The organism is Vibrio sp. L5-1 (genome assembly GCF_021728315.1).
GTDB classification, from domain to species: domain Bacteria; phylum Pseudomonadota; class Gammaproteobacteria; order Enterobacterales; family Vibrionaceae; genus Vibrio; species Vibrio splendidus_K.
In genome coordinates this window covers 1,183,605-1,228,107 of sequence record NZ_JAKKCQ010000002.1, presented here as the reverse complement: position 1 = coordinate 1,228,107, position 44,503 = coordinate 1,183,605, and the positions used below count along the sequence as shown (strand labels likewise).

The window sequence follows — 44,503 nt, the reverse complement described above, 5'->3', positions numbered from 1 at the left end:
AATTGGCAGAGCAGCGGATTCCAAATCCGCGTGTTGGGAGTTCGAATCTCTCCACCCCTGCCATCTTCAAAGTGCATTTTTATGCATGAAAAAAGGCCACTCATTGAGTGGCCTTTTTGCTATCTGCGATTTATTTTATCGACGTTTTCTTCGGCGGGGCGATCGCTTTCTGTTGGTAGTGCCTTTTGCTTTCACAACACGCCCACCTTTGGCGAACCGATATCCCTTTTTTAGGGTGCCATTACTCTTTAATCCGGCTTTGGCCATGTTTGCTGCTCCTTCTTTTTTGACTCTAGTACTGTTAGGCGTTTATCTAGCTCATGAAACAAGTTTTTAATTTGTTCCAGGTTTGAGCTGTTGCGACGTAAATTTAGCCACAGTAAATACAGCACCCCCAACATTGAAGGCGTGAAACCCAGCTCGCGCATCAAAGTGAGGATAGCGGCTTCCATTATTTATCCTTACGATCATTGCGGAGAATAGAAGTAGTCGAAGCAACCGTGCCCGCTGCAGCGATAATGCCGGAAACGATTCCACCGGTCGCGATGGTATCGACCACGGCGCCAACAGTGAGTGCTCCAGTGGCTATTCCTTCCCAGGTCGACGCTTGTGTGAGGTAGTTCAAGAGTGTTTTCATTAGGCTCTCCTGTCTCTCGACGTTAGATTATGTTTGTGTCAGCTAAACCAAAACCCCCGCCATTCGGGCTCCTTGCTCTACGGTCTCTCGGTCTAGGTACTCACCATTTTCATGCTTAATCATGTGATAGATAAGCTCTGGAATATCGGATTCTTGAATGGGCTCATAGGGGCTGACGCCCAGTTTGCTCGCGACATGCTCTGCGTAAGCATTGGTGTCGTTTTCATGACTGGGCGCCCAGCGGTTAATGATGCCATACACGGTCCGCAGCCCATGACGCCTCATGTAGTTTCGAACCAATTTGGCGCCGGCTCTGACGCCATACTCCATCGATCCAAAGGTCGCAAAGCGACCTGCAGACTCGATACCCGTTTGTCCGGTCCAGTTATTCCTTGGGTTGTATTCAATGTTCAAAGGGTTCTTATTTCGAAACCCGCGCGGTAAGTGGGCAGTGATCCCCAAGATTGGGCTTGCGTTTTTACGAGTCATATATACTCCTATAGCCAGAAGCGAGAGGAGTGTAAGGATCCAACTCCGTTCGCTCATTGGCCTATTCCTCTTCTGAGGTTAAAAAGTCGGTACTTGGGAGAACGGTGACTAACAGCGCTCGGCATCTATCACGATTCATCCGAATCTCTCTAGGGATTGCGATCCCTGTCTCCAGTTTCCGTGTGACGTAAAAATCCGTTGCCGCCAAGTAGGCTTTGGCTTGCTTCGCCGAATTGTTTTCGCTAAAGCGCACAAATTCGCCCTCTTGGTAACGGTAATGTTCGGGGGCTCTTAAGACTTCGATGGGCAGCTCTGTTTCAATGGTCACTAAGTCCGGACTTGGTTGCGGGGCGTTAATGGAAACAATCACGCCTGTTTGCGTCAGTTGTACGTTCATTGGATCACCATCTCTTGTAAAATTTTTACCGACATTCCATCAGGGCAGTCAAAGAAAGTGAGGCGGTTCTTGGAAGGGCTCACCACAAGAGTCATGTACTTTTCGTTAAAGTTGTTACTATCAAAGGCGTGCAGCTCGGTCACATGGCTATCCATTAATAAACGGGCAATTTCATTTTGATTCTGAGCTTGCATTTGACTTGGGCTGAGTGACATCAAGCCCAAAGAGAAAAAAACGAAATCTCTACCATCCAAAACGCGCCTTCTATCTAATACTCTGATTTCTAGTGTTAAAATGGCCCATTTTTTGTCGGTTTCTAGATTGAAGTGCAACATACCCCCTGTATTTGAGGCGATGCGACCATAATGAATCCAGCCATAAGGGGTTAACCAGTTCTTACTAAAACGGGCTTGAGGTATTTTTTGATTCACACGTCCGATGGCTTTTTCACTGGCAGCCACCCCTGAGCGAGTTCCCGTAATTGAGTCGGAGAGCGCTAATTGTTCAGGAAATTCAATCTTAAATGGCGGTGGGATGATAAAGCTCATGCGGTCGTCTCCGAGATAAACAATTTACAATTCGTCGGAATGAGCACCTCCACAGAGGCGCCATTGCTCAACACAAAGCCTTCACCTGGACGAAGGCCATAACCTTTATCGGCGTAACCTCCCATCCAAATGGTATCGGCGTTGTCATCTGATGCTTTTAAGATCAGCTCTTTACGTTTGACATTGCCCGTAATTGTGCCGCTTTGCGTCATCGTTTCATGGGCGACAAAGCGCAAGCTTGGCGTGCGCTCGGCCACCACATTGACCTTTTGAATCTCCGGAAAATGAACGGGGTTTTCGACCTGCACCGACAGCACATCCGGAAAATCTTTCAGCGTAGCGATGACTTGCTGGGTAGGCGGCAGTGAGACCGGCTGGCGACCATCGAAACGCACATCGAGATTTTCTACGGTTAAGTCAGCGGCCATGTTAATGCTTGAGCCATCAATGGTTGGGTAAAAACGACCATCGATACACACCAATTCGATGTCTTCATCTGGGCCTAAATTGGTCACTTCGACCGCCTCGAAGGTCATCCCATCAGGCAATCTGATTTGGTCACCACGACGTAAGGTGTAAACATGCTCACTGGGCTTACAGATAACCTGGACTTGTTTGCCACTAGCAAGATACACATTGGTGCCACTGGCACTGGCCGTGAGTTTTTGGCCACTTTTTAGATACCCTTCTACGTACATGACTTACTTCCTCGAGAACATCATCATGGCAGTCAAAACAAGCATCAGAATTGTCCCTGCAATGATGAGCGTCTTTTGATTGTCCAACACATCACTGGCGCCATCGGTATTATTAGATTTCACCGTACTCTGAATCCCTTGAAGCAACTGAAAGTTATTGGAGGCTTGCTCTCCTTGCAGACCTGATAACGTATCAAGAGCACGGTTACTTTGCTCTTGGAGTGCTCCCATGGCTTGGCTGGTGATAGCTCTCTGACTATCAAACGCTTCATCGGCGAGACCGCCAGCAAAATTAAATGCCTCCTCGGAGAGGGCATCAAAACTTTTGAACGCTCGGCCAGTAATACTTTGGTTACTGCTCAAAGCTTCTTTGCCGATGGCTTTCACGGTATCGAGAGCGGTATTCGCCGTTCTCATCGATGTAGCGGCCGCTTTATTGACGCTATCAAACGCTTCATCGGCGAGGCCGCCAGCAAAATCAAACGCCCCTTTGATGGCGCCGCCATCTAAGACATTGTTGATGTTGGTATTGGTTACGCTGCTGCGTTGTGAACTTTTTGAACGACTCATGCTACTTCCTCAAGGCTCACGCGATACACTAGCCCTTGAAATTCCTCTTCATTGACCGGTTGAGGGTGTAAAGGACGAAGTAGGCGCACTAGGGCTTTTTCATCCTCATCAAGGTGAAAGCGAATGGCACTGGCACCACGACGTTTCGCTCCTTCAAGAAAGGTGTTGACGTGCTTGGTGAGTCCTTTACCTAAAGAGGCCATCCACACCACCTCAAATCCGTCCTTAAAGGGCTCAAGTCGAGCCACAATCAGTAAGCCTTCTATGGCGTAGAGTTCCCCCAACTGAGTCAACTCTTCGAGGATGGGTGGGAGAAAGCCCGCCGCTTGAAAGCGCGCTCGGTGCTCTGGCGTCCACGCTAAGAGAGCAGGCGCTACCTTCTTAGCCATAGTGCGGCCACAAGGACAATAGCAGCCAGTAGGGCATACATTGTTTTGTTACTCCCACTGCTGCCTTGTTGATTATTAAAGGTGACGCGTCCACCTTGACCACCCCCCGTAAAGTCACCGTTTTCGGCACTGGAAGTGCCTCCACTGATGCTTCCTCCTCCCGTCAGACTCGACAACATCCTTCATTCCCTCTTTCCTGAGTTATTTAATCCACCCTTTATGCCAGGCATAGAGGGCTATCATGATGAAGATAAAAAGCCATGGCAGTCCTTTCGCTCCGGTGGTGGCTTCCACGGTTTTTGTGGTTCCCCACCACCCAAGACCCACTCCACTTAATAACGCGGTGAGTAAAAATGGCATCGTGTCCCCTTATTTCTTAAAGAAAAGAAGGAGGAAGATCGCTAGGAGCAAGACGCCGCCACCTACCTTCATCAGAGTGTGTTGTTGCTCAGACTGTTGGCTCTGATGAAGATTAGCGATACGCGTCTGCTCGGTTAGGGTCGCGTTCTCTGACACCGCTCGTCGGGTTCTGGCTTGTTCGGCTTTGGCTTTCTCAGACTCCGCTTGCGCGTTAAAATAGCCGGAGACACCATCGGATAACTCGCCAAGACCGTCTGTAAAGCCATCCCACCAGGTACTTTCCTTTGCCATAGTGCCTCACTTATGCCGGCAACTGCTCGACATCAATAAAATCATGTTTGATGTCCACCACACCCGTCGTGCGTTTTTCCAGAACCAGTTTTAAACTGGCCTGAGCAAAGGGGATGAACGCTTGTTCGTTAGCAAACCCTTCCAACGTGAAATCAATAAAGACGCCTTGACCTGGAGGCAGGCGATCACCATAACGTTTCTGGTTGTATTTGATGTCTTCGACCGAGGATTCCCAAATGATCTCGTTATCGCGCTTAACCGACACTTTAGTGATGTCGTTATTCTCGGTATCGAGGAGCAGAGAGCGCAAACGGACATTCGCGCCCACCAGTGGGAAATCGTGTTTTTGTTCACCCACAACAGTGTGGTTAATGGACGTTTCGGTATAACGCTGTTGGAAAAAACGCACCGGCTGATAATCCACGATACGGGCGTTGGCCTTGAATTGAGGGAACTCAGGGTCGGCCGTTTCTTTGGCTTTCACCTGTACTTTTAGGATGAGCGTTTCTCCCACCTGATGTATGTATTCACCACGGCGTATCCCTTGTAAGGTGCGAAGCTCTTCACTGGCAAATGGAATGATTAAACGCGTTAAAGACGCTCGTGATGTCCCTTTATTTTGCACGGGAAACTTCAAGAATCGGTCGCGTTTATGGAAGTAGCCCGCATCGATACCGATGATTTCTTTGTTATTGCGTTCAAACGAAATTCGACCCAAGCGTTCGACCGGCAGATCGGTAATGATTTCGATGGAGGCGTAAGTGTACAGCCCCTTTAAATCCAAGATGGCGTGTTTGCCATACGGGCTTCCTGCACGAAACGGATCAAGTTCAATAGGTCGAACGTTAAACGGGCCTTTCATCGCAGCCATTTGGGCCGCGGCTGAAACGTTAACGGCTTGATTGGATTTAGCCATGGTCATGATTCCTTTGATGACGTAATTTCAAAAAGACGGGTCAGAGCGGAGTCGATTTAGGTGTTTAACCCCACCTTCTCACCGACCTCTTCTAGCGCCTCGACGTTGGTCAGCATATACATCACGCCAAGAATGACCACGGTGGCCACGGCGACGACTTTCCACTGTGCTTTAGTAATCCCAAACATACTTTCAAACCCTTTGCTGATGAATGTACTGAATGCAACGGTTGCAAACATAAAGCCCTCCGTTTGGTTGGGCTCATTGGTGATAGGTAGACCATAGAGAGTGGGGTGGGGAGAAGGCAACAAGAAGTAACCTATAGGTTAAACGGGTAACCTATAGGTTTAAACTTGACTATTTTCGGCGGTAATGGGGGGTTAATAACGCCCCGCTTTTGCAGTTCAAGGCCCCTTTTTTGACATTGCCGATACCATCACGCACCAGTAAATAGTCGGCGATGGGTTTACCTATTAGAGTTTTATTGACTTTGGCTGAGGTCAGCTCGGCAATTTGCGCCACTTCTAGCCCTTTTTTGCTGGCTAGCCAACGGGCATCCGAAAGCGAGTTCACGGCGCCTATCCACCACGTCGAAGATTGTTCCGTGACGGTTTTGGGCACTTCTTGTCCTCGCTGGAAGATGGTGTGCACCACCAATCCGTACTGGCGACCTCCACGTAATAATTCCCCCGGCTTACCTTGAAGCTTGCCACTGCTTTGGGTACAACTGGCGAGCTCTTCTATCACCACATGCAGCTTAGGGGCTCGGCCACAGCCCATTCCCCAAACGATGGTACTGAAGAACGTCAACTCGTTCAGGCAGGCGCCATGGGTTGGAATATAGGCCAACTTAAAAGGCTGACCTTTACGCCTGGCTTGCAACAGGGTTTTGACAAAGGCGGAGCGAGAGGAGGTGCCATGACACCGCTGTCCTTGAAACACTTGACCGGCATAGTTGGTGTACGGATCAAAGAACACGGCTTGAGACTGTTTTGGTACAAGCCCTAGATAGCGAACGGCGGAGGTTTTGCCTCCCCCTGTGCCCGCCACGTACACCACGTGCTCTGCATCAAAGCTCGGATTGGCGTGAAGGGGTCTGATCTGATTCATCAGCGGTGTCAGAGTCACGTGTCGCCTCCTTTTGAGTGTCAGCCAGTTTCTCTGCTTGTAAGGTTCGGAGATTGACGCGCGCACTGTATAACAGGCCAAGTAAGGCAAAAATCAATAAGCACTCTTCACTGTATCGGCCTAACCAATCCATAACAGGGCTGTCGTGTTTCCCCAAAACCGGTAGAGCCGCCTGCACCACTTCTTGTTTGGCCTCCTCGTCAAAGTGAAACGGTAAACCGGTGACAAGAGCCGTGGCTTTCTCGGTTAACGCAAACAGGAGCGTCAATATCCCCTCCATGGCTTCATTGGCGCCTTCTTCGTTGATTGGGGGCGCCTCTGGGGTATCGACTTGGCTTTCTTGCTCTTCTAAGCTTGCAATGACGGATTCAAAATCTCCCCAATCGTCATCCGCCGGTGAAAAGATCTCAGGCGATTCGTTCATCTTGCCCCTCCTCTGCCATCAATGTTTGATAAGCCCACCAGACGAATAAGGCGAGCCCGAGAGCGCCTAGCAGGACTTTGCTCCAAGTGGGGAATAACGCGTTCTCGCCAGTTACCGGTTCGGTTACTTGGCCGGTTAAGGGATCTGGCTGAGTAACCTTATCTGACGGGGTTTGAGCGTTAGAGGGAGCGTGACTTTCATTATTCGATAAATCGGTGTGTTCCAGGAGGTCGGTTACCTCACTGGTTACTGGCTCAGGCTGAGTAACCTTATCGGATGGGGTTTGAGCGTTTATTTGCGCTTCTCGAATGTAGGCGTCCACTCGTTTACTCACTGAACTGTTCCCACAGTCAGGACAACGGTAATACAGTAACCCTAAATTACGGCTGTTCTTAGGCGGCTCACCGCCCGCGATTAAACGACCTTCTCCCACTTGATGCACGGTGGCGGTGGTTTGACAAACCGGACAAGAGACATGGCCACGGACGGGGTTCGTATGAACTTTACTCATCGTGACTTTCCTCCGTGTTTTCCAGAGCGGTGAGTTCGGCTAAGTTCTGCTCCACAATGGCGCGGTACTTTTGTCTGGCCTCACTGTTGAGCTTGACTAGCATCTCCAATTGCTCGAAGAACTGCTCTGATAAGCCAAATTCAGAGAGCGATAAATTCCCGCTTAAGATCATGGTGCTGGCTTTTTTGATAAGCGCCGTCGGCGATCCTTTTAGGTTATTCACTTGCTCGAAAATGGCGTGCTCTAGCTTGTCAGCCGCCGCTAAAGCGGAGAGGTCACGTTGGCAATGTTCTGCGTTGAATGATTTCATGGAGGTTCCCCTGTCTCACGACGTTAGAAGATTTAATTATCGCTTTTTTCATCAAAATTTAAAGCATCGATGAATAAAATCGATTTAGGTCACGCACAGCCGGTTATTTCGCAAGCTGAGGGTGGTGTTTTTGTCTATAGGAATTTTAGACCCCATTCTGAGTGGTTTTAGGAGACATTGAACCCCTTTCACGCTCCATCCGGTCACGTCCATTAAGGCTTTTTCAAGCGGGGAAATCTCCATTTTTGGCGGTGGGTTACACTTATTTTCAGTGCTCCAAGGGACAGCGCTCCGCGCTTTTTTCCACGCGTCCACATCGCACTTCGCCACCACCGAAAAGTGATCGCGGCAGGTCTCGATCACGTGACCTAACCATTCCAACCCGATCACCCGCTTGGTGGTTTCGCCATACTGGTTAATCTGCGTTTCATGGGCGAGGCGCAAATCCCCAATGTGCTGGGTAAAGTCTTTCCAGCGTGATTTATCCGCATGCTCATGCAGGTCGATTAACGCTTCATCAATCGCTACATCGGCTTTGTTCGCGCGTCGGAGTTGTCGCCATAGACCCACCGCTGGGGAGCCCGATTGAGAGAACTGTTTGATGCCCCACGCACTGGCCCAAGCGCGTACAGAAAGAGCCTTACTGGCCGCGTTACCCTCTGGGAGGTGCGCCCCGTTGATGTTCTTGGAGATGTATTTGATGATGTAGCCAGTAGCGCTGCCTTTCTTAGGGTTGCAAGGTTTCGCGTGAAAACGGGCTTTGCGTTTCTTTTTTTTGTAGAGCTCGTCGGCATCTTCACTTCGGGAAATCTTCGCACAAATACGCATGAGTTCGACTTTGTATTCTGCAGGGCAATAGACAAACGCATGCAGGTGAGGTGTCCCGTCTTTGTGGGGCTCGGCCACCCGTAGGCCAAACCAAGGAATGTCTTGTTTGGCGAAGTGGGCACGGGTGAGCCTCCATTGTTCCATCAGGTTTTGATGCGCTTCTTTGACGGTGCAGCCGTTCCACTTAGGCGAATTACGGTGATATTGGGAGGGCAACGTCCAAGTGATGAAGACCCCTTCGAATCCCATATCGATCGCCCGCTCTTCATCCCCGCGACTGCGAACCACCAACTCAATGTATCGATTTTCTGGATTGGCGGTCGTACGAGAGGCCACCTCATCGAGATTGAATTCTTGCAGGGTCTCGTGGTTGATGACCACCATGCTTTTCATGAAGGCTTCGGACTCGCGTAATTGCTGCTTGAAGTTGGAGAGAGTCAGGCGCGACACATTGCAATGTTGGCTGGGTTTTTCCCCGACATTGCCAAGGGTGACTTGAGCGTGTTCAATGTAGCGCTTGCGAAGGCGTTTGAATTTACGTACTAAGTTTTTAGGGTCTATACAACGACGAATCGCGCACTCTAATAAGATCTCAGCGTCACGAACTGTGAGTTTTTTACCGATATCACGCGTGTCGGCACTCGGAGGCTCGATGAAGACCTTGAGCATCAAGTCACGGATTTGTTCAAAGGCATAGTGCAGGGCGTAATAGTAATCGGTTGGGCTTTCAGGAATGCTATCGATAGGCGCTTCGGTGTCAGTGTCGGTCACGGCAATATCATTCATGATATCAACAAAGGCCACGGTGAGTTGAATGGCGAAATTTTTAAGCGCATCATCGCTCATCAAGATGTCATGAGTCAGTTCGAGCGGTTTGGGCTCATGGCTGACGAAACCAAACGGAAATTTTTTGGTAAAGTGGTGGACGACGTTATCCACAAAGCTCACGCGTTCGGTGATGAATAAGGCGAGATTACGGTCGGTTGGATTGCTGCGCTTTTTCCTCAGCCCCAATTTTAGTTCCAGATCTTGACGCATCATCACCGGCAGGTGCGCTGTGAGATTAGAGACATACTGACTTAACGACAGATTGATGTTGGGTTGATGGAATCGTTTGTAGGTACTCATTATGCTACTCTCTGCTCAAAAAATGAACGATAATTTGTGGATAAGTACTTTTTTAATTTATCCTGGAAGGATGGTTTGGTCTTTAAGGATTGATAGTGATTATGAAAGCTAAAGTGTATTTCGATAACGGAACAGTTCCGCATCAAGAACACGCGATAAAGGATTTCGTTAGTAAACAACCAACCTCTCCTAGGCTTGGAGTTATTCGAAAAATTGCCATTCTTCCCGTTGGTGTTATTGACGAGGAAGTTCGACGGTTTAAGCCCTATAGAGTTTTTAAAACTGTTGGAGAAAAGGAATTGATCACTCTTTGTGATTTCCTTGAGGGTATTGACTTTGAGTGTATTAACTTTGGGTCTGGTCCAATTAATGGTTATGACGTTGTATTTTGCGTCCCAGAAGAAGAGTTGACGTACTACGATGAGCAACTCCAGAGTGATTTTTCCAATGCTTTGCGAGATGTTTTTCAATCGAGCAATAAAGCCGACAAAGAAGACGCCATCGATAGACTTAAGGCTGTAAACAAGCAAAGAAATCATGATAATACCTATAATATTGATGGAGTTGAATTTGAGTTCATGAGTTCAGATGACGTTGATAAGAATAATGCTTCTTAAAAATCGCTTTAATTTCTCGATAAACGTCAGGAAATAGTGAGCGGCTTTTTTGAGCTTGGCGGCAGCAGTATTTTGCATACTTGATTTTCGTTTTTACTGTCATACGATTCTCCTTAAGGTTTACCCTTGTTGACCATTCCCCAAGGCTCAATGCAGCCTCGTTCTGTGCAGGTGTAATTCAAGGGTTTAGGTATCGGTTTAACGCGCTTTTTAATGCCGTGCTTTTCTCTTAGCTTCGATATTAAGAAACGCGCTCTCTCGGTTTTTTCTGGGTCAAAGTCTTTGAGCCCTTCCATGTCGGGGCAAGGCTTGTGGATGGGATCGCAGATAGGCAAGTCCACACTGGATACCGACTCTGTGTGATCAACATCCTCCATGACGACTACTTCGGTAAGTCAGGCCAAGGACTGCCTGAATTCATGATGCGATAAACATCCGCTTCATTCTCTTTTTCATCAAGAGAGTCGGCATAGAATCCCCAGTAACGCTTAACCCTTTCCGCTTTACCGTCTAAGCCAGTATCGAGGCATTGAATGAACGCGAAGCCGCGCCCGTGGGTTCGGGCAAAGTGGATCTGGCATTTTGGGTGATTGCTGTCATAGACAAGGTTGTTCTCGGTTTGGATTTTCATTGGGCTAACTCCTTGCTGGGTGCTTCGTTGAACAAGTACATTTTTGTGCAAGCGTCATCAATGGATTGTGCTAAGAGGTGTTCGCCGCTGGTTTCGGCGTAGACGCGAACTTCATGTAAACGCTCAAGAATCGATTCATGAATGAGCTCAGACTGCGCTTGAGTCACCAAGCTCGATGGGGCGCTCTCTTTTAGGCAGTGCATATCTTGGTGATACGCTTCCACCCAAAAACGGTAAAGGTGTTGAGTGACGTCGGCGTGAGTCATGGGCTTATCCTTGTACGACTATGCGCAAATCACCCTCAAGCGGGATGATGGCAAGATTGGTGGCCATGAACGACGCAGGGTGACCGGCTCGGTCTTCCATCTCTGACACGGCACGCGAGAAATTCGAGGAATGCTCATTGGCTGGCACGACTTCCACCGGTAGGCATTTTTGGTTTGAGAAGATTTGAATGAGAGGAGTCATGATTTCTTCCTCAATATCGACAGTTTGAATTGTCCTGCTTCCATACGAGCCGCGAGTTCAACGAGGTCGACATACCGCTTCCCTGCATCGAGTTCTTTTTCCACTTCGGGTAAATCAGCATTATCAAGACGATCGAGTACCTGTCTTTCACTCATTCCGTGAGAACGTGCAAATAAAGGCACAGACATGAATAACGCGGGCAGCATTGGCATGTGATATCCTCGTAGGTTTGATGATTTTCGTGAAATACACGGAAATAGACACTATTCAAAGGGGCGTTGATTAGCGCCCCTTGAAGAAAAGGTACGTTAATTAACGCCTAGGATCAAGTATGGAATTAGGAAAAAAAATCAAAGCAATTCGAATTTCTGAGGGTGTTAGCCAAAAAGAAATGTCTCAAATGATTGATATTCCAATAGGAACATTGAAAAATTACGAACAAGAGAGAAATGCAGTACATATCGAGATTTTGATGAAGATCACAAAAAATGAGCGTTTTAAAAAATACGCTTATTGGCTTACTACAGATGAAGTTCTGCCTGAGTCGGGTCAAATTAGCCCCGACTTTTCTATACTATCAGAGCTCGGCATTGTCGAAAAAATAACCAGCGACAAGAAGCTTGCCTAACGGTTTGCTTGCTTAAATACTACCGATGGGGGAAGAATGATTTTAAAGAAGAATGCGAATTATTATTCAAGTCTGGCCCCTAACCAGGTGTTTGAGAGTGAGCGAAAGGCCATGCAACTTGATAAGCGGTTAGCCTTAAAACTTGAGCGAGAATGTGCGGGTAAGGACTTTCGAACGCTGGATGAATTGATCACGCTTTGGTATCGAATGCACGGTAAGACGCTCCGCGATCACATTCGGCTGAGAAAGAGTCTTTATCGAATATCAGAGCGTTTGAGTAACCCCATTGCGAGTGATTTCACCAGTAAAGATTTTGCGCACTATCGAGAGCAGCGAAGTATTGAAGTGACAACGACCACCATAAACCGAGAGCATGCCTATCTTAGGGCGATGTTTAACGAGTTGGAGAGGTTAGGGGTGATTGAGTTTGATAACCCGCTGATTAAAATTCGTCAGTTCAAAGAGCGTGAAAAAGAGTTGAGGTATTTGGAGCATGATGAGATCGCAAGGCTATTGGAATCTTGTCAAACGTTCAGCAACAGATCTTTACCGTTCATCGTGAAGATTTGCTTGGCCACAGGTGCTCGGTGGGGAGAGGCGGAAAGCCTAAAGCCCTCACAAATCAAAAATAATCAGATCACGTTTTTGAATACCAAATCATCCAAGAATCGTACGGTACCCATTAATCAAACGCTTTATGATGAACTCACCACTCTTGAACCTGTCAGTGAAGAAAAGATGTTTTTGAATAGTTTATCGACTTTTCGAAAGGCGGTTTCAGAGGCAAATATTGATTTACCTAAAGGGCAAATGACTCACGTTTTACGTCATACCTTTGCGAGTCATTATGTGATGAATGGCGGCAATATTGTGAAGTTAAGAGATGTTCTTGGTCATAGTGAGATCACAACGACCATGCGTTATGCACACCTGGCTCCTGAACATTTAGAAGAAACTTTGACGCTAAACCCTTTGTATCAGCATCAAAAAATAACGGAGTTGGTTTGATCCAATGTATTTTAAGTCTGTTTAATAGTTATAGTCGTTCCAGTTTCACTATGGGGGGCCGCGCCAGATTGTCCTCAAAAACGTGAAAGTATTATATGTCGTTGTTCTGTACATCAGGTCTTCAATCTGGTGGAGCTGAGCATAGTTCCTAAGGTTTATTTTTTGCTAGCATACTTTGATCTATATCTAATATCTAAAGCTCAAAATACTGAAAAGAACAATTTTAAAGCATTCAAGCCTCTTATCCCTTGACTGAAACTAATCACATAATATTATAACGATCCCTGGCATTAGGCGGTTCGCCCGCACCTCTTACTACTGTCACTCTGTGATTCGCCTGATGAACGATGCGATACTCTTCGATTCATATCGAAATTATTCGTATCAAATGTTCATCATCTTGGAATAAAGTCACGCGCTTGCGCTGGGCATGTCAGGGGCTGTAAGAGGAGAAGTAATTATGAAAAATAATTATGGCCCTGTTGATAAAAGCACACAACCGAAACAAAGTCGCTTGAAGACAATGTTGAAAGGCTTTGATCTTTGCGTGCGCTGCTATGCGTATGCTGAGAAGTTTGGACTGCTTGCCAAACTAGAGGAAGTGGATGGTGCTGAACTGTTACAAAAGTTTTTAGATTTGTTGTAATAGAACGCCACCATTAGCAAGTACGCAACTAAGTCAGGCAAAACTTAACCAAATCTTAGTTGTGGAAACTATCAACGTGGCTTTTTTTATTGAGTATCGAAAATATGCCACCGACTATTAGCTGGACAAGTAAGTATGAAATGAAACCCGGCAGGTGGGTCTATGTCCAGTCAGACGAAGCAAAAAAACTTGGTCAAAATATAAATAAACATATTCGAAAGCACTGGAAAACTCCTTCATATTTCTATCACCTTCAGTTAGGTGGTCATGTACAGGCTTTAAAAGTACATATCGACAATAAATATTTCTCATCCCTTGATATAACGGATTTTTTTGGCTCAGTTAGTCGAACAAGGGTGACGAGAGAGTTAAAAGTTTTAATTGGATATGAAAATGCAAGAGCTATTGCAAAAGCATCAACGCTTCCACATAGTAATCCAGCCGAACATAGCCACTCGCTCCCCTACGGATTCAGTCAGTCACCTTTACTTGCATCAATTTGTTTAGCTCAAAGTTACTTTGGTTCATGTATCCGAGATTGCCATGAGGCAGAAGGAGTTTCATTAAGTGTATATATGGATGACATTGTAATTTCTTCTAACGATGAACAGATATTATCGCTTTGGCATAAAAAATTAAAAATTGCTGCAGGAAAATCTAAATTTATGCTGAATCCTCTAAAAGAAAACCTTTTATCGACTTCAATAGAAGTTTTCAATATAAATCTAAGTGCACATGAAATGTATGTGAGTGACGAAAGATTTTCGAAGCTACATATGGTCTATTCATTAAGTGAATCAGAACATCAAAAGAGAGGAATTGGTGGCTATGTTTCGACGGTCAACCGAGTGCAAGCAAAAAAGCTAGACCTCTAATTAACCAGAAGACAGTTAGAATAGAGCTCCAAGAAAGAAATATCCCTTTTGGATAGGCTCCAATCGTGACGCGCTTGACAATGATTTTTCATCTGTGGAGATGCCTTTGATCACCTTTAAAGACTGTATTCGTTACACATAAAGCTTCTCTCTCCCCAGTAACGTGAAATGTAGCTAAATAAAATACAGAAATAGACGGAAATACTTGTTTTTTAGTTTTCTATTGATTTTAAGTGTTTGTTTTAAAAGTTGGTTTTGTAGAATTCCAAATCCGCGTGTTGGGAGTTCGAATCTCTCCACCCCTGCCATATTTAAGGCTCTAGCAGAAATGCTAGAGCCTTTTTGCTTTCTGAATCTAACATACGCCATTAGCAGAGCAGCGGACTTTCCTACTTACCAAAACAGCGCGTGTTGGGAGTTCGAACGCCAGCCCTGTCGAACCTCCGGAGTGCCGGCTCAGTTCCCCCTGCCATATTTAAGGCTCTAGACTGCGCGTCTCGGCAGAAATGCTCGAGCCTCTTTGTTTTCTATTATTTGGATATTAACCATCTCTCCAAATAAAAACCTCTCTTTATCTTCAAAATATCATCCTCGATATGCACCTATTTCCTAATGACGACTAGTATGAAAATAGAGATCATTTATTTGGAATTGTTATGAGGTTATTTTGTACATCAGCTCTTATCTTTTGTTCGTTTTACGTATCGGCAACCCCATGGGAAAAAGAAAAGAGCCCGACAAGAAATTCAACCTCATCTATCGGTAGTTACGCTAATGGCTGTCTAGACGGTGCGCAGGCTTTGCCAATTGACGGTCAAGGTTACCAAGTAATTCGTCTTCAGAGAGAGCGCTACTATGGACATACAGAGGCCATTCAGTTTATTGAAAGGCTAGGTGTGACCGCGAGCGAACAGCTCAACACTAATTTATTGGTTGGTGATATTTCTCTACCTCGAGGAGGGCGCTTTTCGTCTGGTCATTCAAGTCACCAGACTGGCTTGGATATTGATATATGGTTAAGGCTCACTGATAAGAGGCTGTCCGAAAATGAACTCGCTGTTCCTAAGCCAATCAGCGTTGTCGATCTTACCAACTACAAATTGCGCAAATCGAATTGGACTGATGATCACTTCCAAGTCATTCGCTATGCCGCCAAAGATGAAAAAGTGGTGCGTATTTTTGTCCATCCAGTGATTAAACAAGCTCTTTGTGAACAAGAAGATCCTGATGCCAATGATAGAACCTGGTTAGGCAAAATCAGACCTTGGTGGGGGCATCATTCCCATTTTCATGTTCGCTTAAAATGCCCTAAAGGCAGTTATAACTGTATCGCTCAAGCAAACCCGCCAAAAGGTGATGGTTGTGGCGATGAACTTGCAAGTTGGGCTCCGCAGACCATTCCAGTTCCTCCACCTAAAAAAGTGGCTAAAACTAAGAAAAAAAAGAAAGTTAAAGTGATGCCGAGTCAGTGTTTGGCCTTGATATCGAATAGGTAATGTATTTATCGAGGTGTTTTACAGTGGTAATGCCACTGGTTTTCGTGATTCTAAAACTGGAGAAATGTCACACTTTTGTCTAGAGTTTATAAACACGTAATTAAGAACATCGTTTGATATTAAAAAAACAACAACGACAACAGTAGGAACAATGGCGAATTTGATAACGTTTGGTCAGGGATGGAGAGTTTTGGGGTGAAAGATACGGCTTATGTGCAGTTGTGAAATCAGAGTCTGATACCCGTCGATAGATAATTCAAGGATAAGACTATGACTATGATTTGTGCAAAGGAATTTTCAGAATGGTTACGACATAGGTTCAGTACGGAAAACTCAGGTATTTCTATCTCAAGAGATGATATTAATCAACTGACCGGTAGACAACGATTAGACCCTAGTTTCGTCAATGATGTGCACTATGAATTAATGCAGTATGGAATGGCATTTGTAACAGACACCAGTAGGGAAAATTTTTATCTTGTTCCTATAGCGCAAGCGATAAATTGGCGAGAGCGACTCGAATATCAATTTGAAAAAGAGCTCTTCTGCAATATTTATCCAATTGGTAAATCGGGATAAAAAAAAGGTTCAACTTATGGTTAAGTTGAACCTTTTCTTTTTTAGGTCAAGCCTTGAATGATAACAAACTTCTCTAGTAGCTCGTCGTCAGTTTCAATATGGTTTGGGTCAGTGATTATGCACTTTGTAATAGGGCACACTGACTGACATGTTGGCTTCTCATAGTGACCTTTACACTCAGTACATAAATCAGGATCGATTTCGAAGATACTGTCACCCATCGTGATTGCGCCATTTGGGCATTCTGGGTCACACATATCGCAGTTTATGCACTTGTCAGTTATTAACAGAGCCATTGCTTTCTTCTCAGTAGAGTTTCTAGGTAAAGTTATTTACCTGAAGCGTTACGTGTATCTTGGCCTGCGCTCAAGTTACGCATTAACAAACCAAATTCTAGGTCAAGGTCAGCCGGTACTGGAATAAATACAAAGTGACCGTTACCTTTTGCGTCATCTACTGGCTGAGATTTACGGTTCTCCATAACTTCTAACTTGAAAACGATGTTACCTTTTGGTGTCATCATTTCTAAGCTATCGCCAACTAGGAACTTGTTCTTCACTTCGACTTCCGCTAAGTCACCACGGCGGTTGCCAGTGAATTCACCTACGAATTGTTGAGTATCTGAGATTGAGTAACCGTATTCGTAGTTTTGGTATGTGTCGTGAGTGTGGCGACGCAAGAAACCTTCAGTGTAGCCACGGTGAGCTAGGCTCTCTAGCGTACCCATAAGGCTTTCATCAAATGGTTTGCCAGCTACAGCATCATCGATAGCTTTACGGTAAACCTGTGCTGTACGTGCACAGTAGTAGAAAGACTTAGTGCGGCCTTCAATCTTTAATGAGTGAACACCCATCTTAGTTAAGCGCTCTACGTGTTGGATTGCGCGAAGATCTTTTGAGTTCATGATGTAAGTACCATGCTCATCTTCAAACGCTGCCATTTTCTCTTCAGGTTTGTGTGACTCAGAAAGCAACACGACTTCATCAGTTGGCTTGCCAAGGCCTAGAGTGTTATCTGGACGTTCGTCTTGAACTTCAATACCCTGAGTTTCTACTTCTTGAATCGCAACACCTGTTGGGTTTGCTTCAACGATCTGACCGTTTTCGTCTTCTTTCGCAGCTTCGGTTTTGTATTCCCAACGACAAGCGTTAGTACAAGTACCTTGGTTTGGATCGCGTTTGTTCATGTAACCAGAAAGTAGGCAACGACCAGAGTAAGCCATGCATAGAGCACCGTGAACAAAGATTTCTAGCTCTGTTTCTGGGCAGTGTTCGCGAATCTCTTCGATCTCTTCAAGAGATAGCTCACGAGATAGGATCACACGCTCAACGCCTTGAGTTGACCAGAACTTAACGGTCGCCCAGTTTACTGCGTTTGCTTGAACTGAAAGGTGGATCGGCATTTCAGGGAATGATTCACGTACCATCATGATAAGACCTGGGTCTGACATGATAAGTGCGTCTGGGCCCATCTCAACAACTGGTTTAAGGTCGCGAATAAATGTTTTTAATTTAGAGTTGTGTGGCTGAATGTTACATACAACATATAACTTTTTGCCTTGAGCATGAGCTTCATCGATACCGATTTGTAGGTTTTCGTGATTGAACTCGTTGTTACGAACACGAAGGCTGTAACGTGGCTGGCCTGCGTATACTGCATCTGCGCCATAGGCGAATGCGTAACGCATGTTTTTAAGGCTTCCTGCCGGTGATAATAGTTCAGGTACAAATGGTTTCTGTGTAGTCATTGCTTCGTTCTCTAATCTGATCTCAAGTCAGGTTGATACCACCAAGTGATATCAAAGGGGCGCAAATTTTACGCTAAAATGAGTTTGGTTGATAGCCCTAAAGATAACAATGGTATTAAGAAGCGAGTTGATAGGTATTGATAAGCGGGAGTGGGAAAGAAATAAGCTCAGATATCGTCGATACCTGAGCTTCAAATAGGAACAATTAAGCGTTAGGTTGAGTTAACCCGCCTAATGATTCAAATAGGTTTGGTAGGAAAACACTGAACTCACCACAAAGTAGAGAGAAGTCTGCATCAAAACGTGCAGCTTGATCTTCACGAGGAATATCGTCGTTCTCATCTTTTAGTTCATCACTGAATTTCAGGCGCTTGATGCTGCCATCTTCAGCAAGAATGAACTCAATGCGATCTTGCCAGTTGATCAGAAGCTTAGTCACAACTTTGTTGGCTTCAATGTGGTTCTTAATCTCATCAGCTTCTAGTTCTTGTTTCTTAACTCGAACAATACCGCCGTCTTCTTGGATTGATTTAAGCTCAGCTTCATCAAGCATAGTGATACCTTTAGGCGTATCACCTGACTTAACCCATTCAGTTAACGTTGTTTCAATCGCTTGCTCTGGAATAGCGGGCACTACTGGCAAGCTACCCATTGTTTTACGTAGTAATGCTAGTACGTCTTCTGCTTTTTTGTAGCTACTAGCATCAACAACAATAAAGCCTTCTTTCGGCATGATCAGTGCGTAAGTGAAGTTACTGCGGCTGAAAGCACGAGGAAGAAGATCGATGATGATGTCTTCTTTTAGGCTGTCTTTCTCTTTCTTTTTCAGAGGAGTACCAGACTCCGCTTCAAGCGTTTCTACTTTTGCATTCAATGAATCTTTGATCACAGAAGCTGGAAGCATTTTCTCTTCTTTCTTTGCACAGATGAGAATGCGGTTTTCTGATACGTGCGTCATCATATCGCCGTGTCTACCCATCGCATTTACCCAACCAAACTTCTGTTTGTCTTGGCTACCACAAGGGGTAAAACGGAACTCTTCAAGTTGTTTCTCTAGCTGATCTGCGTTGAAGTCTATATCACGATTAAAGCGATAGACGAGGCAATTCTTAAACCACATAAATATTTCTCATACCTTTATCTGAAGACGCTCATCATAGGAGATTTCGATCCATTTGTCTTATACCTGCAATAAAAATTAAAAGTGAAATGTTTGAGACAGTTATATGAAAATTTGTTTTCAAAGGTCACAAAAGTGTCATAATTAAACCAGATAATGCAATGCGTTGATTAAATACTAAGGCTATTCAATTATGTCGAGAAGGATTCTGGTCGTTGAAGATGAAGCACCTATTCGTGAGATGTTGTGTTTTGTACTTGAGCAAAAAGGCTACCAAGCAGTAGAGGCTGAAGATTACGATACAGCGGTAAACAAGCTATGTGAACCTTTCCCAGATCTAGTATTACTAGATTGGATGCTACCTGGTGGTAGCGGGATAAACTTTATCAAGCACATGAAGCGTGAAGAGTTAACTCGCAATATCCCAGTGGTGATGCTGACGGCTCGTGGTGAAGAAGAGGATAAGGTTCGCGGTTTAGAAGTTGGTGCTGACGACTACATTACCAAACCATTTTCGCCAAAAGAGTTGGTCGCTCGTCTGAAAGCGGTGATTCGCCGTGTAACGCCTACTGCACTAGAAGATGTTATTGATGTACAAGGTCTTAAGCTAGACCCTGTATCTCACCGCGTTACCGCAAGCGAAGGTCCAGTTGATATGGGACCAACCGAGTTCAAAATGCTGCATTTCTTTATGACTCACCAAGAGCGAGTATACAGCCGAGAGCAACTGCTAAATAACGTTTGGGGTACTAACGTTTACGTTGAAGATCGTACGGTTGATGTCCATATTCGACGTTTACGCAAAGCACTTGAATCTGCTGGTCATGACAAATTAATTCAAACGGTTCGCGGCGCAGGCTACCGTTTTTCTACAAAGGCTTAATGTGGCTTCACTGCCCAGTTTATGGAGTCCTGAATGGTTGAGAAGTTAACCTGGAAGAAGCTAGCTTGGGAGCTGGCTTTTTTTTACGCACCTTGGATTATAGTCGGATGGATATTCGGTTATTTGCCTTGGTTATTGCTGGCTGCAACAGTATTACAGTTAGCATGGCATCTACACTATCAAATGCGTTTGTCTGCTTGGTTGTGGGATGAAAAGCGGTTAACACCCCCTTCAGGTTCTGGAAACTGGGAGTCTCTGTTTAACGGTATCTATCGTATGCAGCAGAGACAGCGTCGTAAGCGCAAAGAATTGACCAACCTTATCCGCCGTTTCCGAAACGGTGCTGAATCCCTTCCCGATGCCGTTGTGGTGTTTCGCGGTGAAGGCAATATTGTTTGGTGTAACAAGCTTGCTCAGTATTTACTGGGTTTTCGCTGGCCAGACGATTCAGGTCAACCGATCTCTAACTTGATCCGCACGCCGGACTTCATCAAGTACCTTAATAAACAAGATTTCTCAGAGCCGTTAGAGATGCCTTCGCCACTTAATGTGGAGCGCATGCTTGAGCTTCGTATCGTACCGTATACCGAGGGCGAACACCTCATGGTAGTACGTGATGTTACTCAGCTAAAACAGCTAGAAGGCATGCGTCGTAACTTTTTCGCTAACGTTTCTCACGAGCTACGCACTCCAATGACCGTACTTCAGGGGTATCTTGAAATGACGGAAGATCCAGACATGGTCGTTGGGCCTATGTGGCCTAAGGCTCATGGTGTGATGACCGAGCAGTTGAATCGCATGAACAGCCTAGTGAATCAGCTTTTAACACTTTCAAAAATAGAAGCTGCACCGATGCATGAGCTCGATGAAGTGGTTAACGTTCCGGCGATGTTGGAAGTTCTTGAAAAAGAAGCAGCTAGTCTCAGTGGAGAGCGAGAACACAAGCTGGAATTTGATATTGATAAGAGCTTACGCGTATTAGCTGATGAAGATCAGTTAAGAAGTGCGATATCGAATCTAGTGTACAATGCAGTGAAATACACGCCGCCTGGTGCGACCGTAAAGGTTCGTTGGTATCAAACCAGTCAAGGTGCGTGTTTGGATGTGTCAGACACTGGAGACGGTATCGAACCACAACACTTGCATCGACTTACAGAGCGTTTCTATCGTGTTGATAAAGCACGCTCACGCGATACTGGCGGTAGTGGTCTTGGACTCGCGATTGTGAAACATGCGCTTAGTCACCATGATTCACATTTAGAAATTCAAAGTGAAGTTGGCGTTGGTAGCCGATTCCATTTCACACTACCTAATCGATTGACAGTATCATGAGTTGTTTGATACGCAGTATGCGTTTGCCAGTCTGCTCATTATTAGCGTTTACTTTGGCCAACCCTGTTCATGCCGAACAAGGTGTCGATTCTCTTCCTAATTATTCTAAGGTTCCGGGCATTTCTGGCAGCTTGTTGTCTGTCGGTTCGGATACTTTAGCGGGAATGACTACGTTATGGGTTGAAGAGTTTAAGTCTTACTACCCGAACGTGAATGCTCAAGTTCAGGCTTCTGGATCATCCACTGCACCTCCTGCATTAACGGAAGGTACTGCTCACCTTGGGCCTATGAGTCGTCCAATGCGCCTACGAGAAGTGGAAGCGTTCGAAAGGGAGCATGGCTATAAGCCGACGGCGCTTCGAGTTGCTATCGACGCGATTGGTCTTTTTGTACATCGTGATAATCCTATCGAGGGGCTTAATTTTCGCGAAATTGACAGCATATTTTCAGAGACATTGCGCTGTGGCGCGACTAAGCCGCTAAATAATTGGCAAGATTTAGGTATCAGCCAGCCATGGGCAAAACATAGATTCCAACTGTTCGGTCGTAATTCCGTTTCGGGAACCTACGGCTACTTCAAACAAAATGCATTATGTAGTGGCGACTTCAAAAACCGAGTCAATGAACAGCCAGGATCTGCGTCGGTTGTACAGTCGGTCGCTTCATCAATCAGCGGGATAGGGTACTCAGGTATTGGTTATCGAGTGGCCGGTGTTAAGTTAATTCCTATCGCAGAGTATGGTTCTGATTATGTAGAGCCGACTCGAACGAATATCTTGAGCGGTGATTACCCTCTATCTCGCTTTCTTTATGTGTATGTGAATAAGCACCCAGATAAACCCCTTTCTCCTGTTGAAAGAGAGTTCCTCACTTTTGTGTTCTCAAAGCAAGGGCAAGAACTGGTAGAGAAAGATGGCTATTTAGCGATACCGTCAGAGTTTGCTGAGCAAGAGTTGGCAAAAATCGGACTCTGATTTAGGTACTATGGACGTAGAAACTTAACGTATGAACAGCTTGCTAGCCGCAGGCTGTTTTTATTTTGTCGGCGCATCATTCAAGCTTCAACGACCATCCAACATCTTGCCAGCGTCGTTGTTCTTCTTTGAGTTCATAATCAAGCAGTTGATTTTCAGCTAACCAGTCTATGGTATCTCCTTCTAAACACCAATTTTCATCTTGCTCAATGGTTAATTTTACATTCGGTATTGGCGATTGGCTTCGCTGTCGATTGAGCAAGATTGCTATCCTCAGTATTTGAATTAACAACGCTACCTGCCCTGTATTGAATAGCGTGAGATCCGGTAAGTAACTAAGCTTAATCGCTTTTCTTTGATAGCGAACTAATGTTGAGATCAGACGCTGCTGCTCAGTATTGAAACCGGGCATAGTCGTATGTTTAAGCAGATAAGCTGAATGACGGTGATAACCTTGGAATGCTATACTTTGTCCAACTTCATGAAGCAATGCAGCCCATCCAATTAGATCATAAAGTTCATTATTTACCGCAGTACTCACCTGAGGTTGCGCTTGTTTCAGTAATGAAAGGGCGAGTGCTTTGACTTTCTGGCCATGAACTATGTCAACATGGTATCGAGAGACAAGCGTTTCGGCGGTTCTTGTTCGAACATCAATATCTTTAAACCGATCTTCCATGTCATAAAGAACCCCTTCTCTTAAGGCACTATCGGAGAAATGCAATTCATTGATGTTGAGCATATCCATAACTGCTGAAAGAATGGTGACGCCAGCGGCAAACACCGGCTTTCTTTCATCACTTAAACCTGAAAGGTCTAACCCCTTAGATGATGGAAATTCACATAAGTGGTTCCTCAAATAGGATAGGCGTTGCGGCGTAATGAGACCATCGGTGAACCCTAAGCCAATGAGTACCTCTTTTATTGATTTAGCCGTCCCTGATGAGCCAAAGGCAACTTCCCAAGAGATTTGTTTGTATTCTTCAATTAATGGCATCAACAGGCGAGTAGCAGAGACATAAGCATCGGAGAAGTGCTGTGATGTCAGCCCTCCATCGGCAAAGAAGCGCTGAGTAAAACTGACGCATCCCATCGGTAAGCTACGCATTATTTGGGGTGTAAAGCCTTGCCCTGCTACGATTTCGGTACTCCCGCCACCGATATCAATAACTAATTTGGATTCGGAAGCGGCTTGAGTGTGCTCTACGCCGTTATAGATAATTCGAGCTTCTTCTTGACCTGAGATGATCTCTATTGGAAAAGGAAACAATGGTTTAGCTTGCTCTAAGAAGTCTTTGGTATTTTTAGCCTTTCTTAGGGTATGAGTCGCGACGACTCTGACATCATCAAGTTCAAAATCCGCTAGTCGTTCTGCGAATACCTTGAGGCACTCCAATCCCCGTTCGATAGCGCTTTCGGATAAGAAGTTACGCTCATCCAACCCATCGCCTAACCTCACTTTCTGTTTATGTCTGCTGACTAATTGCAGGTGTTGTTCGAATACTCGGGCAACCACCATATGAAAGCTGTTCGAACCTAAATCGATAGCGGCAATACATCGAGAATGTTTGTTATCAATTAGCGGCATGACTTCTTCTCTTGTTTGTACTTCTTGCGAGCAAGTTTCTCCATACGTTTAATATAGTGGTAAGTGGAGAGTTGTGACGTCGGGTAATCAAGTGGGTTTGCTGGTGGTTGTATGTAAGGGTTGCTCATCGATTGCTCTAGCACTCGGGCTTTGTTGCTGTCATCGAAATGAAACTCGGTGATATCGATAACGGTTTGCTTGATCTTTGGATCTAAAATTGGGGCTGCAACTTCGATACGATGATCAAAGTTTCGTGTCATCCAGTCTGCAGAGGAGATATAGACTTTTGGATTTCCAGCGTTACCAAAGATCATCACTCTTGGGTGTTCGAGAAAACGATCGACCACACTAACAATCTCAATCTGCTCACTGATGTTGGGGACTCCTGGTACGAGAGAGCACATACCACGAATGACCATTCTCACTTTTACATTGGCTTGGCTGGCCTGATAGAGCTTCTCAATGATCTCTCGGTCGACCAAATTGTTGAGTTTGAGAGTGATGCTTGCAGGCTTGTTCTCTATCGCGTTTTGTATTTCATTATCTATCAATTGATACAGACGTTTTCTTGTATTCTTTGGTGACACAATCAGTTGTTTGAACTGTGATTCTTGATAAGGGTTTTCAATATACTTAAAGGCTTGTCTCACCTCTTGGGTCAAATCTTCATTCGCAGTGAGCAGAGAAAAATCGGTATACACGCGCGCTGTTACTTCATGAAAGTTACCGGTGCCAATATGAGCGTAATGCGCCGTATGCTTGCCTTCTTTCCGTTTAATGAGCAGCAGCTTAGAGTGAATTTTCAAACTTGGGATACCATGGATGACTTTTATACCGGCTTCTTGCAGTTTCTTTGTCCACTGAATATTGGCTTGTTCATCAAAGCGGGCTTGCAGCTCAACGACGACAGTTACTTTTTTACCATTGTGTGCCGCATCGATGATCGAGCTAAGGAGTTTTGAGCCTTCTGCAACACGGTAAACGTTTATTTTTATGGAGGTTACCTTCGGGTCAAAGGAAGCCTGCCTCACGAGTTCAGTAATGTGATTAAAGGTGTGATAAGGGTAATGCAACAAGATATCACGAGCTTTGATCGCTTCGAAATAGTTTGGGTAGTGACTGAAATGCGCGCACTTAATCACGGGTAGTGGACGATTAACTAAATCACGTCGATTAAGGCTTGGGAACTCAGAGAAATGTTTGAAGTTATGATAGCGTCCTCCCGCAATGACACTGTCATAGTCAGACAGCTTAAGTCTGACTTGTAAGAAGTGGAGCATTTCAGCAGGCATTTCTGACTCATAGATAAGGCGTATCGGTAGTGCCGTCAAGCGCTGTTCTAAACCCAACGACATAGATTCTAGTAGACTATTTTCATTGCTCTCTTGAAGGTCATAATCGGCATCACGCGTCATTTTTATAGCAAAGCAACGCACGGAGTCATACTCAAAGAATCCTTTAAGCAAGTCATCTAAACAAAATCGAACTATATTATCTAATAAGATCAAAGTCGTACGCTGTGAACCCGAAGTGTCTGGTAACTTAACAAATCGAGGGAGAGCTTCAGATGGGATTTCGAGTAACACGTATTGAGAAGATGTCTCTCGCTCAATGTCGATGGCTAAGTAACTTTGCTCGTCTTTCATAATATTGAGCAACTGGCGATCTTCGTTCAAGAGAAACGGAGTTAAATGTGGAAGCACTTTTTTCTTAAAGTACTTTTTGATCCACTCACTTTGCTCTTCGCTGATTTGCTGTTCGTTGACCAGAAAAATACGATTGCGCGCCAGTTCCAATAGTAAGTCGCTATACAGTTCATGGAATTGAGCATCGAGCTTACTTGCTTTGCTCTGCATTTGAGTTAGTAGGGTTTTCTGCGAGTTGGCTGGTAATTGAGGATCTTGAAGTAAGATCTTTCGTTTCACATCAGCAAATCGGACTTTGTAAAACTCATCGAGGTTTTTCGAGTAAATACCTAAAAAACGAACTCTTTCGATTAAGGGTACTGATTTGTCGGCTGCTTCTTGGAGCACTCTTTCATTGAAGGATAACCAGCTAAGTTCTTTTGTGACATAGTCTTTTTCCATCGAGATGATAATCCTTGAGTGCTGGCTATAGAGCTGATTACTTTAATTTAGAATGACAAAATTCACAAAATTTATGATCTTACTTGAAGAAATATGGTCAACAAACTTGTTATTAGTTTCAGTTGTTTAACGTAACTTGTAATATAATTGTCATCTAACGTACATATTATGTCAGTAGCTAAAAAAAGGTAGATAAACAGATGGCTTCAGCCCAATTTTCATTGAAAGAGCGCGACAAAAAAAGATGGTTGAAAGATCGTCTCGTCCGTTTTTCGGTGACATGTGGTGCAGTCAGTGTTCTAGCTGCTCTGGTGCTGATCTTTGTTTACTTGGCGATGGTCATTTTACCGGTATTTTCTGATACTGGTTTAGAGACTGACCAAGTCGTGAAGACCGTTGCTGTAGAAAAGCCTATCGCCTTATCCGTAGATGAATACGGTCAGCATGCGTTTACTATCGAAAAATCCGGTTTGGTTCAGTTTTGGGATTTAGAGTCTCAAAATACACATTCTTACTTTGAGCGTAGTGTTTTAGCTAACCCCATCGCTTTTTCTCGAAATACCCCATCTGAAAATTGGTTTGCCTTTGCCGATAGCGTAAGCAACCTTACCTTTTTCTACCCTGAGTATAGTGCGCCCGTGCTGCAAAAGGGTAGTGAAGCCGATCCTAAAATTGAGCAAATCGATCTCCCTGAACCATTTTTAAATGATGAATCATCAAACGGAGCAACAATCGAAAAATTCGCGTTCTCTAAGAATGGACGTGGTATCACGGTTGCCGCTCAGTTAAGCGATCAACGAGTTTTGGTTAAGTGGTACCAGAGTGATCTTACTGGTCAGTATGTTTTTCAAAAGAGACAATGGTTGTCGGATAAGTTGGGTTTACAGCAACAGTTGTTAGTCACACCTGATGGTCAAACCTTATATCTCCGAGCACAATCGGATTTAGTGATATTAAAGCTATCAGATAGCGGCTTCAATGTTCGTGAAGTGATTGATCTTAGCTTGAATGATGCAAAGCACTCGGTGAAAAGTATCGATTTACTGTCTGGAGCTTATTCACTGTTGGTTACGCATGAGGACGGACAGGTTTCTCAGTGGTTTGATGTACTCAAAGATGAAAAGCGTAGCCTGACCCATATTCGAGACTTCCAACTTGCTGAACAAGTGCAATTTATTCTGCCCGATACTTATAGAAAAGGTTTTTATAGTTTCTATAAGAACGGCACATTACAAAGCCACTATACGACCAGTGAAAAGCTGTCGCTGTTCGAGCGCGCATTTGATAAGTCACCACAATTAGCGGCTATGTCTGCCAACGAACTGCATCTGGCTACGTTGATTGATGGCACCATCAGTGTGGCTAAGGTCGATAACGAATATCCGCAAATATCATTCTCATCGCTTTGGCAAAAAGTCTGGTACGAAAGCTACCCAGAGCCGCAATACGTTTGGCAATCAACGTCGGCGAACGATGACTTTGAAGAAAAATTCAGTTTAGTCCCTATCACGTTTGGTACCATCAAGGCCGCTCTGTTTGCGATGATGTTTGCCGTGCCAGTTGCTGTGCTCGGAGCCATTTACACCGCATACTTTATGTCTCCAAGAATGCGAAGAGTCGTGAAGCCGTCGATAGAACTGATGGAAGCTCTTCCGACCGTTATCATAGGGTTCTTGGCTGGGCTTTGGTTTGCTCCAATTGTCGAAACGCATCTAACGGCAGTCTTCTCATTAATGGTGTTGTTACCACTGAGCACATTGTTGACTGGACTTGTTTGGTACTGTTTGCCGAAGATGGTGACGAGCCGCTTCGCTAATGGTTGGCACGCCTTGATATTGATTCCGGTATTGATGATTACCGTGGTCGCTGTATTTGCTGGTGGACACAGCATTGAAGCCTTGTTGTTTGACGGTGATATTCGTACCTTCTTAGCTAGCTATGGCATCGACTTTGATCAACGTAATGCGCTGGTGGTTGGTTTCGCTATGGGCTTCGCTGTCATCCCTACCATTTTCACGATTGCAGAAGACGCTATTTTCTCTGTGCCAAAACATTTATCCGATGGCTCACTGGCTTTGGGAGCGACGGCGTGGCAGACACTTATCTATGTGGTGCTATTAACGGCTAGCCCAGGTATTTTTTCAGCAGTTATGATGGGACTTGGGAGAGCGGTTGGCGAAACCATGATCGTTTTGATGGCTACAGGTAACACCCCAATTCTTGACTGGAATATTTTGGAAGGGATGAGAACGTTATCGGCAACGATTGCTGTTGAATTACCAGAATCTGAGGTGGGCGGTTCTCATTTCCGCTTGCTGTTCTTGGCTGCACTCTTGCTGTTTATCTTTACATTCGCGGTGAACTCAGTTGCTGAGTGGGTTAGACAAAGACTGAGAGATAAATATCGTGCGCTGTAGTTTTAAAGGTTCACCTCAATCTCTATCAATGGCTGTTAGCTGTTTGATTAGCGTATCTCACGAAGTTGGCTCTTTCTTGGGTTCAGCACGTCAGAGCAAGGTCGTTCATGATGAATAAACTGAAGTCATTATTGTCTTGGATTAAATCAGGCTCTCCGTGGATTTGGCTTACGGGCGGTGCAGTGAGCATCAGTATGCTCTCTGTTCTTGGCCTAATGCTGTTGATTGGCTGGAAGGGTTTAACCTATTTTTGGCCAGCTCCTTTGTATCAATGGCAAGTCGACTCCAAAGATTTGTCGTTAGTGGTCGATCTTGACGAAACGGTATCAAAGCAAGATGTATTGATTGGTCAGTTATATGAACGTAAATACATCCCGATAGAGCAAGTTCCACAAGTACACGACCACTTGTCGCCTCAAAATTTGTCGACGGGACTAATTCAGCGCTTAAGTATCAAAGTCGCCAACAGAGAACTGTACCCTGCGGACTTTGTTTCTATTCTGGATGTTAACTTACGAGAACCAACAACTCCGCTTGATTGGATTGTGATTGAACGAAGTCGAGGTGGTTATTTCTTTGGTAAACCGGTGGGTTTTAAAACCGCTTCTGGCACCTTTGATTCGAACATAGACCAAAAATTCGAACAAGGCTTGGCGTTCGCTGATACGTTACGTAAAGAAACGTCGCGTGTTGTGAACCAAGAAATCCGCAATATCAGTTGGCAATTGGAAAATCTGCGCTTAGAAAAACGTAAGCTTGAACTCAATGAGTCAGTGAGCGATGAATACCTTAAAACTTATACTCAAACTAAACTGGAACTAAATCGCCAGTTAGCGGAAGCAGAAGTAAAGCTTGAGCATCTTAGAACACAGCTCAATGTCGAAAGCTTGTTGGTGGAAGATATGACAGGAGAGCAGGTTGAAATTTCGCTCAGTCATATCTTGGATTATTGGTACCCGAATAATATGTCTTATCTTGAAAAGGTTGGGCATTGGGGCAAGCAAGTTTGGAAGTTTTTATCTGAAAACCCACGAGACTCAAACTCTGAAGGTGGGGTGTTTCCTGCGATCTTCGGCACTGTGTTGCTGGTTATTCTCATGTCGATCGTAGTGATGCCACTTGGTGTCGTTGCTGCTATTTATCTTCATGAATATGCAAAAAACAACGCACTGACTCGTTTGATCCGTATTGCTGTAATTAACTTAGCGGGTGTACCGTCGATTGTGTATGGCGTATTCGGCTTAGGTTTCTTCGTCTATACCATCGGTGGTTCTATCGATTCTTTGTTTTATGCAGAGCGATTGCCAGCACCGACATTTGGTACTCCAGGTCTTTTATGGTCTGCATTGACCTTGGCGGTATTAACATTGCCCGTTGTTATTGTAACAACGGAAGAGGGCTTAACGCGTATCCCTAGCTCGGTGAGGCATGGTTCATTGGCGCTTGGTGCTACTCAGTTTGAGACCCTTTGGCGTATTGTTTTACCGATGGCAAGCCCTGCGATTATCACGGGGTTGATATTGGCCATCGCGAGAGCTGCGGGGGAAGTGGCTCCATTAATGCTGGTAGGTGTTGTGAAGCTAGCATCAAGCTTACCTGTAGATGGTCAGTTCCCATATCTACACTTAGAGAGAAAGTTCATGCACTTAGGCTTTCATATCTACGATGTTGGTTTTCAAACATCTAATATCGAAGCGGCACGACCTTTAGTGTATGCGACTTCATTTTTATTGGTTACGGTTATCGTTGGACTGAATTTAACAGCCATTAATATCCGTAATAACTTGCGTGAAAAATACCGAACCTTAGGACAAGATTAAATGTTCTCGATTAATGAAACCTTGGGTTACCAAGCACCACTTGATGTTCACAACCTGAAGGATGAGCAAATTGCTATCTCGATTGAAGGGCTGAATCTTTATTATAAAGAGAGCCAAGCACTCGATGATATTTCAATGCAGATCCCTAAGGGGCAGGTGACGGCTTTTATCGGCCCTTCTGGCTGTGGTAAGTCGACTCTTTTGCGCTGCATTAATCGCATGAACGATCTTGTTGAAGGCTGTAAGGTTTCCGGGAAAGTGAAGCTTCATGGTAAGAACGTGTATCACCCTAAGGTGGATGTCGCGACTTTACGACGTCGTGTCGGCATGGTGTTTCAACGTCCAAACCCTTTCCCTAAATCTATCTATGAGAATGTGGTTTATGGATTGAGGTTGCAAGGTGTGAGCAACAGCCGAGATCTTGATGATGCAGTTGAACGCTCTCTGCGCGCCGCGGCGTTGTGGGATGAAGTGAAAGACCGTTTGCATGAAAACGCTTTTGGTTTATCGGGTGGTCAACAGCAGCGTTTGGTTATCGCTCGTGCGGTTGCCATCGAACCTGAAGTGTTGTTATTGGATGAGCCAACATCGGCACTCGATCCGATTTCGACATTGACGATTGAAGAGTTGATCAACGAACTTAAAACCCAATACACCGTTGTTATTGTTACTCATAACATGCAGCAGGCAGCTCGCGTGAGTGACCACACCGCTTTTATCCATATGGGTAAGTTGATCGAGTACTCAGATACTGATTCTATATTTACTTCGCCATTGAAAAATCAAACGGAAGACTACATTACAGGTAGGTACGGCTAACGTTTAAGTTCGCGCTATCTAGAGCTAAGTCACTCTGAAATAAACGACTTTATTCATTTCTTTTAAGGAGCTGACATGCATTTTGGTCGCCACATCTCAGGACAGTTTAATGTCGAATTAGAATCTATCCGTACACACGTATTAACTATGGGTGGATTGGTAGAGCAGCAGTTGTCATTTGCGATGCAAGCGCTTCATAAAGATGACGCGGAGCTGGCCAAAAAAGTAATTCGTGACGACCATAAAGTGAATGCGATGGAAGTTTCGATCGATGAAGCATGTACTCGTATTATCGCGAAGCGTCAGCCGACTGCCAAAGATCTGCGTTTGATTATGGCGATCATCAAAACCATTACTGATCTAGAACGTATTGGCGATGTTGCTTCTAAAATCGCACAGGGTGCGATTGAGATCCCTTCTACGAAAGAGCAAAAGTTTCACGTCTCGTTAGAGCCATTGTGTCGTCAGGCAATTACTATGTTGCATCAAGTATTAGATGCTTTTGCTCGTATGGATGTCGATGCGGCGGCAGAAGTACATAAACTTGACGATAAGCTGGATGCGGAATATGAAGCTGTGATTCGTCAGTTGATGACGTACATGATGGAGGATCCTAAGAACATCCCCAATATCCTACAAGTGATGTGGTCAGCCCGTGCGATTGAGCGAGTGGGAGATCGTTGTCAAAATATCTGTGAATACATTATTTATTTTGTGAAGGGTAAAGATGTACGCCACCTTGGTGATCAAAGCTTAGATGACGCACTGAAGTAGGTATTAACTTTAGAATCGAATAATTGCACCAAGGTTAAGGTTGATTGTTGTGTCGTAAGGCACGAAGGTCTTATTGTGATCAAAAATATTCATATCAACACCAGCACGTAGCCCAAGCATTGGTGTCGCTTGGTACACGTAGGCACCGCCTAGGCTTAAACCATGTGCAGTCTTCTCTTCAACTTCGTCTGAGCGCGTTTTTGTACCGTCATAACTAGCTACACCAATCTCCGCCTGAAAGCCGTGGTTTTGGTTTCTTCCAAACATGTTCTGGATACCAACGCGATACGCATCAACCGTTTCATCATATCGATCGCTGTCATACCATAGGTGAGAATAGATCAGGTAAATGGCGCCTAGATTTGCCACATCAGTAATACCTGCTTGCATTCCAAAACCATGATAAGAACCAATCTTTAGTTCTGGGGATAAATGAAGACCATTTGAAAATGCAGAGGTTGAGAATAAAACAGAAGCTAAAAGAAGTGTTTTAAATTTCATGGTACCACCGAAGTAATTGTTTGCTCTCCTTAGCATTAGGTCGCTCCATGTGTAAAACCAGTGAAGCAATTGAATAACAATCATATTGTAATATTTTAGAAAGAGTAGGCTAATTCGTATTGGTTATATCGGTGATAATGCCTACTTATTGGTATGCATGATTACTTTGCTCACAACCCAAACAGATTGTGAACAAAGTGTTTAATTGATGGAAAGCTACGCTTAGAACTTGTATCCGACAGTAAAAGATAACTGATCGATGTCATAGTCATCCATCATGATGAAGTTGAATCGTAGGTCGGTATAAAGACCGAAATCAAAATTTGCTCTAACTCCGGTGCCGAGCAGTAGAGAAGTATTGTTGTCTTTGATACTTGCACTACCGTCAGGCGTATTTAACGTGATCTTTTCCTCTACACGAGCAAAACCAATAGCACCGTATGGCTTTACATCAAAGCCATTGAGGAAGAATGCATAGCCGATGTCTGTGTCTATTTTGAAGGTTGAAACTTTAGTCTCATATCCATAGCCTTCAAAATTTTCATCTTCTTTACTCGTATCTGATGAGATATTCACACCAAAGATTCGGTTAATGTCATAACCATATTCGAGCTTTAACCCATTACCTAAATCGCTTCGAGAGAAATTTGAATCTAGATGATCGACTTCACTAGAAACAATACCGAAACCAATACGATGTCCAGAATAGTCTTTCTGAGCATAAGCTGATGAAGCAGAAGTGATTGCGATAACGGTTAGTGCTGTAGTTAGTAATTTCATATAAATAACGCTCTTAATGTTTAATTATTGCATCCTTATATTTGATTGACTCCCTGTCGATGGAGTGAATATTAAACAGTGTTATATTTTTAAGCTAAATAGGTTCTCGTATATCTGTAATAAGCATTACTTATTAATCTGTTGTAGTAGCGCACCTTTGATTACATCGAAAAGCCAGGATATGAGAGGGTTATTGCGGTTTCTAGTGTGTATGTGGCTGTAAACACTGACATTTTTGTATTTAGTGTCAAGATCTACATCTATAGCTCGCAGCGTTGGGTAGTTATCTATGGGGAATAGGTTGGAATGTGGCATGTACATATCGGAGTTCGCCACGACATCGATGATAGCCATCAAAATCTCGGAACGAAAGCCAATACTGTGTGGAATTGAACGTGACTCTAATATGTTGGCTGCATGGCTAAAATTGTCGTTCCAGCCAGGAGATATCATTGATGCTATTTCATAACCTGCTAATTCTTCGGGACTGACTGAAGCTTGCTTTATCGGATGATCCTTTCTTACAAATAATCGGCCGGTAATTTCCACCAGTTTTTTTACATAAATCTCTTTTGATGTAAAAGGAAGCTCGTAAGCAACGCCTAATAGAACCTCTCCTTTCTGTATATCTTCACAAGATGAGGTAGACCAACTTACAAGCTCAAGTTTTGAATTTGGTGCTTGTCTCATAAGCTCTTTATATAAGGTACCGGATAAACAAGCGAGTACTACAGGTGATAACGCTATCTTTAAGGGATAGTCAATCTCACTTGGGTTAAATCGATTGGATGCATTCACCGCGGTCATTAAGCCATCAAAGTGTGGTGTTATTTCATTGATGAGTTGCTCACTGAATGAGGTAGGTTGCAGGCCACCATGAACCTTTACGAAGAGGTTATCATTGAAGTGATATCTTAGCTTCTGTAGGGCTTGGCTGACTGCTGGCTGTGAAACAAAGAGTCGCTCCGCAGCCTTTCTGGTATTTTTTTCTTGATAAACGATGAGGAATGTTCGTAACAGGTTTAAATCAAGAGTACTGAATAAGTCTTTAGCCATATCTATCCGTGAAAAGTTTACTGCACTATTAAACCTAATATACGTTAGCGGGATAGATTAGTCAGTGAGGTTCTCTTAGATTTTTGGTAGCGACTATTGTCCTAAAGCGGTGAGGGCAGCTCTTACATCGGATATCTTATTCGCATCAGTCACGGGGATTTGATAATCATCAACGTTATCGTTACCCATTTGAGCACTCGAGTTATTTTCCATTAGGCTTGGTCTTGTCGATTTACCTGAAAGATGAAGTGCAGGCACTTGGGTATTGCTTCGAATCATCTTAGCATTCGTTGCGTTGACGCCAGCCCCAGCCATGATGTCGATTCTTCCATCGGCTTGTTTGACCATATCTGCTAATACATCGATGCCTTGCTCTGCATTGGCAGCAATCCCTGACGTTAGGATCCGTTCACAGCCGAGCGCTATGACCTGTTCTAAAGCAACTTGGTAATCGGTACATTGATCTATGGCTCTATGAAACGTCATTCCAAGCTTCAATGAGTGCGCTTTGTCAGCCAGTTGCTGCATTTTTGGCATATCAATACTTCCGTTCGGCGCTAATACACCAAGTACGACTCCATCCAACCCAGCACTTGCACAAGCTTCAATATCTTCAAGCATACAGAGCATATCGTCATTATCGAAAATGAAGTCGCCTTGTCTTGGTCGTATCATCGCGTAGACAGGAACGGACGAAATTTTTGCCGCTTGTTTCATCATTCCGAAGCTTGGAGTTAACCCGCCAAGTGCCAATGAAGAGCAAAGCTCAATTCGATTCGCGCCGCCAGACAGCGCGTTGTGTAGAGATTCTAAGTTATCGATACAGACTTCAATTTCGATGTTCATCATGTTTGCTCATTTAAAGAGATACTGACTAAATAATAGCAATCTAGGTATGATTTTGAATAGGTGTTAGCAGAGGGAAATAGGGGTAAACTTTTGCTTTGTCGCTACCCCAATTCACTTTCAGGTAGGGGAGTGGTGAGGTCGTGTAAAAACAAAAAGCCCGAAGCGTTAACTTCGGGCTTTTAATAGGACTTTACTTCTTAACTGATTGGCGGTGCGCTTTGCGCTATTAGCTTATGCTTTATTTCTCTTTGTAGAGAATGTTCCAACCATTAACCTGAGTTGAGTTCAGGCTTAAGAGGTAATTACTTGCTTAGGTCGTCAGCGTGCTCAGATAGGAATGCTGCAACACCTTGTGGAGATGCGTCCATACCTGATTTACCTTCTTCCCATTGTGCAGGACAAACTTCACCGTTCTTCTCGTGGAAGTTTAGTGCGTCTACCATGCGTAGCATTTCGTCGATGTTACGACCTAGTGGAAGATCGTTAACTACTTGGTGACGTACAAGGCCGTCAGCATCGATTAGGAAAGAACCACGGAAAGCAACACCTGCTTCTGGGTGCTCAACATCGTATGCTTTGCAGATCTCGTGCTTAACGTCAGCAATTAGAGGGTATTTAACTTGACCGATACCGCCATCAGCGATAGCAGTGTTACGCCATGCGTTGTGAGAGAATTGTGAATCGATAGAAACACCGATTACTTCAACGCCTTTAGCTTGGAAATCTTCTAGACGGTTGTCGAAAGCGATTAGCTCTGAAGGACAAACGAAAGTGAAGTCTAGTGGGTAGAAGAAAACTACAGCTTTCTTACCTTTAGTGAATTCTGCGAAGTTGAAGTTATCAACGATCTCACCGTTACCTAGAACAGCTGCTGCAGTAAAGTCAGGGGCTTGACGACCTACTAGTACCATTTGGAATCTCCTAAAAAATTAGTTGGCCCAACACATCTTTGTTTGGGCTCCGTTTCTACGGGACAAACTATAGTACAATCGGTACTATAGAAAAAAGCGAATTAAATAGATTAAGTTAATCGAAAAAAGCGATGAGCTTAATCTTTGTCCAGTCCTTAGGTCTGCTGACCTTTACGTAACTTATCCTACTCATATTACAAAGTAATTTCATGAATAAATGGCCAAGTCTTAAGCAGCTTCACTATCTTGTTACTCTTCACGAAACTCGTCACTTTAGTGATGCAGCGGATCGCTGCTTCGTGAGTCAATCGACGTTAAGTAAAGGCATTCAAAACCTCGAAGAGCTGATTGGTTGTCCTCTCTATGAGAAGAAAGATAAAAAGAGCCCACTCGTTTTCACTCAAGCGGGAGAGCTGGTGGTCAAGCATGGTCGAGAGTTGTTGGCGAAGGGGCAAGACTTGGTTGAACTCGGAAACCTATGTAATGGTGATGCAATGCAAGGGCAGTTGCGAGTAGGGTGTATTCCTACCATTGCGCCATTCCTTCTGTGTGATTTGGTTCAAGAAGCCAACCATCGTTTTCCACAGTTGAACTTACTGTTACGTGAAGACACGACGACTAACTTATTGGCTGCATTACGTCATGGTGAGTTAGATGTGTTGATTCTGGCTCTGCCTGTCGATATCGACAACATGGAGAGTAAAGTTGTCGGGCAAGACCCGTTCAGAATGGTGATCAGTCGTAATCAAGCCGATGGCATTCGTGTTCCGATTAAATACGATGATTTGCCAGATGAGTCTGTATTCTTGTTGGAGAACGAGCACTGTTTAACCGAACATGCGGTGTCAGCGTGCAAGTTAACTGATAAAGAGAAGATCAATCCGTTCACGGCAACGAGCTTGCACACATTGGTGCAAATGGTGGCCAATGGTTTAGGTACCACCTTTATTCCGCAGATGGCCATCGATCATGGTTTATTGGAAAACCAAAACCTAGTGGTGATCGATCCTCCAGGCCAACAGGCATACCGAGACATTGGTCTTGTCTGGCGACCGAGCTCATCGCGCCGTGAAACCTTCCACCAATTAGCCGATGTAGTTTCTGAGTTGTTATAAAAAACCTAGAACATCAAAACAAAAAGAGCGGCCATTTTAGCCGCTCTTTTTGTTTGTTCATTTGTGAAGAGAAACGCCACAAAATGTGGCGTTGGAAATTTATCTATAGCGTTAGATTTTGAAAAAACTCAGTAAGTCTTTTTGTTTCACTGCTAATGAAGATAGCTCCTCACTTGCTTGTTTGCTTTGTTCGATTCCTGAGACATTTTGATGAACGATATCAAAGGTCAAAGAAACATTTTGTGAAATATCCTGTGTGACTCCTGATTGCTCTTCAGATGCTGTTGCTACTTGTGTATTCATATCTGAAATCAGGCCAACAGACTCCGTTATTGATGCGAATGCCGTTCTAAGCTGTTCGCTGTAATGACGCGACTCTACGGCTAACGATAGGTTAGATTGCATGAACTGGTTGGCATCTTTTGCTTGTGCTTGAAGTCGAGAGATTATCTCTTGAATATCGACAGTTGATTGTTGTGTTTTAGCCGCCAGAGAACGAACTTCATCAGCAACGACAGCAAAACCACGCCCTTGCTCACCAGCTCGTGCGGCCTCAATGGCTGCGTTGAGTGCTAGCAAGTTCGTTTGCTCAGAGATGGAGTTGATCACTTCAATAACAGTACCGATCTCTACCGAGTACTCTTGCAGTTGATTTACGATATTTGATGTCTCTTCGATTGAGTCTTCAACCTTGCGAGATATATCATCTGAGGCATCGAGTGAAACGCCGCCCTTTTTAACATTGGAAGTTGCACCAGTTGCCGCGTTCTCAGCACTAGCTGCATTATGGCTAACCTCATTCGCAGTACTAGAAAGTTCATTGATGGCTGTTGCTATTTGCTCCATTTGGCTCAGTTCTTGTTGAGCATTCCCTTCTGTTTGACTCATCACGGCCGTTAACTCGACTGAAGCCGCTGAAACGTTGTCTGAAATTTGGTGGAATCCATCGATGATGCGACGTAGCTCTTGGCGCATCTCTAAAATGTTTGCGTATATACCCGTTTCTTTACCTGTTATTGGAATCTGTTTTGAAAGGTCACCGAAAGCGACTTCCTCTACAATTGCTTGAATATCGCTAGGCTCTCCCCCTACGACTTTCCAGACGCTCCGATAAATCGAGATGGCAATGCCAAGGGCAATCGCGATAACAATAATTGAAAGAGCACCTAAGATAAATTGAGCATTTGAAAATCGTTCAACCATGCTTGGTCCGACGGAGTCTTGTTGTGACTTGGTAGATAGCTTTATTTCTTCAATTGTTTTCGCCGCATTGCTACCTGCAATATCAAGGGTTCCAGAAACGATGTTGTTTCGTTCCTTTATCGTGTTAACAACTTCTGAAAAAGTGACTCGGTAGGTTTTAAAGGCATTATTAAAATCAGCTAAGTAACGAATTTGCTCGTCTGACATCAATTGAGATTCTATGGTTTCTACGAGAAATGTGGCGGACGCAAACTCTTTTTGAGCTCGTTGAGCATCTTCTATTTTGTTGCTAGTCAAAAATTTAGAAGCATACAATCGTGATAACAACACATGTTGTTGAAGTTGCCCTGAACTGACAGCAACTTCTAAATCTTCTTCAGCAGAAGCTTGCGTCATTAAGTTAGTCACTGCTTGTCGCATCTTAAGACCTGATGGATCTAAGTTTTCTTTAACTAAGTTGTTCCTAGTATTGACCAGTTGCACTACCTGGTTAAAGCCCTGGCTGTATTGTTTAAGCTGCTTCTCTATCGCTAAAAACTCATTTTTATGTAGGTCGTCAATATGAGCGTCCAATACTTCGTCAATCAACTGAATTGATGTTGTGATGCGCTTATTGAGCTCTGAAGCATGCGATACAACAGGGTTCTTTATATATTTTAATGCAGATAAACGAGCTTCCAATATGTTGGCTTGGATTCGCCCAGTGGATACACTGGTTAATGCAAGAGAGCGATAGGTATTAAACCCATGACTAGATTGATAAAAGCGCAATGAAGCAACGACTGAAATAACCAAAATTAGCGCAAGAATCACGCCAAAACCCAAGGACAGCAATTTCTTTAAACTCATAAGTATCATTCCCAGAAAGGCAGTTTGTTTTTATTGTTAACAAATTTTTACATTATCCAAACGATAGATATATCAATAAATCTAATTAGAGTCTTACATTCTCATATGTAAGAACAATAAGTCAGATAGGTTTGTTGAGATGCTTATTTTTTGGAACAGGTCTCTAAGAAGAAATGAAGGGTGCGGTGAGTTTCACAGTGAATATGTGAGAGTTGGGGCATGAAAAGAGCCTTGGATTGAAAGGCTCTAGGGGGTTTGCGGGTAAAACAACCTTGATTAACCTTCAACTTCTTCGGGTTCTACTTCTTCCTGTAGCTCTAATAAGTTAATCGCTATCGTGACGAAATCACTGTCGGTGATAATGCCTACTAGTTCGTGATTTTCTACGACAGGTAAACAGCCCACTTTGTGCTTCTGCATATAGATAGCCGATTCTTTTAACCCAGCACGCGGCTCTACTGACATAACACTTTTGTGCATGATGTCGTTGAGGGGAGTGGCAAGAGTAAAAGATTGAGCTTGTGGGATGTTTTGTAGGCTGGATTCTTGAGCGGCTAGAACGTCTCGCTGTGTGACGACGCCAAGTAGTTGCCTGTCGGAATCAACGACCGGAATATGGCGGATATCAAGCGCTTCCATCATGTGCTTAGCATCGGCCAGTGAGTGTGAGCGCAATAGGGTATGAGGGTTGCGAGTCATCATATCTTCAACCTTGATCATACGAACCTCCTTCTTTTTTATTTGTTGCTATTACTATAGTTTTTTATCCAAAAAATAACTGAGATCTGACGCATTCTTGGGTGAGTTTTATGCAACTAATTCTTTAGTTTGAGGTGGTGAATCAGTAGCACTATTTTACGCCTCTTTACAATAATCCAGTGCTGTAAACCTTGCTATTGCGGCTCGTGTGCCTATACTAGCCCACTGCGAAATTTTTAGTCGTGTTTGTGATGTGTTTCTGGTAACGATTGACTTACCGTAACGATTGATCTGCAACCATGATTTATTCTTCGTCAACAGCACAAATCTCATCAACTAAGACAAGACTACAAACATGCAAGTTTCAGATTTTCACTTTGACCTACCAGATGAACTCATTGCTCGCTACCCTCAAGAGGAGCGCACAGCAAGCCGCCTGCTTAAATTAGATGGCAACAGCGGTAACCTAGCTGATGGTTCGTTTAAAGACGTTTTAGACTTGGTTGAGCCAGGCGATCTTGTTGTTTTTAATAATACTCGCGTGATTCCTGCTCGTGTATTCGGTCGCAAGGCCTCAGGCGGTAAGCTTGAAGTGCTAGTGGAGCGTATGCTCGATGAGAAAAGCATTCTTGCGCATGTTCGTTGTTCTAAATCACCGAAGCCGGGCACCAAGTTGTTCCTTGGTGAGAATGATGAGTATGAAGCTGAAATGGTGGCGCGTCATGATGCGTTGTTTGAAATCCATTTCACATCCGATCAAAGCGTTTTAGAGATTCTTAACAGCGTTGGTCACATGCCACTGCCTCCTTACATCGATCGTCCTGATGAAGATGCAGATAAAGAGCGCTACCAGACTGTCTATAATGAAAAGCCGGGTGCGGTTGCAGCGCCAACAGCAGGTCTTCACTTTGATGACAAGCTCATGGCTGGCATGAAAGAAAAAGGTGTCGAGTTTGCTTACGTGACGCTTCACGTTGGTGCTGGCACGTTCCAGCCGGTAAAAGTAGATAATATCAACGATCACCACATGCACGCAGAGTACGTTGAAGTACCGCAAGAAGTGGTTGATGCCGTTGCAGCAGCAAAAGCTCGCGGCGGACGCATTATCGCTGTAGGTACAACCTCTGTGCGTTCACTAGAAAGTGCGGCTCAAGATGCATTAAAAAATGGCACTGAGTTAGTTCCTTTCTTTGGTGACACAGAAATCTTCATCTTCCCTGGTTATGAATACCAGTTGGTGGATTGCTTGATTACCAATTTCCACTTACCAGAATCAACACTGATCATGTTGGTGAGTGCATTTGCTGGTTATGACAATGTGATGGGCGCATACGATCACGCAGTGAAGAGCGAATACCGTTTCTTCAGCTACGGTGATGCGATGTTCATCAATAAGAAAACGAGCTAATTTTAGCTGGTTATAAACGATATAAACAGAATTTACGGGTGCTAGCAGTAAGCTAGGAGTCGGGCAGGGTGTCTGTCTAATCTCTCGCAAGGAATACGCGACCGCTCCTCATAGAACTCGCTAGATTGAACTTATGTTTAGCTTAAGGTTCTGAATTATCAGTCAGATTGTTTCTCTGGCATATTGGAGGCTTCGTGAAATTAAAATACGAACTTAAAAAAACAAACAGCGGCGCACGTCGTGGTCAACTTCAGTTTGAACGTGGTAGCGTTGAAACACCAGCATTCATGCCTGTAGGTACTTACGGTACGGTTAAAGGCATGACTCCTGAAGAAGTGAAAGACACAGGTGCTGAAATCTTGCTAGGTAATACGTTCCACCTATGGTTACGCCCTGGTCAAGAGATCATGAAACTGCACGGTGACTTGCACGATTTCATGAACTGGAAAGGACCTATCCTGACTGATTCAGGCGGTTTCCAAGTATTCAGCCTAGGTGCGACGCGTAAAATCACTGAAGAGGGTGTTCACTTCCGTAACCCTGTAAACGGTGACAAGATCTTCATGGACGCTGAAAAGTCGATGGAAATCCAAAAGGATCTAGGCTCAGACATCGTAATGATCTTTGACGAATGTACGCCTTACCCTGCAACGCATAAAGAAGCTAAAGACTCGATGGAGATGTCTCTTCGTTGGGCTCAGCGTTCACGCAATCACTTTGACAAGCAAGAAAACCCGAACTCACTATTTGGTATCGTTCAAGGTGGCGTATACGAAGACCTTCGTGACGTATCCGTTAAAGGCTTAACAGAAATTGGTTTTGACGGTTACGCTGTTGGCGGCCTAGCAGTAGGCGAACCAAAAGAAGACATGCACCGTATTCTTGAGCACACATGCCCTCAACTGCCGGAAGATAAGCCACGTTACCTAATGGGCGTAGGCAAACCTGAAGACTTAGTTGAAGGTGTTCGTCGCGGTATCGACATGTTTGACTGTGTAATGCCAACGCGAAATGCACGTAATGGCCACCTGTTTGTCACTGAAGGTGTGATCAAGATCCGTAATGCGAAGCATAAAACGGATACAACACCACTAGATTCAGATTGTGACTGTTACACTTGTAAGAACTACAGCAAGTCGTACTTGCACCATTTGGATCGTTGTAACGAAATCCTAGGTGCTCGACTGAACACGATTCATAACCTGCGTTTCTACCAACGAATTATGTCAGACATTCGTCAATCTATTGATGAAGACCGTTTTGAAGAGTTCGTTGCTGAGTTCTACGCAAGAATGGGGCGTGAAGTGCCACCGTTAGGTAAAGAATCTTAGTATTTCTTTTTTTGCGAGCCCCATCTCTATTCCTAGAGATGGGGCTTGAAAATAAAGGGATACAACCCAATTAGACAAACAATTACCAAAATATAATAGAGGATGTTTTTAATGTTTATTTCTCAAGCTCACGCAGCAGTAGAAGGTGCACCAGCAGGCGGCGGTTTCGAAATGCTTATCATGCTAGGTATGTTCGCTGTGATCTTCTACTTCATGATCTACCGCCCACAAGCTAAGCGCGTAAAAGAGCATAAGAGCCTTATGTCTTCTATGGGCAAAGGCGATGAAGTTCTAACAAGCGGCGGTCTAATCGGTAAGATTACTAAGATTGCAGAAGACAGCGACTACGTTGCTATCGAACTGAACGCAAACAACGAAGTTGTTATCAAGAAAGACTTCGTTACAGCAGTGCTACCAAAAGGTACTCTGAAATCACTATAAACAGCTAGAGGATCCTCGCTGTGCTAAACCGTTATCCGTTATGGAAGTATTTGATGGTGGTGTTTGCCATCGCTATCGCTGCGTTGTACGCGCTTCCGAATATATACGGTGAAGATCCGGCAGTTCAAGTTACAGGGGCGCGTGGCGCCTCTGTAGATCTGTCTACGCTGGATGCTGTCACCAATGCTCTGGAAGCAGAGAACCTTTCTACTAAATCCGTTGCTCTAGAAAACGGTTCCATTCTTGTTCGCTTTAACGATACAGATACGCAAATTAGTGCCCGTGATATCATCACAGAAGCACTAGGTGATGATGTTATCGTTGCTTTAAACCTTGCGGCTTCAACTCCTGATTGGCTTGAATCTATTGGTGCTGCACCAATGAAACTGGGTCTTGATTTACGTGGTGGTGTTCACTTCTTAATGGAAGTGGATATGGATGCTGCGATGCAAAAGCTAGTTGGCCAACAAGAAGAAGCCTTCCGTAGTGAACTTCGTGAAGAAAAAATTCGTTACCGTGCTATTCGCCCATCGGGTAAAGATGCAGTTGAAGTGATTCTACGTAACGAAGAGCAGCTTGCTGAAGCGAAATCGCTACTGCAATCTAAGCACCAAGATATGACGTTCGTAGATTCAGAATCTAATGGTCGCTTCTCTTTGGTTGCTCGTTTTACAGACGCTCGTCTTCAAGAAATCCGTAACTACGCAGTAGAGCAAAACATTACCATTCTACGTAACCGTGTTAACGAACTTGGTGTTGCTGAGCCTTTGGTTCAACGTCAAGGTGCTAGCCGTATCGTAGTGGAATTGCCTGGTGTTCAAGACACGGCGCGCGCTAAAGAAATTCTTGGTGCAACGGCGACACTTGAGTTCCGTGAAGTTGATAGTAGTGCTGACTTAGCCGCTGCCGCTTCTGGTCGTGCCCCTGCGGGTAGCGAAATCAAGCAAGACCGTGATGGTCGCCCTGTGGTACTTAAGAAGCGCGTTATTCTAGGCGGTTCAAGTATTACTGATGCAAGCTCAAGTGTTGATGAATATGGTCGCCCACAAGTTAACATCTCGCTAGACAGCGAAGGTGGTAGCAAGATGTCTACATTCTCTCGTCAGAATATCGGTAAGCTTATGGCTACGGTATTTGCAGAGTACAAAGACAGCGGTCGTAAAACACCAGAAGGTCGAGTGATCTTAAGTAAGCACGAAGAAGTGATCAACCAAGCGACGATTCAAT

General features: G+C 44.4%; 54 protein-coding genes (1 of these 54 running past the window's edge). 19 read left to right on the top strand and 35 right to left on the bottom strand.

Annotated features, from left to right (window positions below; all coding sequences use genetic code 11):
* Window positions 1-248: 248 nt before the first annotated feature.
* The 18 genes from L3V35_RS12440 to L3V35_RS12355 all read right to left on the bottom strand — a co-directional run bounded on the left by L3V35_RS12440 (window position 249) and on the right by L3V35_RS12355 (window position 9,624).
* Entirely contained in the window at window positions 249-452 is a 204-nt protein-coding gene (locus tag L3V35_RS12440) for a hypothetical protein (RefSeq protein ID WP_171350270.1), read from the bottom strand.
* Entirely contained in the window at window positions 452-637 is a 186-nt protein-coding gene (locus tag L3V35_RS12435) for a hypothetical protein (protein ID WP_237299893.1), read from the bottom strand. Before L3V35_RS12435 ends, L3V35_RS12440 begins: the two co-directional genes overlap by 1 nt.
* 42 nt (window positions 638-679) lie before the next feature.
* Window positions 680-1,126, bottom strand: a complete 447-nt coding sequence (locus L3V35_RS12430; RefSeq protein WP_237299891.1) for a structural protein P5 — start codon at window positions 1,124-1,126, stop codon at window positions 680-682.
* A gap of 61 nt (window positions 1,127-1,187) precedes the next feature.
* On the bottom strand, window positions 1,188-1,523 hold the full coding sequence (locus tag L3V35_RS12425) for a hypothetical protein (RefSeq protein WP_237299889.1): 336 nt from the start codon (window positions 1,521-1,523) through the stop codon (window positions 1,188-1,190).
* Window positions 1,520-2,071 (bottom strand): hypothetical protein, encoded by a 552-nt coding sequence (locus L3V35_RS12420; protein WP_237299887.1) that lies wholly within the window; start codon window positions 2,069-2,071, stop codon window positions 1,520-1,522. The genes L3V35_RS12425 and L3V35_RS12420 overlap by 4 nt, the downstream gene beginning before the upstream one ends.
* Complete coding sequence (locus L3V35_RS12415; protein ID WP_237299885.1) at window positions 2,068-2,769, bottom strand: hypothetical protein; 702 nt, start codon at window positions 2,767-2,769, stop codon at window positions 2,068-2,070. Before L3V35_RS12415 ends, L3V35_RS12420 begins: the two co-directional genes overlap by 4 nt.
* A gap of 3 nt (window positions 2,770-2,772) precedes the next feature.
* Window positions 2,773-3,339 carry a hypothetical protein gene (locus L3V35_RS12410; RefSeq protein ID WP_237299884.1) on the bottom strand — a complete coding sequence of 189 codons (567 nt, stop codon included), beginning with the start codon at window positions 3,337-3,339 and terminating at the stop codon, window positions 2,773-2,775.
* Window positions 3,336-3,728, bottom strand: coding sequence for a hypothetical protein (locus L3V35_RS12405; RefSeq protein ID WP_237299882.1), 393 nt, complete (start codon window positions 3,726-3,728; stop codon window positions 3,336-3,338). Before L3V35_RS12405 ends, L3V35_RS12410 begins: the two co-directional genes overlap by 4 nt.
* Window positions 3,713-3,907, bottom strand: coding sequence for a hypothetical protein (locus L3V35_RS12400; protein ID WP_171350278.1), 195 nt, complete (start codon window positions 3,905-3,907; stop codon window positions 3,713-3,715). The genes L3V35_RS12405 and L3V35_RS12400 overlap by 16 nt, the downstream gene beginning before the upstream one ends.
* Window positions 3,908-3,929: 22 nt before the next feature.
* Window positions 3,930-4,088: a hypothetical protein gene (locus tag L3V35_RS12395; RefSeq protein WP_171350279.1), complete on the bottom strand. Its 159-nt coding sequence runs from the start codon at window positions 4,086-4,088 to the stop codon at window positions 3,930-3,932.
* A 9-nt stretch (window positions 4,089-4,097) separates the two neighbouring features.
* The gene (locus tag L3V35_RS12390; protein ID WP_237299881.1) at window positions 4,098-4,379 is read right to left on the bottom strand and encodes a hypothetical protein; all 282 of its coding nucleotides are present in this window, start codon (window positions 4,377-4,379) and stop codon (window positions 4,098-4,100) included.
* A gap of 10 nt (window positions 4,380-4,389) precedes the next feature.
* On the bottom strand, window positions 4,390-5,295 hold the full coding sequence (locus L3V35_RS12385; protein ID WP_237299879.1) for a major capsid protein P2: 906 nt from the start codon (window positions 5,293-5,295) through the stop codon (window positions 4,390-4,392).
* A 56-nt stretch (window positions 5,296-5,351) separates the two neighbouring features.
* A complete protein-coding gene (locus L3V35_RS12380) occupies window positions 5,352-5,534 on the bottom strand; it encodes a hypothetical protein (RefSeq protein ID WP_171350282.1) in 183 nt (60 codons plus the stop codon).
* A 118-nt stretch (window positions 5,535-5,652) separates the two neighbouring features.
* On the bottom strand, window positions 5,653-6,405 hold the full coding sequence (locus L3V35_RS12375) for a hypothetical protein (RefSeq protein ID WP_237299937.1): 753 nt from the start codon (window positions 6,403-6,405) through the stop codon (window positions 5,653-5,655).
* Window positions 6,365-6,847 carry a hypothetical protein gene (locus tag L3V35_RS12370; protein ID WP_237299877.1) on the bottom strand — a complete coding sequence of 161 codons (483 nt, stop codon included), beginning with the start codon at window positions 6,845-6,847 and terminating at the stop codon, window positions 6,365-6,367. The genes L3V35_RS12375 and L3V35_RS12370 overlap by 41 nt, the downstream gene beginning before the upstream one ends.
* Window positions 6,831-7,358 carry a hypothetical protein gene (locus tag L3V35_RS12365; protein ID WP_237299875.1) on the bottom strand — a complete coding sequence of 176 codons (528 nt, stop codon included), beginning with the start codon at window positions 7,356-7,358 and terminating at the stop codon, window positions 6,831-6,833. The genes L3V35_RS12370 and L3V35_RS12365 overlap by 17 nt, the downstream gene beginning before the upstream one ends.
* Window positions 7,351-7,668: a hypothetical protein gene (locus L3V35_RS12360; protein WP_237299873.1), complete on the bottom strand. Its 318-nt coding sequence runs from the start codon at window positions 7,666-7,668 to the stop codon at window positions 7,351-7,353. The genes L3V35_RS12365 and L3V35_RS12360 overlap by 8 nt, the downstream gene beginning before the upstream one ends.
* An 84-nt stretch (window positions 7,669-7,752) precedes the next feature.
* The gene (locus tag L3V35_RS12355; protein WP_237299871.1) at window positions 7,753-9,624 is read right to left on the bottom strand and encodes a replication endonuclease; all 1,872 of its coding nucleotides are present in this window, start codon (window positions 9,622-9,624) and stop codon (window positions 7,753-7,755) included.
* Between the two features lie 95 nt (window positions 9,625-9,719).
* Between L3V35_RS12355 and L3V35_RS12350 the strand changes: the two genes are divergently transcribed.
* Window positions 9,720-10,241 carry a hypothetical protein gene (locus L3V35_RS12350; protein WP_237299869.1) on the top strand — a complete coding sequence of 174 codons (522 nt, stop codon included), beginning with the start codon at window positions 9,720-9,722 and terminating at the stop codon, window positions 10,239-10,241.
* A gap of 113 nt (window positions 10,242-10,354) precedes the next feature.
* Here L3V35_RS12350 and L3V35_RS12345 read toward each other — a convergent pair whose 3' ends face one another.
* Genes L3V35_RS12345 through L3V35_RS12325 form a run of 5 tightly spaced genes read right to left on the bottom strand, consistent with a single transcriptional unit; the run spans window position 10,355 to window position 11,552 of the window.
* On the bottom strand, window positions 10,355-10,618 hold the full coding sequence (locus tag L3V35_RS12345; protein WP_237299867.1) for a hypothetical protein: 264 nt from the start codon (window positions 10,616-10,618) through the stop codon (window positions 10,355-10,357).
* Window positions 10,619-10,623: 5 nt separating this feature from the next.
* Window positions 10,624-10,872, bottom strand: coding sequence for a hypothetical protein (locus L3V35_RS12340; protein ID WP_237299865.1), 249 nt, complete (start codon window positions 10,870-10,872; stop codon window positions 10,624-10,626).
* Window positions 10,869-11,138 carry a hypothetical protein gene (locus L3V35_RS12335; protein WP_105059052.1) on the bottom strand — a complete coding sequence of 90 codons (270 nt, stop codon included), beginning with the start codon at window positions 11,136-11,138 and terminating at the stop codon, window positions 10,869-10,871. Before L3V35_RS12335 ends, L3V35_RS12340 begins: the two co-directional genes overlap by 4 nt.
* Window positions 11,139-11,142: 4 nt before the next feature.
* The gene (locus tag L3V35_RS12330) at window positions 11,143-11,340 is read right to left on the bottom strand and encodes a hypothetical protein (protein WP_237299864.1); all 198 of its coding nucleotides are present in this window, start codon (window positions 11,338-11,340) and stop codon (window positions 11,143-11,145) included.
* Window positions 11,337-11,552 carry a hypothetical protein gene (locus L3V35_RS12325; RefSeq protein ID WP_017084672.1) on the bottom strand — a complete coding sequence of 72 codons (216 nt, stop codon included), beginning with the start codon at window positions 11,550-11,552 and terminating at the stop codon, window positions 11,337-11,339. Before L3V35_RS12325 ends, L3V35_RS12330 begins: the two co-directional genes overlap by 4 nt.
* Window positions 11,553-11,671: 119 nt before the next feature.
* Between L3V35_RS12325 and L3V35_RS12320 the strand changes: the two genes are divergently transcribed.
* From L3V35_RS12320 to L3V35_RS12295, 6 genes are all read left to right on the top strand, one after another.
* A complete protein-coding gene (locus tag L3V35_RS12320) occupies window positions 11,672-11,968 on the top strand; it encodes a helix-turn-helix transcriptional regulator (RefSeq protein ID WP_237299862.1) in 297 nt (98 codons plus the stop codon).
* A 36-nt stretch (window positions 11,969-12,004) separates the two neighbouring features.
* Entirely contained in the window at window positions 12,005-12,976 is a 972-nt protein-coding gene (locus L3V35_RS12315; protein ID WP_237299860.1) for a tyrosine-type recombinase/integrase, read from the top strand.
* Window positions 12,977-13,436: 460 nt separating this feature from the next.
* Window positions 13,437-13,622 (top strand): hypothetical protein, encoded by a 186-nt coding sequence (locus tag L3V35_RS12310; protein WP_237299858.1) that lies wholly within the window; start codon window positions 13,437-13,439, stop codon window positions 13,620-13,622.
* 104 nt (window positions 13,623-13,726) lie between these two features.
* Window positions 13,727-14,497 (top strand): reverse transcriptase domain-containing protein, encoded by a 771-nt coding sequence (locus L3V35_RS12305; RefSeq protein ID WP_237299856.1) that lies wholly within the window; start codon window positions 13,727-13,729, stop codon window positions 14,495-14,497.
* A 656-nt stretch (window positions 14,498-15,153) separates the two neighbouring features.
* Window positions 15,154-15,993: a penicillin-insensitive murein endopeptidase gene (mepA, locus tag L3V35_RS12300; protein ID WP_237299854.1), complete on the top strand. Its 840-nt coding sequence runs from the start codon at window positions 15,154-15,156 to the stop codon at window positions 15,991-15,993.
* A 270-nt stretch (window positions 15,994-16,263) separates the two neighbouring features.
* Window positions 16,264-16,572 (top strand): hypothetical protein, encoded by a 309-nt coding sequence (locus L3V35_RS12295; protein ID WP_054548116.1) that lies wholly within the window; start codon window positions 16,264-16,266, stop codon window positions 16,570-16,572.
* Window positions 16,573-16,613: 41 nt separating this feature from the next.
* On the opposite strand, the gene L3V35_RS12290 is transcribed toward L3V35_RS12295, so the two are convergent.
* From L3V35_RS12290 to rdgC, 3 genes are all read right to left on the bottom strand, one after another.
* Window positions 16,614-16,868, bottom strand: coding sequence for a YfhL family 4Fe-4S dicluster ferredoxin (locus tag L3V35_RS12290; RefSeq protein ID WP_004735061.1), 255 nt, complete (start codon window positions 16,866-16,868; stop codon window positions 16,614-16,616).
* 32 nt (window positions 16,869-16,900) lie between these two features.
* Entirely contained in the window at window positions 16,901-18,319 is a 1,419-nt protein-coding gene (gene yegQ, locus L3V35_RS12285; protein ID WP_017087856.1) for a tRNA 5-hydroxyuridine modification protein YegQ, read from the bottom strand.
* 205 nt (window positions 18,320-18,524) lie between these two features.
* Window positions 18,525-19,439, bottom strand: a complete 915-nt coding sequence (gene rdgC, locus L3V35_RS12280) for a recombination-associated protein RdgC (RefSeq protein WP_009848262.1) — start codon at window positions 19,437-19,439, stop codon at window positions 18,525-18,527.
* A gap of 193 nt (window positions 19,440-19,632) precedes the next feature.
* Here rdgC and phoB point away from each other — a divergent pair, with 193 nt between their 5' ends.
* The 3 genes from phoB to L3V35_RS12265 are packed head-to-tail and all read left to right on the top strand — an operon-like array spanning window position 19,633 to window position 22,628.
* Window positions 19,633-20,322 carry a phosphate regulon transcriptional regulator PhoB gene (gene phoB / locus L3V35_RS12275; protein WP_004735064.1) on the top strand — a complete coding sequence of 230 codons (690 nt, stop codon included), beginning with the start codon at window positions 19,633-19,635 and terminating at the stop codon, window positions 20,320-20,322.
* 33 nt (window positions 20,323-20,355) lie between these two features.
* Window positions 20,356-21,654: a phosphate regulon sensor histidine kinase PhoR gene (gene phoR, locus L3V35_RS12270; protein ID WP_237299852.1), complete on the top strand. Its 1,299-nt coding sequence runs from the start codon at window positions 20,356-20,358 to the stop codon at window positions 21,652-21,654.
* Window positions 21,651-22,628: a phosphate ABC transporter substrate-binding protein PstS family protein gene (locus L3V35_RS12265; RefSeq protein ID WP_065206961.1), complete on the top strand. Its 978-nt coding sequence runs from the start codon at window positions 21,651-21,653 to the stop codon at window positions 22,626-22,628. Before phoR ends, L3V35_RS12265 begins: the two co-directional genes overlap by 4 nt.
* Before the next feature lie 76 nt (window positions 22,629-22,704).
* On the opposite strand, the gene ppx is transcribed toward L3V35_RS12265, so the two are convergent.
* Both ppx and ppk1 read right to left on the bottom strand, forming a co-directional pair.
* A complete protein-coding gene (gene ppx / locus L3V35_RS12260; RefSeq protein ID WP_237299850.1) occupies window positions 22,705-24,216 on the bottom strand; it encodes an exopolyphosphatase in 1,512 nt (503 codons plus the stop codon).
* Complete coding sequence (gene ppk1, locus L3V35_RS12255) at window positions 24,207-26,303, bottom strand: polyphosphate kinase 1 (protein WP_237299848.1); 2,097 nt, start codon at window positions 26,301-26,303, stop codon at window positions 24,207-24,209. Before ppk1 ends, ppx begins: the two co-directional genes overlap by 10 nt.
* A 200-nt stretch (window positions 26,304-26,503) precedes the next feature.
* On the opposite strand from ppk1, the gene L3V35_RS12250 reads away from it, so the two are divergent.
* The 4 genes from L3V35_RS12250 to phoU all read left to right on the top strand — a co-directional run bounded on the left by L3V35_RS12250 (window position 26,504) and on the right by phoU (window position 32,133).
* Window positions 26,504-28,720 (top strand): ABC transporter permease subunit, encoded by a 2,217-nt coding sequence (locus L3V35_RS12250; RefSeq protein WP_237299846.1) that lies wholly within the window; start codon window positions 26,504-26,506, stop codon window positions 28,718-28,720.
* Window positions 28,721-28,830: 110 nt separating this feature from the next.
* Window positions 28,831-30,540: a phosphate ABC transporter permease PstA gene (gene pstA / locus L3V35_RS12245; protein ID WP_237299935.1), complete on the top strand. Its 1,710-nt coding sequence runs from the start codon at window positions 28,831-28,833 to the stop codon at window positions 30,538-30,540.
* A complete protein-coding gene (gene pstB / locus L3V35_RS12240) occupies window positions 30,541-31,359 on the top strand; it encodes a phosphate ABC transporter ATP-binding protein PstB (RefSeq protein ID WP_004735071.1) in 819 nt (272 codons plus the stop codon). It begins immediately after the preceding gene.
* Window positions 31,360-31,434: 75 nt separating this feature from the next.
* Window positions 31,435-32,133: a phosphate signaling complex protein PhoU gene (phoU, locus tag L3V35_RS12235; protein WP_004735072.1), complete on the top strand. Its 699-nt coding sequence runs from the start codon at window positions 31,435-31,437 to the stop codon at window positions 32,131-32,133.
* A gap of 9 nt (window positions 32,134-32,142) precedes the next feature.
* Here phoU and L3V35_RS12230 read toward each other — a convergent pair whose 3' ends face one another.
* From L3V35_RS12230 to L3V35_RS12210, 5 genes are all read right to left on the bottom strand, one after another.
* Window positions 32,143-32,634 carry a hypothetical protein gene (locus L3V35_RS12230; RefSeq protein ID WP_237299844.1) on the bottom strand — a complete coding sequence of 164 codons (492 nt, stop codon included), beginning with the start codon at window positions 32,632-32,634 and terminating at the stop codon, window positions 32,143-32,145.
* Between the two features lie 222 nt (window positions 32,635-32,856).
* A complete protein-coding gene (locus L3V35_RS12225) occupies window positions 32,857-33,414 on the bottom strand; it encodes a porin family protein (RefSeq protein WP_010440457.1) in 558 nt (185 codons plus the stop codon).
* 126 nt (window positions 33,415-33,540) lie between these two features.
* Window positions 33,541-34,470: a LysR family transcriptional regulator gene (locus L3V35_RS12220; RefSeq protein ID WP_237299843.1), complete on the bottom strand. Its 930-nt coding sequence runs from the start codon at window positions 34,468-34,470 to the stop codon at window positions 33,541-33,543.
* A gap of 93 nt (window positions 34,471-34,563) precedes the next feature.
* On the bottom strand, window positions 34,564-35,316 hold the full coding sequence (locus L3V35_RS12215; RefSeq protein WP_237299934.1) for a copper homeostasis protein CutC: 753 nt from the start codon (window positions 35,314-35,316) through the stop codon (window positions 34,564-34,566).
* A 305-nt stretch (window positions 35,317-35,621) separates the two neighbouring features.
* Entirely contained in the window at window positions 35,622-36,230 is a 609-nt protein-coding gene (locus L3V35_RS12210) for a peroxiredoxin C (protein ID WP_009848275.1), read from the bottom strand.
* A gap of 209 nt (window positions 36,231-36,439) precedes the next feature.
* Here L3V35_RS12210 and L3V35_RS12205 point away from each other — a divergent pair, with 209 nt between their 5' ends.
* Window positions 36,440-37,345 (top strand): hydrogen peroxide-inducible genes activator, encoded by a 906-nt coding sequence (locus L3V35_RS12205; protein ID WP_017090958.1) that lies wholly within the window; start codon window positions 36,440-36,442, stop codon window positions 37,343-37,345.
* 111 nt (window positions 37,346-37,456) lie between these two features.
* On the opposite strand, the gene L3V35_RS12200 is transcribed toward L3V35_RS12205, so the two are convergent.
* On the bottom strand, window positions 37,457-39,397 hold the full coding sequence (locus tag L3V35_RS12200; RefSeq protein ID WP_237299841.1) for a methyl-accepting chemotaxis protein: 1,941 nt from the start codon (window positions 39,395-39,397) through the stop codon (window positions 37,457-37,459).
* A 276-nt stretch (window positions 39,398-39,673) separates the two neighbouring features.
* Window positions 39,674-40,117 carry a CBS domain-containing protein gene (locus tag L3V35_RS12195; protein ID WP_237299840.1) on the bottom strand — a complete coding sequence of 148 codons (444 nt, stop codon included), beginning with the start codon at window positions 40,115-40,117 and terminating at the stop codon, window positions 39,674-39,676.
* Window positions 40,118-40,451: 334 nt separating this feature from the next.
* On the opposite strand from L3V35_RS12195, the gene queA reads away from it, so the two are divergent.
* The 4 genes from queA to secD form a co-directional block, all read left to right on the top strand.
* On the top strand, window positions 40,452-41,504 hold the full coding sequence (gene queA / locus L3V35_RS12190) for a tRNA preQ1(34) S-adenosylmethionine ribosyltransferase-isomerase QueA (protein WP_017092445.1): 1,053 nt from the start codon (window positions 40,452-40,454) through the stop codon (window positions 41,502-41,504).
* A gap of 194 nt (window positions 41,505-41,698) precedes the next feature.
* Entirely contained in the window at window positions 41,699-42,835 is a 1,137-nt protein-coding gene (gene tgt, locus L3V35_RS12185; protein ID WP_004735086.1) for a tRNA guanosine(34) transglycosylase Tgt, read from the top strand.
* Window positions 42,836-42,946: 111 nt separating this feature from the next.
* On the top strand, window positions 42,947-43,276 hold the full coding sequence (gene yajC / locus L3V35_RS12180; RefSeq protein WP_004735087.1) for a preprotein translocase subunit YajC: 330 nt from the start codon (window positions 42,947-42,949) through the stop codon (window positions 43,274-43,276).
* Window positions 43,277-43,296: 20 nt separating this feature from the next.
* Window positions 43,297-44,503: the 5' portion of a protein translocase subunit SecD gene (secD, locus tag L3V35_RS12175; protein ID WP_004735088.1), read on the top strand. 650 nt of this gene lie beyond the right edge of the window; the window shows 1,207 of its 1,857 coding nt (coding positions 1-1,207); its start codon is at window positions 43,297-43,299; its stop codon lies off the right edge, out of view.

Excerpts from the sequence above, each read along its gene's own strand:
- mepA (WP_237299854.1), top strand. The coding sequence starts at position 15,154 with ATGAGGTTATTTTGTACATCAGCTCTTATCTTTTGTTCGTTTTACGTA.
- L3V35_RS12425 (WP_237299889.1), bottom strand. The coding sequence starts at position 1,523 with ATGAACGTACAACTGACGCAAACAGGCGTGATTGTTTCCATTAACGCC.
- L3V35_RS12250 (WP_237299846.1), top strand. The coding sequence starts at position 26,504 with ATGGCTTCAGCCCAATTTTCATTGAAAGAGCGCGACAAAAAAAGATGG.
- yegQ (WP_017087856.1), bottom strand. The coding sequence starts at position 18,319 with ATGACTACACAGAAACCATTTGTACCTGAACTATTATCACCGGCAGGA.
- rdgC (WP_009848262.1), bottom strand. The coding sequence starts at position 19,439 with ATGTGGTTTAAGAATTGCCTCGTCTATCGCTTTAATCGTGATATAGAC.
- ppk1 (WP_237299848.1), bottom strand. The coding sequence starts at position 26,303 with ATGGAAAAAGACTATGTCACAAAAGAACTTAGCTGGTTATCCTTCAAT.
- L3V35_RS12355 (WP_237299871.1), bottom strand. The coding sequence starts at position 9,624 with ATGAGTACCTACAAACGATTCCATCAACCCAACATCAATCTGTCGTTA.
- L3V35_RS12340 (WP_237299865.1), bottom strand. The coding sequence starts at position 10,872 with ATGAAAATCCAAACCGAGAACAACCTTGTCTATGACAGCAATCACCCA.
- L3V35_RS12390 (WP_237299881.1), bottom strand. The coding sequence starts at position 4,379 with ATGGCAAAGGAAAGTACCTGGTGGGATGGCTTTACAGACGGTCTTGGC.
- pstB (WP_004735071.1), top strand. The coding sequence starts at position 30,541 with ATGTTCTCGATTAATGAAACCTTGGGTTACCAAGCACCACTTGATGTT.
- phoU (WP_004735072.1), top strand. The coding sequence starts at position 31,435 with ATGCATTTTGGTCGCCACATCTCAGGACAGTTTAATGTCGAATTAGAA.
- L3V35_RS12200 (WP_237299841.1), bottom strand. The coding sequence starts at position 39,397 with ATGAGTTTAAAGAAATTGCTGTCCTTGGGTTTTGGCGTGATTCTTGCG.
- L3V35_RS12335 (WP_105059052.1), bottom strand. The coding sequence starts at position 11,138 with ATGACTCACGCCGACGTCACTCAACACCTTTACCGTTTTTGGGTGGAA.
- phoB (WP_004735064.1), top strand. The coding sequence starts at position 19,633 with ATGTCGAGAAGGATTCTGGTCGTTGAAGATGAAGCACCTATTCGTGAG.
- L3V35_RS12230 (WP_237299844.1), bottom strand. The coding sequence starts at position 32,634 with ATGAAATTTAAAACACTTCTTTTAGCTTCTGTTTTATTCTCAACCTCT.
- L3V35_RS12225 (WP_010440457.1), bottom strand. The coding sequence starts at position 33,414 with ATGAAATTACTAACTACAGCACTAACCGTTATCGCAATCACTTCTGCT.
- L3V35_RS12345 (WP_237299867.1), bottom strand. The coding sequence starts at position 10,618 with ATGGAGGATGTTGATCACACAGAGTCGGTATCCAGTGTGGACTTGCCT.
- L3V35_RS12290 (WP_004735061.1), bottom strand. The coding sequence starts at position 16,868 with ATGGCTCTGTTAATAACTGACAAGTGCATAAACTGCGATATGTGTGAC.
- L3V35_RS12195 (WP_237299840.1), bottom strand. The coding sequence starts at position 40,117 with ATGATCAAGGTTGAAGATATGATGACTCGCAACCCTCATACCCTATTG.
- L3V35_RS12420 (WP_237299887.1), bottom strand. The coding sequence starts at position 2,071 with ATGAGCTTTATCATCCCACCGCCATTTAAGATTGAATTTCCTGAACAA.
- L3V35_RS12395 (WP_171350279.1), bottom strand. The coding sequence starts at position 4,088 with ATGCCATTTTTACTCACCGCGTTATTAAGTGGAGTGGGTCTTGGGTGG.
- L3V35_RS12415 (WP_237299885.1), bottom strand. The coding sequence starts at position 2,769 with ATGTACGTAGAAGGGTATCTAAAAAGTGGCCAAAAACTCACGGCCAGT.
- L3V35_RS12375 (WP_237299937.1), bottom strand. The coding sequence starts at position 6,405 with ATGAATCAGATCAGACCCCTTCACGCCAATCCGAGCTTTGATGCAGAG.
- L3V35_RS12265 (WP_065206961.1), top strand. The coding sequence starts at position 21,651 with ATGAGTTGTTTGATACGCAGTATGCGTTTGCCAGTCTGCTCATTATTA.
- L3V35_RS12380 (WP_171350282.1), bottom strand. The coding sequence starts at position 5,534 with ATGTTTGCAACCGTTGCATTCAGTACATTCATCAGCAAAGGGTTTGAA.
- ppx (WP_237299850.1), bottom strand. The coding sequence starts at position 24,216 with ATGCCGCTAATTGATAACAAACATTCTCGATGTATTGCCGCTATCGAT.
- yajC (WP_004735087.1), top strand. The coding sequence starts at position 42,947 with ATGTTTATTTCTCAAGCTCACGCAGCAGTAGAAGGTGCACCAGCAGGC.
- L3V35_RS12215 (WP_237299934.1), bottom strand. The coding sequence starts at position 35,316 with ATGAACATCGAAATTGAAGTCTGTATCGATAACTTAGAATCTCTACAC.
- L3V35_RS12400 (WP_171350278.1), bottom strand. The coding sequence starts at position 3,907 with ATGTTGTCGAGTCTGACGGGAGGAGGAAGCATCAGTGGAGGCACTTCC.
- L3V35_RS12430 (WP_237299891.1), bottom strand. The coding sequence starts at position 1,126 with ATGACTCGTAAAAACGCAAGCCCAATCTTGGGGATCACTGCCCACTTA.
- queA (WP_017092445.1), top strand. The coding sequence starts at position 40,452 with ATGCAAGTTTCAGATTTTCACTTTGACCTACCAGATGAACTCATTGCT.
- L3V35_RS12435 (WP_237299893.1), bottom strand. The coding sequence starts at position 637 with ATGAAAACACTCTTGAACTACCTCACACAAGCGTCGACCTGGGAAGGA.
- L3V35_RS12385 (WP_237299879.1), bottom strand. The coding sequence starts at position 5,295 with ATGGCTAAATCCAATCAAGCCGTTAACGTTTCAGCCGCGGCCCAAATG.
- L3V35_RS12410 (WP_237299884.1), bottom strand. The coding sequence starts at position 3,339 with ATGAGTCGTTCAAAAAGTTCACAACGCAGCAGCGTAACCAATACCAAC.
- L3V35_RS12315 (WP_237299860.1), top strand. The coding sequence starts at position 12,005 with ATGATTTTAAAGAAGAATGCGAATTATTATTCAAGTCTGGCCCCTAAC.
- L3V35_RS12330 (WP_237299864.1), bottom strand. The coding sequence starts at position 11,340 with ATGACTCCTCTCATTCAAATCTTCTCAAACCAAAAATGCCTACCGGTG.
- L3V35_RS12320 (WP_237299862.1), top strand. The coding sequence starts at position 11,672 with ATGGAATTAGGAAAAAAAATCAAAGCAATTCGAATTTCTGAGGGTGTT.
- L3V35_RS12310 (WP_237299858.1), top strand. The coding sequence starts at position 13,437 with ATGAAAAATAATTATGGCCCTGTTGATAAAAGCACACAACCGAAACAA.
- L3V35_RS12440 (WP_171350270.1), bottom strand. The coding sequence starts at position 452 with ATGGAAGCCGCTATCCTCACTTTGATGCGCGAGCTGGGTTTCACGCCT.
- L3V35_RS12220 (WP_237299843.1), bottom strand. The coding sequence starts at position 34,470 with ATGGCTAAAGACTTATTCAGTACTCTTGATTTAAACCTGTTACGAACA.
- L3V35_RS12365 (WP_237299875.1), bottom strand. The coding sequence starts at position 7,358 with ATGAGTAAAGTTCATACGAACCCCGTCCGTGGCCATGTCTCTTGTCCG.
- L3V35_RS12370 (WP_237299877.1), bottom strand. The coding sequence starts at position 6,847 with ATGAACGAATCGCCTGAGATCTTTTCACCGGCGGATGACGATTGGGGA.
- L3V35_RS12305 (WP_237299856.1), top strand. The coding sequence starts at position 13,727 with ATGCCACCGACTATTAGCTGGACAAGTAAGTATGAAATGAAACCCGGC.
- L3V35_RS12325 (WP_017084672.1), bottom strand. The coding sequence starts at position 11,552 with ATGCCAATGCTGCCCGCGTTATTCATGTCTGTGCCTTTATTTGCACGT.
- L3V35_RS12360 (WP_237299873.1), bottom strand. The coding sequence starts at position 7,668 with ATGAAATCATTCAACGCAGAACATTGCCAACGTGACCTCTCCGCTTTA.
- phoR (WP_237299852.1), top strand. The coding sequence starts at position 20,356 with ATGGTTGAGAAGTTAACCTGGAAGAAGCTAGCTTGGGAGCTGGCTTTT.
- L3V35_RS12205 (WP_017090958.1), top strand. The coding sequence starts at position 36,440 with ATGAATAAATGGCCAAGTCTTAAGCAGCTTCACTATCTTGTTACTCTT.
- L3V35_RS12405 (WP_237299882.1), bottom strand. The coding sequence starts at position 3,728 with ATGGCTAAGAAGGTAGCGCCTGCTCTCTTAGCGTGGACGCCAGAGCAC.
- pstA (WP_237299935.1), top strand. The coding sequence starts at position 28,831 with ATGAATAAACTGAAGTCATTATTGTCTTGGATTAAATCAGGCTCTCCG.
- L3V35_RS12295 (WP_054548116.1), top strand. The coding sequence starts at position 16,264 with ATGACTATGATTTGTGCAAAGGAATTTTCAGAATGGTTACGACATAGG.
- L3V35_RS12210 (WP_009848275.1), bottom strand. The coding sequence starts at position 36,230 with ATGGTACTAGTAGGTCGTCAAGCCCCTGACTTTACTGCAGCAGCTGTT.